A 57,671-nucleotide genomic window follows, 5' to 3' on the forward strand; every position below is an offset into this window, starting at 1 on the left:
CACGTAGATTTCATAGAGCTTTTCCTTACCGTTAACCAGCTGCTTATTGGTCACTAGGCCTCGCTTGATCTCGTTGTTTATGGTCTGGGCACTAACACCGATCAGATCGGCAATCTTACGACGAGAATACCCGTCGTGATTGAAGAGAACCTCAATGTTTCCCCGCTCTTTCAAAGTTAGGTGGTGACCCTTGGGACGATTCATGGTAAGCTGTTCTTGCATCAAGACGAAGACCTCTTTCATTGTTTGTGTAGGAACTCCAATGATACCTGAAATCTACGTCTTGGTGTATTTATTTTGGTCTAAATTCTAAGTGGCTAACTTGATTATAAAATTCGCCTCAAAAATATTTTTATTATTTCGATAAAAATTATACATTTCTTGATTTTGCTTACCAAATCCTAAATGGCCTGCAATAGAATTTTTTGAAACCATCATTGGACGAGACTTCAGCATACAGAAAGTATCAATCTGTTCTTCATCTAATCCTAGCCCATTCCCACGTGGTGTAACATAAAAACCATCCATATCCTCCCATAAACTGCGTTCAAAATAAATGATTCCTATACTAAATCTAATTGGACAAGAAACTTGATTAAACTCGTCCTGATTTAGCTCATCATCCATCTGATCAAGCCCTTTTATTTTCCATAAATACTTTGCCACTTCCGGATTACTTTCTACCTGAGTGTCGGACCCAGCACTGTATCTTATATCACCAAACCTGTGATTGTAATCCCTTATGCACCCGAAGCGCTTAAGTATTTCAACATATCCAAATCCATTGATGGGAATTAACGGTGCCATAAAACCTGGATTATATTCCAACGAAGACGAACAATACGCTAACTCCAAATTCTTAACAGTATGTTCGCTAATAAATATATCTTCATCTATTTTCAAAAAATACTTACCGGACGAAAAATAAGAGATTGCTGTATTCAGCGCTGCACAAACATTATTTCTTTTCAGAGAGATGTATGTCCAACCATTATTACGTGCAATTTCTAGTAATTGTTCTGAATATTTCCCAGACGAAACAATACAGACGTCGTAATCCTTTGGTAAAAAGCTACTGATTCTTCGGAAAACCTCTTCCCAAAGCTCTTCCTTATAACCCGCCAAAATAACTGCAACTTTATCCTTGCCATCAATATTTTCAGCCAAGTGAACAATAGCATGTTTATCTATATAATTACGATACTTCCACTTTTTATGTGCTCTGTAAATCCAGTCAATTTTTTTTAACATTCTTTTAATTTTCTTCATTGCTTTTCCTCAAATCTTTTTTGTACGTGTCCACGAATCATACTAAGTCCCAATCTATAAACTGGAGGTCTAAACAGAATCATTAAAATGCCATAAACTAGAACTCCCACACTAACCGATAGCAACAATGAAAAAATTCCCATTTTAAAATGATTAATTAACCAGCTAACAGGAATGTACATAATCAAACTAGATACCAAGTATGGCCAGCAACCACTAACCAATCTTAAAATATTCAGTTCGTCTCTTACACGAAATAATTGATAGGCCGTTACAGAAAATTCCGAAACTACGGTTGCAATCATTGCCCCCACTGTGCCAAAAGGATAAATTAAAATTATGTTCAGTAAAACATTTATAATTACCCCAATTGTTACAGACACCGTGTACTCCGGAACTCTCTTTGTTGGAAGTAAAAATTGTTGTCCAATTACTCCACTCCAAGCAATGAAAATTATAATAGGTGTCTCTAAAACCATTAAGCTTCCAACCTGATTAAATTCTTCTCCCATAAACCAAGGTGCAAATTTGTTTGCAATCGCAATAATCCCCACTGCCATTGGAAAGGCAAGCATACTGACAAATTCAAAACCAATTTCCGTATAATTATAAACCTTTTTGTATTCCTTTCTAGAAAATGCATTTGACACTCTAGGAAGTAACACTGGCCCTGTTGCTGTCACAATCGACAACGCCATTTTTATAAATTGATCTGCATATTGAAAGAATCCTGACGCTTGGACTGACACAATTTGTCCAAGCATAGTTCTATTTAAAATCCAATATACTTGAATTGCAATCTGCGGTATAAACAACTGTAACGCTGGCTTCAAATGACGTTTTAGTTTCAAATTATTCCATCCTGGCCATATAACATCATTTCTTAAATAAGGCCATAAAGTTAAGTTCCCCAAAAGTTGAATTAGTGCTAACAATAGTATATACAAACCAATATCAGATTCGTTCTTTACAAAAATAAAGACACACATAATACCAATTATTTTCACCATTGTATTTCTAGCTACAGTTCTCTTGAAATTTTCAATTCCCATGTAGAACCAAGAAATATCAACTCCTGCCGCAACTATTAAAAAAGATTGATAAAATAAGTATAGTCTGAACTTTCCGTAGAAACACAAGAAGCCAAAATATAATAGGTATGCTATGAAAACCGTCATCCCTTTTAACATTTCAATTTCCCAAAATTTCTTTGAACGCTCAACAATATCTGTTTGAACATACGCAATTTCTCGACTACCATACAATGTAATACCGATTGAACCAAGTAAAACAAAGTATTGTACTATTGAATTGGTAAAAGTATTAATCCCTACTCCTTCGGCACCAAGAACTCGTGAAACATATGGAACCGTAATTAGCGGTGCAATTAAAACCAAAATTTGATAACTCATATTATAAAGGAAATTTTTTACAACTCTCAATTCAAGCCATCCAATCTTAGTTTCAAACTATTCTCTCAAGATTCTTACCTACAAAATGGTAAGTAACATACTAAGAGTCAAACTCTTTTTTTACCGTCTGCAATGCAGCCATAATTGTTTGATCCATATTATAGTATCGGTACTGCCCTAATCGACCACCAAAAATAACATTTGGAGCTTTTCTGTTTGCCAATTTTACATATTCTCCATACAAATGCTTGTTTTTTTGATTGTTAACTGGATAATACGGCTCACTGCCTCGACTCCAATGCATTGGAAATTCATGTGTAATTACTGTCTTATTTTTATTCCCACTTCCAAACTCAAAGTGTTTATGCTCAATTACCCGCGTAAATGGCGTGTCCGAATCCGTGTAGTTTACAACGGCGTTCCCTTGATAATTGTTTACATTCAGAATTTCAGTTTCAAAACGAAGACTACGATATTCTAATTCACCCAATTGATAGTTAAAAAACTCATCAATCATACCAGTAAAAATAACTTTCGTATCATCTCGAAGATACTCCGATTTATTATCAAAGAAGTCAACACCTGTTCGCAAACTTATTAATTCGCTGTCTAAAAGCTTTTCTATAATTTGTGTATAGCCGCCAACCGGAATACCCTGATATGGATCACTAAAATAGTTGTTGTCGTAAGTGAATCTAACTGGTAACCGTCTTATAATGAATGCTGGAAGTTCAGTTGCCGGTCTTCCCCACTGCTTTTCAGTATATCCCTTAACTAATTTTTCGTAGACATCCGGGCCAACCAACGTAATTGCTTGCTGCTCCAAATTTTCCGGACTACCGGTAATTTCAACGGCTTTCTTTTGCGCTTCAATTTTACTTTTAGCTTCATCAGGTGTAACTGTCCCCCACAGCTTATTGAATGTATTCATATTGAACGGGAGGTTATAAATTTCTCCTTTATAATTTGCAATGGGACTATTAACATAATTATTAAACTCAGCAAATTTTTGTACATACTCCCATATTCCCCTCATCTTAGTATGAAAAATATGGGCACCATACATATGAACCTGAATACCCTCAACTTCTTTAGTATAGATATTTCCGCCTATATGGTCCCTTTTTTCAATCACTTCAACTTGATTGCCTCGCTTAGCAGCTTCATGTGCAAAAACAGCACCAAAAAGACCAGAACCAACAACTAAATATTTCATTTTAAAGTCCTCCAAAATCAAATTGTAGTCACCATCATCAAAATAATAACAAAGTAATATAACAATGTATCATTAACTAGACTAACCAAAATAAGCAGAAAAAACAGGATTGAAAAGTTCCTGTAATTTACACTTTTACGAGCAAAGTTAAAAAGTGGTATTACCAACCAAAACAGCGTATAAAATACTCCTCCCAAAGCCAAAATCTGGAAAAATCCGGAAGAGAAACCACTGTTTCCACCTGACAAGACTCGAGATGGATCCATGTAATTGCTTATTGCACCAATATTCTTTAACCCATTTCCAAAAATGGGATTGCTCTTCCAAGCACTAACCCCTGCAATTATATCATCAATTCTAGTATCAACAGATCCGGCCATATTTTGAACCTTTGATTGCACTACAACGAAGATAATCAACATAACAACCGGGAATAAAAAAAGCAACGCAAATCTACCAACTCCATTAACTCTTCTAGAAATCACTAGTAAAATCGCCAAAATCATAACAACCACACCCGTTGTAGATGTCGTTGATATAATTGTCACAGACAATAATATTGTCTGAATTCCCAGTATTTTCGCGTCTGGTTCAATAAAGAGATGAAAGAGTAAAGCAAGTGACAACACAAACGCAAACATTGGAGCTTCAACAAAGATTCCACAATTCCGCACAATGGTAAACCAGAGAAATTGAACAGATCCTTGCGGAATAAATTGAAGATTATAGTAACCTGAAACTTGATGAACTGGTCCCCAAAAAACTACTTTTGTCATATTTGGGCTAACATTCATTAATGACAAAATCCAAAAAAAGAGTGACATGACACTCAAAAAAAGAACAACTTTTTTATAAATCGTCAAAACATAAAAGCTTTTTTTTACTTTTTCATGATATAAAAAAGGAGAAATAAACAAAGGGAATAATAGTATTAAGGTAACATTATAAAGACCAATTCCCCCCTTAAGAAGATTCACCAAAAACAAAACACCGGTCAATCCTAGATACTTTAGAATAAATAGTAACAGTGGTTGAATCGAAATCTTCTTTTGCTTCATATCTAGCACGCTGATTACACTTAATCCAATTGAAAAAAGTAATACTGCTCCAACAATGAATTTAGCCACATTAGGACTAGTGTAGTCCTTATAGTAGACAGTATTCATAGACAAAATCAACGCAATAATAAGCGGATATGCCAAAAATCCTTCAGTCTTAATTTTTATCATAATATCCCCACAAACTACTCTTCTACCTGAAATATATCATCAATAACTTTCCCCAGGCTTCCCCCAAGCCTGAGCTTTTTGCCAAGTTCTTCAGAATTGAACTGCAAGACATTGTAGTCCTTAGTAGAAATTGAATCCAGCTTCACCTTTATTTCACCTATATTTTCAATAGAAAAGCCTATTTTTTCACGCTCAACGAATTCAGCTAGTGCAGAGTTCTTCCATACAATCACTGGCATGCCACTACACAGATAAAGCGACATCTTGTGTGGAGAATTATATCTAGTATATTCGCTTGAACGACTTACGTCAGCTCCATCCCAAACTAACCCGAATCCCTTCTGTTTACTTAAAACTCGAACTAAATTATCCGGCGATAATTGTCCTCTGTAATTAAATTTGAAGTTTTTCTTTTTTAAATTGATCCCATATACTTCAAAATTCTCACCAATACTTCGATCGTATATAAACTCGGATTTTCCCAAGTTCCCCGCAAAAAAAACGCGTTTATAAGAACCGCCTTTTTCCTCATTAACATAATTTTGTGGTACCACATAATCAAATACATTTAAGGAATACATATTAGCAATACATCCATGATCACTCAACCATTTTTTCATACTATCATTATGAATAATTAAAAATTTAAATTTATTAAACATCTTAATTTCATGACGAATATCATTTTCACTCAATCCATTTCTCAGACTGCGGATATCATGTATCATCAATATTGATTTCTCAAAAGATTCCGTTACTTGTCTAATAATCTCATGATCCGTGTATCTTCCCATATAAAAAGGATACTGGACCAAAATATTACTTCTAGGTTCGATAGAAGACAGTTTTTTTTTCAAGTTGCTACGAGAAAATAACCTTTTTTCCCATTTTGACTGCTCACCATCAAGAAAAACACTCTTCAACCCTTTTTGTTGCAGAATGCTACATACGTCATCCTGTGCCTTACTGCCAGCATGATTCGCAGCAGCATGAACTATAGTAAGATAATACCCCTCCATATATTTTTCACCTTTCCATTTGAACAATTACTCAATGAACTCTGTAATTGTCTCAATTGCATTATTTTTTTCATGGAACTTCACATTAATCTGTTTAACACCAATGATTGAAACATCCATTTTCTGATTTAGCATATCCACTAAGTCCTGTGAATGAAAAGCATATGGTATTCCAAGTTTTGTCGGAGCCAAATAAAATCCTCGATATTTTTTATATTTATCCCAATCATACAAATAAAGGAAAATAGGTTTCTCTAATAGTGAAAAATCAAAAAGGATACTAGAATAGTCCGTAATCAAAATATCTACGTTCAATAATAAATCATTCAAATCACTATAATCTGACACATCTATAACATCATTTGCAATATTAAGTTTTGAAAAATAATGTCCTCTAAACAAAACATTATATTTAACGGACAAACTACTTAACATGTCATTAGCTGAAAAACCTTTCCCTTCAAGATCATACTCTCTAAATGTTGGAGCGTACAGAATTGTTTGTTTGCTTTTATCTAAATCAAAATAAGTTTGAAATCCACTTTTTTTTCTTATTAATTCACTATTTATGAGCGGCTCATTTCGCGCTAAACCAACTTTTTTAATAGACTTACTTCTCGGAAAAATTTTTTTAAAAATTTCAAAATCATAACTACCACATGCAGTTAATAAATCAAACTCAACTTTCGAATACCAATTGGAAACTAAAAAAGGTAAGTTTCCTTCATCTGGTCCCAAATGTTTCAATGGCACACCATGCCAAGTGTTAATATAAACATGCTTACCTTTGTAAGGTACTAATCTCTCAATACTTGCATTGGAAACCCAAAACTTCGATCTAAAAAGTGCCTTATAATAAGACCAACTCCCCATTTTGACGGAGTACTCAGTTTTAAACTTGCTAGGATCATTAAAAACCCAAACCAACTTATAATCTTTAAAACGTTTATCATTTTTCAATGAATCATATATCTCTCTGGGACTATCACTAAATTGTCGACCAGAAAAACTGCAAAACAAAATCATTTTAGCGTCAGTTCGGGTTATAAAATCGGCGACTTTATATAGGACTAACATAAAAATCAAATAAGACTTCCCTAAAAAAAAACTGTTCTTTATAAGCTCTTTCACTACGCTTCTCCTATAACCTAACGCTTCAATCTTTTAAACAATTTATATGAAGCCCCATACGTACGTGCTCCAAATCCCAACGAAATCAGTCCAAACACATCTCTTGATGAGTTATGTGTATCAAATAACGATGACCAATAATCTCGAAATAACAAGGAACTTATCTCCGACACTTCATCTTTGAATTCTTTCCGTTTACCTGATGCTAAAATATTACCCAAAGTATTCATCAACGCGTAACGATAACGTCTATTCATTGGCGCTAGCAATTTCGGATACAGTTCTATAACATCATCATGCATTTTCTTTTCAGCATCTAAAAATTGAAATCTACTTTTATCAAAATTATTCTGAACAATAGAAGCTGAATTTCTATAATATACATACTTAATTTTTTCTCCAACAGCCGTACTACCCGCTGCAAGGATAATTTTGTATGTTGTAGCAGAATCCTCAAACTTTTTTCCAACCGGATATCGAATATGATCGAATAACTTCTTAGCATAAAGCCTCCCCCAAGGCGCTACTCCTAACTGATACGGAAGATCATTATTTCCCAGCTTAGAAAAATATTCTTCATCTGTTAAAACATACTCTTTGGGGTCCTTGATCTGCCTCACATTTGCCCCTCTTTGTATGCTCTCATGGGTACATGTTGCTAATTCTACATGAAACTTCTCTACAAGTTCTACCAGATACTCTATATAATCTGGTAAAATGACATCGTCACCATCTACAAATGTTAAATATTCACAACTTGCATTGGAAATCACATTATTGCGTGCAGCGGAAATCCCTTGATTTGACTGAGAAATTATTCTAATTCGTCGATCCCTTCGGGCATAGTCATTAAGAATGCTAACAGTATTGTCTGTTGAACCATCGTCAATAACCAATATTTCTAAATTCCGATAAGTTTGAAGTAACACTGAGTCCAAACAAGCCGATATATATTTTTCATTGTCATGCGTTGTAATCATAACGCTTACTTTCATAAACTTTAATCACCTATATTCCTTAATATACGATCTATCCTTGATATGTAAGCCTCGCTATAAAAAACATTCAGACTTCTCTTAACCTCATCAACATCAAAATAGGTAACCTTATCAATGAATAATTGCATTTTATTCGTCAGATCCGAAATACTACCTAATTTGTACAAATATCCATTCTTACCTTCCTTGACAATATCATCAGTTCCAGTCGGACAGTTAGAAGAAATTACTGGTACTCCTCGAGAAATTGATTCGCACAATGCCATCGGAAATCCTTCGTAATTCGAACATAGCACCAAACAATTTGCTCTCATTATCCGCCGCCAAGGCTCTTTCACCCAGCCTTGAAAAACAACATTATCTTGAATACCTAATTCGTTGCAAAGCTTTTTACACTTAAGTAATTCATTACCATTATCAACTGTAGTATCGCCATAAATTTCAAGTTTCCAATTTCCCTTCAAATTGGCACAGGCTAGAAAAATTTCTCTCAAGTTCTTTTGGCCTTGATACTGAACACGTGAAAGCATTACAAACTTCGTTATATTTCCGGACGGTACTTTAACAACTTCCACCTGTTTTTTCACTGGATTAAAAACCGTGAAGATTTTTCGAGGAGAAATACCGTGTGCCACCAATTGCTTCTTTATCCCAGAACTTATAGCAAAATAAAAATCAGATTTTGAAATTTCTTTTTTTTGGAAACTCGTCTCATTATTGATTGAAAAGTGAGGCCAAAAAATGAGTCTAACTTTCAATCTAAATAGCTTTTTTAGAGCCGAAAAAAAGCTCAATTGCTTGGTTCCAAGGATAAGAAGTACATCTGGATTTGATTTAATAAAAAACCTGTATAGGTTAAATATCTTCTTGATTTTAAGCTCTCCATTATTGAAGGACTTTCTTGATTCAGAAATTTGTACCTGATTTAACCATTCTCCGTTATTCTCAATATCATAAACAAACAATGAATATGTATTTGAAATATCATCATTTACTAAGTCTGTAACAACTCGTTCCGTACCACCCTTCCCAGAAAGGCCTGGCGTAACAATTAATATTTTCAAATTTCAATCACCTCTCCCAAAATGGTCCAAAAATCAGTGTCCACCATGCCGACGCTTTATTACGAAATTTATATTGTTTACTAAGAGTGTACGGTATAATGACGGATAAAATATCCACCCTCAATCCACTCATTTGTTCTTTATAGTTATTCCTTTGTTCACTCTTTTTTATTACATTGTAGAGATTATTTGCTGTAATAGCATAATGACTTTTCGCAGCGTTCTTCACAACATTATTCTCACCACGGACACTATTTCGAATGCGCTTAACAGTTCTATATTCATCACAATACTTTTGTACTTCACCATTTTTATTTCTTGTCAGAGAATCATTTCGTCTTATGTAATGATAAGACTTTGGTGACTTTATAAAAAAGCCTTGATTACAGAACACTGAATATTGGACAACAAACTCCAAATCCTCACTCAATACCGCATTCTCATCAAAACTAATATTATTTTCTCTTATAATTTCGAGCTTAAAAATCTTATTCCATAAGTAACCAGAGACTAAATTCAATCCTAAAACTTCACATAGCAGCTCATCATGTGAAAGATTCTGAATAGCACTTCCCCTAGCTACTACTTCTTGCTCTGAACTTGTAAAACTGGAAACTCCTATATCGGAGTTTCCAAGATTATTCATCAAATTTTCAAAATGATACTTTTCAATCCAATCATCACTGTCAATAAAGGTTACCCATGGCGTAGTAACATGTGCCAAGCCCATATTTCTTGCCGCAGAAGCTCCCTTCTTCTGAGAATAATTATTATATAAATGGAAGCGACTGTCTTTTTCGACCCATTTCTGACAAAGGGCATTACTACCATCAGTTGAACCATCATCAACAATAATTACCAAGAAATCCTTAAAAGTTTGCAAGCAAATAGATTTAAAGCATCTGTTCAATGTAGACACACTATTATGCACTGGAACAATTACTGTTAACGCGTTCATAAGTCACCTTTACCTATCTCATTCGAAATGAGTCTTTTCATCTTTACCAAACTTTCTTAACATAAAATGATAGGCTTTACTTCCAAGATGTTTCGGTCCTAACTGATTCCAAGGAACCTCTTCATACGAAATATTATTTTGATCAATCCAAACATCCAATAATAACTCGGCTAAATATCCAAAAACCCTTTTTTCTTGCACAGAGTAATTTGAAATATCAATTGTATTCTCTAAGGTTTGGAGCAATCCAAATAACCAGCCACAATAAGCATCAAACAGTTTTTTTCTCATAATAAACATATTAAACATATGTGCACTACGGCGTGACATAACTCGATCAAAACTTGAAAGATACGCAGGATTACGTTGCGCAATAATCTTTCTCAACTCAATCAATGGTAAGCTGTGGTGAGCATGTACATAGTGAGAATAGTTCGTTTCAATATAATAATGCCTTTTGTACGGTACTACAAGGCTTTTCTTTTGCAAAAGCCTATCAACTTCATCCATGCTGAGAACATTCTTTAACCCATTTTTCATATAACCATCAAAAAAGTATCTACGATAATGTACTAATCCGATTGCCTCTACTCCAGAAAGATTCTTCCATGCCCAATACATCGCAGTCAACTCATTGTAATTAGGATTCTTATTCGAAATATTGTCTCCAAAATCATCTCGCTGATACTCTATACTCGCTCTATAGTTTCTTACCGCTCCAACTAATACCGGTAAATAAAGCCCTTTATCCTCTGGCATTGCAAACTTTTTGTGAGTTGCTACCAATATTTTTGTTTTAACCACGAATACCCCGCTCTCTAAAAAAATTTCAACTGAAGCATTCTCAAACTAGTATTTACAATTACTGTTCAATACGTATAAACATTAATCCTACAATCCTATGTTCCAACGTAATCTTATAAGACAACTAAAGCGTGTCATCTATGGCACGCTTCTTTGGGTGAACTTAGTAAGCGCCCTTTCGACTAAAGATATTTATTAGATTCTTTATTATTATTTTAAAATCAAATGTTATACAAGCATTTTCAATATACTTCATTTCAATATTTGCTCGTTCAGGATAACCTATCATACTTCGGCCACTTGCTTGCCACAATCCCATCGCACCGGGTTTTACAGATAATAACTTTCTTGAGTCATATTCGACCAGTTCTGGCTCTACAACTGGTCGAGGCCCAACTAAACTCATGTCTCCTCTTAAAATGTTTATAAATTGAGGGATTTCATCAATCGATGTTTCACGCAATATTCTACCCATTTTAGTAATTCTAGGATCGTCTTGCGGCTCTAATTTAAAATTGTTTGCCACATACTTTTTATATAAATCTTCATTTTCTTTCAATTTTTTATCAGCATCTACTACCATCGATCTGAACTTATACATTTTAAACTTTCTACCATTCAAGCCCATTCTTACTTGTCCATAAAACATCGGCCCTTGATTACTTGCATCCAGAGAGTCAATAATCCACACCACAAGAAAAATGGGACTTAAAAAAATAAGAGCTAAAATGGACACCAAAATATCAAAGAATCTCTTAAAAAAGATATACGATTTCGAATAACTAGTTCCCGTCTGTATTTCAAAATCCATCTTTTTAGTTTCAATATCAGTTTTTGTATTCACTTCCATTAGAACAACTTAAACCCCCATTTCCTATGAACTGTAGAGATTTTCTGAATATGCGGAACCGCGATAGTTTCACCATTAATGATTGATTTTGCATTATCATTAAATAATTCTGCCTCCCGTAATCCCTCTTTTTTAATCAATTTTTGAAAAGCATCTGCCATCAAAAAACGTCTACCCTTAAAGTTATGTGCATCCGAAGAAAAAACAAATCCTAATCCTGATTTAATTATTTTTTCTGTTAGCTTTTCTACACTATCTCCAAAAACTCCAAGATAGCTACTACTAGTGAGCTGCGTCAAACACCCCATTTGTACAAAATCGTACAATCTATCCGGATCCTTTTGAAATCCATGGTTACGCTCTGGATGCGCCAACACTGGCGTAATACCTCGAGCCATCAACTCAAAAATCATGTCCTCAGTATATTCAGGAATGCCACTATGCGGAAATTCTAACAATAAGTATCGATTAGTTTCATCCATGAATAGAATATCATCATCATCTAATGCTTTTAACAAGTCACCAGTTAGATGTACTTCTTGCCCAGGAAAGACCGTCAAGGGAATCCCAGCGTCATTTAATTCATTTTGAAGCTCCCCGGTCTTTCTAATAACGTCAACCTTATGATTTGTGTATTCTCCATCCATATGATGTGGCGTTAATAAAATATGCGTAATACCTTGCTTCACAGCATCCTTGGACATCTCTAAAGACATATCCATGTTCTTAGAACCATCGTCAACACCTGGAAGTATATGACAATGAAGATCAATTAAATCCAAAATGTATCACCTACCTCGCACTTGCCACTAGTCTTTACTAGTCTTTTCAGCTCCATAATAGCCGCCACCGTAGTAACTGCCACCATAATAACCTTCTGACTTCTGTGCAGTAACTCGATTCATAACAGCGCCCAGAATATTAGCATGTACCGTTTCAAGCATTTTTTTTGCGCGACGAACCCCATTTTTATCTGCAATACCTTGAGGAACTACTAAAATTGTTCCATCAACTCTCGCTGCTAAAAGCTGTGAGTCTGTAACCGTATTTACCGGAGGAGCATCCAGAATTAATAAATCATATTTATCGGTAAGTTCCTTAATTAATGTGTTAATACGACTACTTCCCAATAATTCAGCTGGATTTGGAGGAACTGGACCACTCGTAATCACATATAAATTTTGCACCATAGTTGGTTGAATAATCTCATCCAGAGATGCATTACCAGACAAATAATTTGTGAGGCCCTTACGGTTACTAACGTCAAACGTTCTGTGAATAGTTGGACGGCGTAAATCCGAATCTACCAAAATTACGCGATTCCCCTGATCAGCCCAAGTTACCGCCATATTGTTACTAACAGTTGATTTCCCTTCAGATGGCTCTGATGACGTAAAAAGAATCGATTTCAAATCACTATCAACTGATGAGAATTGAATATTAGTTCGAATCGTCTTGAACTGTTCCGCAATCATACCTGAAGGATCTGTGTAAGTAACAAGTCCAACACCATATTTTAAACTTGTATCCTCTAATTTCTTCTTGCGATTAAATAACGACATTACCACTCACCTACACTCTCTTTCTACGACGTGGTTCTACATCACCGGCATCATCCGTCACTAATACATCACGTTTTTGATGACGACTAATTCTCTTTTTTACTTCTTTATCATCAATTTCTGATACAATTCCCAAACTTGTTAATTCTAAATCATCGGTCAAAAATGACTCATTTGTAACTGTACGATCTGTTATTTCACGTATTAGTGCTATCCCAACTCCGAGGATAATTCCGGCAATTAGTCCAACTAATAGATTGAGTTTTTTTCGCGGACTTACCGCTGAATAGTCCGGAGTGGCTTTAGAAACTATTGAAACATTATTAACACTCATCATTTTCACAACTTTTTTCTTAAATACTTCAGCAGTTTTATTGGCTATAACTGCAGCAGTTTTTGCATCCGCAGCTTTAACTGAAACAGAGAAGACCTGAGAATTCTGTTGATTACTGATTGAAATTGACTTCTTTAAAGAGTCCATTGAACCAGGGTACCCTGGGTAATCTCGGACTACTTTATTTACATCCTTCAGCACCGTTGGACTAGTAATTACATCCTTATATGTACTAATCATTTGAACATCTGCTTGAACTTGTTGATACTGAGCCCCTTGCATTTCAGCTGACAATTTTCGGTTAACCAAAATCTCTGTAGTTGCCTGATACTTCGGCGTCATCACAAAGAAAGTCACAAAAACTGACGCCAGAAATACTACCAACGTCGTAATCCAAATTGCTTTTATATGTTTGCGTAAAATACCAAAAATCTGCATTACGCTAATTGTCTGTTCTGAATCCATACTTTCCTCCAATGCGGTGTAAGGTAAAAAAATTTACCAACCTGTCTAATTAGCTATTCTAACCCCAAATACTAACTACAGTGCCACGTAAAAACGGCGCTAAATACGCCGTAAACATACAAAATGATAGCACCAATGGTAGTTAACCGCAAGAACAGATTTTACATTAACTTTAATCTTCTTTAGGCTTCCTACGACTTCTTAAACTTCCCTTCACCATTATACTATAGCTTGGGCCCTTTGATTAAGACAATCTCGTTACGGTTTTTATGATAGATTTAAGCTTTTAACTACTCTTGCGTTCGGATTTTTTCGCATATAAAAAAGTCTGCCCTACACTATTCGTGTGTCTGGCAGACCCCATTGTATTCTTCTTTTAACAACCACCGCATAAATCATTATTGGTACCGCTACCACTATTAACGGTGTTTGTCGCTTGATGCATTTATTGCTCTTCAGAAAGTTTCTTCAAACATAATTTGACTCGTTTCAGTCGTAGCTCGTAACCTCGTAGTTCGGGTTCTGAATTCATTTATGCATCATGTTGAGTCAAAAACGTACCACTAATCCTCACCAAACGCTGACGGCAACGCAATCTTCCCCGTCTCCTTATGTGGCAACGCCAATCCATCCCGCACAAAATCAGTGACCCGCTGCAATTCAGTCTTATTCATGACCTCCATGCTCTGACCACCAATCATCTTCCCCGTCCCCTGCAAGTGGGTTTGCTGGATGGCGCCCGTAGCCTTACGGTAATTCTTCACTAACGAGGTCAAATCGCTAAAGGTCAAGTCGGTCTGTACCTGACTCGACAGCGAACTAATGAAGCTTTGATTCAGCAAGGTCGAAATCGACCCGCTCTGCTTGACCAACGCCATCAAGACCTCCCGTTGCCGCGTTTGCCGGCCATAGTCACCCAGTGGGTCCTGATACCGCATCCTGGAGTAGGCCAAGGCTCTACTGCCGTTCATATGCAGCTTAACGCCCTTCTTGAACGTGTAGCCCTCATACGTGAAGCTCAGCGTTGGTGTCACGTTAACACCGCCAATCTTATTGATGACCTTTTCCATGCCGCCCATGTTGATCAGCGCATAGAAATCAATCGGCACATTTAACATATTCTGCACGGTCGTAATCGTCGTCGCGGCCTGGCCCCAATCATAAGCCGCATTGATTTTCGATGGCGCCACGTCCGTGAAGCCCGGAATGCTGACGGCCGTGTCCCGCGGAATACTGGTCATCGTCGTCTTATTCGTGCTTGGGTTAACGGTAATGATCATCATACTGTCCGTCCGGCCCTTATAGCTCCGGCCGAACTCACCCGTGTCCGTCCCCAGTAACAGGATGGAGATGGGCTTTTTGCCGTTTAATTGGCCGTTCACGTCACGTTCCTTCGTAATGCCGGCCGACTTAAAGGTCTTGGCTACCGAGCTCTTAATGCTCTGATACCGGACCATCCCGAAGGCCCCCGTGCCCACCAACAATAATAGAATCACGATTAGAATGGTGTTTCGCACCTTATGCTGCGTCTTTTTTCCATGTTGCATATTCCCGCTCCACCTTTCATACTCCCCACAGTATGGGCTTCTCTATTTGATCCTATTTGATCTGTTCTTGAAACTCATGCAGCGCATCCTGCCACGACATGAGTTGGAATCCAGTCGCCTCAGCCTTGTCCAGACTCATGACGGAATGCCGCGGCCGGTACGCTTTTTGTGGAAACTGGGTCGACTCGACCGCCTTAATTTTAACGTTCTGGTCCCTCAGAATCTCACACGCAAACTCGTACCAGGAACAGCTTCCTTCATTAGATAGCTGATACAAGCCATAAGCCACCTTCTCATTCACGCAGTACAGCATAAATTCTGCCAGGGTGCGGGTCCAAGTCGGCCGCCCCACCTGATCATTCACCACGTTCAGCTCGCGGTGGGTCTTCGCCAAATTCTGCATCGTGTAGACAAAGTTCTTGCCGTACTCACCAAACACCCAGGACGTTCTGACGATATAAGCCTTAGTCATCGTCGACTGGACCGCGCGTTCACCCGCTAGTTTGGCCCGACCGTACTCGTTTCTCGGATTGGGCGTATCGCCTTCTAGGTAGTCCGCCTGATTGGTGCCATCGAAGACATAATCCGTGCTGACATAGACCAGTGTGGCGCCAATCTTCTCGGCCGCAATCGCTAGATTTTGCGTCCCTTGCACGTTGACCGCCTGATTGATGGTCCGCCCCGGTTCTTCCTCCGCGGCGTCGACCACCGTGAAGGCCGCGCAATCGTACACGACTTCCGGTTGTTCGCGGGCGAAGAAGCTATCGATCTGCTTGCTATCGGTGATATCCAGTTGAGCGCTGCCAGTCGCCGTATAGGTGATTTTCTTTTCATCCAATAACCGGCAGAGTTCTGTCCCCAACTGACCATGGGCTCCCGTTACTAATATTTTCATTTAATTCCCCCATACCTTAGCACGTCTCTCGCACCAGGGCACGATTCGACGCGCAATTCTCATTCAAAAGTTTACTGACCATTCTTGGCGTATTTCGCCTCAACGGCGGCCTTCTCATCGCGCCACCAGTCCTCGTGGTCACGATACCAGTCGATGGTCTGCTGCAAGCCTATTTCAAAGTCGGTCACTTCGGGTTGCCAGCCCAGTTCCGTGCGGAGCTTCGTGGCGTCGATGGCATAGCGCAAGTCGTGTCCCGGGCGATCCTTCACCCGGTCATAGGCGTCCGCGGGTTGCCCCATCAGCCGCAGAATGGCCTCCAAGACCGTTTGATTGTCCCGTTCGCCATTGGCGCCAATCAAATAGGTTTCGCCAATCTTCCCCTGCGTTAGGATCGTCCAGACCGCCCGCGAATGGTCGCTGGTGTGAATCCAATCCCGGACATTCTTTCCCGTGCCGTACAGCTTGGGCCGAATGCCACTCAAGATATTGGTGATCTGTCGCGGAATGAATTTCTCAATGTGCTGGTACGGCCCATAGTTATTGGAACAATTGGAAATCGTCGCCTGCAGGCCAAAGGAACGCACCCACGCCCTGACCAGCAAGTCCGAGCTCGCCTTGGATGACGAGTACGGACTGCTGGGGCGATACGGACTGTCCGGCGTGAATTTCTCGCCAACGCCCTCACCATGCCCCGGCAAATCCGCGCGCAGCGGCAGGTCGCCATACACCTCATCGGTCGACACGTGATGGAAGCGCACGGCGTACTTGCGGCAGGCCTGAATCAGCGTGTACGTCCCGACGATATTCGTTTGGATAAACGGCGCCGGGTCAAGCAGCGAGTTGTCGTTATGGCTCTCGGCTGCGTAGTGGACAACGGCATCGGCCTGCTGAACTAGCTTTTCTACTAGCGGGGCATCACAAATGTCGCCGACGACTAGCTCCACGCGGTCCGTTGGCAGGTCGGCCAGATTGGCGCGGTTCCCGGCATAGGTCAATTTGTCCAGCACCGTAACGTGGACCTCCGGATGATTGGCGACCACGTAATGAACGAAGTTGGACCCGATGAAGCCGGCCCCGCCCGTCACAATTAGATTTTTCATGAGTATTCTCCCTTAGATTTCACCATAGACAAATGGATTAGTTTTTTCAAATTCCGTAAACGACGGTTGATTGGCGTCCTTGACCGACGTGATGGCCTGGTCAAAATCGATCGGCCACTGCAGCCCCAGCTCGGGTGTCTTGAAGGAAAACCCACCATCGGCCGCCGCATCGTAATAATTATCGCACTTGTAGAGAAAATTGACATTCGGCGTTAACGTCACAAAGCCGTGGGCAAACCCTTTTGGCACCAACAGCTGACGATGATTGCTGGCAGAAATAATGTAGCCTTCCCACTGCTTATAGGTTGGTGACCCCGCGCGGACATCGACGATTAAATCTAACACCGCCCCGGAAACAACGCGAATCAGCTTAGTCTGCGCCGCCTTCCCCCGCTGGAAGTGCAGGCCCCGCAAGACCCCCGCCTCGGCCGACAGTGATTGGTTATCCTGAATGAAGTCAATGTCGATGCCAGCCGCCTTGAAGTCACGGTCCGAATACGTCTCGGTAAAGAAGCCGCGGTGATCACCGAACACGGCTGGCTCGATGATTTTCACGTCCTGTAGCTTGGTCGTGGTTACTTTTAGTTTTCCCATAGGAATCCCCCCATATAGTAGGTTAGCGCGTGCGAATATGACTTGAGTTTCAACTCTAACTGAATCTGACACGTCCTTCAAAGTAGCTTAATACTTCGGATGAAACTGTCCAAATATTATCTGACGACCTCTCAGTTGACCTGAATTTCTCTGCCAGCTAGGAAGATGACTGTAAAACCTGTTGCCAGTTGGACCGCAAATGGCATGGTACGGCAGGGCTTCAACGACCGTCATGGCAGAACACAATCAGAGCCGGAGGAGGCCAGGGATGCAGCCAGCCGTGGTAATCCTGTTAGCTGGCCGCTGGCTAGCTAACAGGATGGGCGACTTTGGAGACTCGTGTTCTTCGAGGCTTCAAATCGAGTCGGAGGACCGCTTCTCAGTCCGGAGCGTCCCCACAGCAGGCGGAATCCCTGGCAGCCGGAGTGCGGCCAATTCAGCAGTCCCACGCAATTACGCCCCGCCATTCTGTAGAATAAACGCGGCCACCCGCAAGCCAATAATCTGATACCCCTCAACATTCGGGTGCAGGCCGCCATCCCAGGTCAACTGGTCAACGTTACCCGAATTGATGACCGAATCCGTTCGCCAATCCAGGACCGGCACGTTTGCTTTCTGATAGACGGTGTTGAGATTATCGCACAACTCGCTTTCCGTATAATTGGCCTTGTTTCTGGTCTGCATGGCAACCCCGGACGTATTTGCCGCGGGCACCGGCACGACGAAGGCACTCTGTGGCAGCATCCCCACGATCTTTATCTTGGGATAGCGCTTTTGAATGTATTGCACAGCGGCCGACAGTCTGGCCGTCACGTCATTTAACCCCACGTTACCGAGGTAGTCATTAATGCCATAGGCGATGACCACCGTCCGGGCGCCCTTTAAGCTGTGACTTTTCAGCACTGGCAATAAGTCCCTGTCCGAATCGCCGGTAATCTTACCGCCGTCCCGGCCATAGTTGCTGACCTTGACGTCTAAGCTCTTGCCGACCCACCACGGATAGCTCTTCTTGGCGTGCTGGCCGCCCTGCAAGAGCCCCGCCGTGATTGAATCCCCCAAGAACACGATCTGTCCCGGTGGCGTTGCGACCGACTGCGAGACCGGTTGCTTGCGGGTACATCCCGTTACGGATATCAAAACAACAACGGCCAGTAACAGCGACACGAGACTGTTTCTACGCTTTCGCATGGTTCTTCACACTCCTCTTTTTGAAAGGATAGCTTCTATTGAGAAACAGCGAGCGCAGACCCGGAATGTGCGGAATCAGCATCGCCGCCGTCAGTGGAATGATCATTCTGTACAGCACGACCAGCGTAATCTTCAAATAGTCATTGGTCGTAAACGTCGCGTGATAGAGATACCCACTAAAGATGAAGAAGAGCGGCATGTGGAAATTATAAATCAGATGGCCAAAGGTTGAATCCGTATATTGATATAAGGAGTGGCCGATAATGACACACAGCATCGCAATCGCCCGCGCAATATCGATCCACACTATTCTTTTCTTCACTATCTTCCCTCCTCGTATCCGGGCCTACCGCATGGCAAACACGCTAAAGTGCCGCACTAGGAAGTCGGCCTGCAGTGAGACCCGCTTAGAACTAGCCTGATCATCCTTGAGGACAACGGCTTGAACGCCATAAAACGTCTCGTGTTGGTCGTACAGATCAAAATACAATAGGTGCTGCTTGCCATGGTCCAATTCGGTCGGCCCCTCTGGCACCTCCCCCGACCGAATGGGCAAAGCCACCGGTTGGGTCCCCGTAAAGGTCATGCCATCGGCCGACACCGCGCGCACCAGTTGATGGCGCTGCTCATCCTTGGCCCACAGCTCATAGATTCCCTGGCGATAAACAATGTGCGGGTCAATCAGATTGGGAAAGTCACCAGCCACGTTGACCGGCTGCGGATCGGTTATCACCCCGGTCTGCGGACTAAACCCGTAGCTGTACAGCTGAAAGGTCATGCCGTCCGTTGAATTAGCGCTGACGACGTGGTAAGTCCCATCCGCCGCGCGATAGATTTCCGGTGCCCAGACCTTCTGGAACTGACCATTGGGATTGAGCCCCGCGTTGATGACCTGATGCCACTTTTGAAAGTCCGTGGTCCACATGAGGCCGGCCGTGTAAATGATCCACCAGCGGTCACCAATCTTGATGATGTTGGGGTCACGGACCGCAATATTCGGATAGTTGACCGCCAACCGATCCCAGTGGATACCATCGTTGGACAGCAACAGGCGCATGCGGTCCATCTCATTTGCCAGCCGGTTATAGTTCTGCTCATGACGACCCAAGCCCGTATTCAACACCTGAAACGACGCGCCAATGTAGCGATAGTTCTTTAGTTTGTGCTGTAATTGTTGACTGGTTAAGGTTGGCCGGTAGCGGACCACGATGGCTTGCGGTGCGGTCCTGAACTTGAGATTTGGCGCCGCAGTGAGCTGATACCCGGCTTCGGTAAGCTGTTGCCGCTCTAGCCGACTCCCAACTCGCCCCTCGACCGTCTTGACCGGCTGAATCTGGGTACCCAACTGATCCACCTGTGTTAGGCTAATGGTCGATTGCGGCCACAGTAGCCAAGTGCCCGCCCCCATCAGGATGAGCACGCCCACCACCAGCATCATTTTCCGCCGAAATTTCAAGTCGTCCTTCACCTACCCTTTTGGTAAGAAACGCAAACCGCTAAACGTGCCCCGCAAGACCGTGACGCTCCGCTGCAAACGGTGGTCTGGGGCGACCAGCAGGACCTTCAAGCTCACATAGAGATCCCGCACGAACGTCCGCACCAGCGTCAACCGACCCTTGTGTTTGCGGCAAATGTACATTTCGTTGCGGTACAGGTAGTAATAACGCGGGATGCGGTCCGCCGCATCGCGGTAGATCAAGGGCGCCTGGTTACTCCGCGACTCATGGATCACGATGGCCTGGGGCACGTAATACCCGTTGCCCGCCTCGGCCAAGCGCAACGTAAACTCCGTGTCGTCGTGCCAGATGTAAAAGTCCGCAAACGGCAGGCCCACCTCATTCACTCGCGACCGGCTGACAAATAGCGACACGAAGCTCGCCTCATGGACCTTGATGACGTCCTTGCGCGTTGCCTCTGCCCAGTCACCGGCGATCGGCGGCACGTTCATCGGCGAATCGTCCTTCCAGCGCACGTTGGCGGTGAGAAAGCCAAAGTTAGGGACCTGTTCCCGAGCCTTCAGTAACGCTGCCAGGGCCGTCTGCGTGGGCACCGTGTCATCATCCATTATCCAGAAAAAATGATCCGGCGTATCGCTGATGGCCGCCGCAATTCCTCGTTTGAACCCACCGGCGCCACCATAATTGGCGTCCAGCCGGCGATAGATAACGCGCTTATCCGTCATCTCGCTAATAACCCGGGGCGTCTCGTCCGTGCTGTGATTATCGACGACGAGGACGTGGGCCACCGCGACCGACTGCGTGAGGATGGCGTGCAAACATTTTTGGAGCAAAGCCACGCGGTTGTAGGTCACGACCACGGCACAGACTGAACCTTCCATGATGTTAGCCCCCATCCTCTTTTAGAATTCTCAGCAAATACTGCCCGTAGTCGTTCTTCTCAAAGCGATGAGCTAAAGCGGCTAATTGTTGGGCATCGATATAATGCATCCGGTAAGCCACCTCTTCGATTGCGGCAATGCGCAGATTCTGGCGGCACTGAATCGTCGAAATAAAGCTGGCCGCGGCCAACAGGGAATCGTGCGTCCCGGTGTCCAACCACGCGTAGCCCCGACCGAGCAGGGTAACGTCCAATTCATGGTGGTCCAGGTACCACTTGTTCACGTCAGTAATTTCAAGTTCACCCCGACTCGAGGGCTGCATGTTCGCCGCAATGTCGACGACGTTGTGGTCATAGAAGTACAGTCCGGTGATGGCGTAATTACTTTTGGGGTGCTTGGGTTTTTCTTCGATTGAAACCACCTCGTGCTGGTCATTGAAGCTCACGACGCCAAACCGCTCGGGGTCAGTGACCTGATAGCCCAAGACGGAAGCACCGTGGGTCAATTTGGCCGACTGCTGCAGGAGCGTGCTGAGGCCACTGCCATAGAAGATGTTGTCACCCAGCACCAGACAGACCGAGTCGTGACCGATAAAGTCCTTCCCAATGATAAAGGCCTCGGCCAAGCCGTTGGGTTTCTCCTGAGTAGCATACGTCAAGTGAATACCGAGCTGGCTGCCATCCCCCAATAAATTTTGAAACTGAACCTGATCCTGAGGCTTCGTGATGATCAAGATGTCACGAATTCCCGCCAACATCAGTACCGACAGCGGATAATAGATCATCGGCTTATCATATACTGGCACCAACTGCTTAGACACCCCCAACGTGACCGGATACAGCCGCGTGCCGGAGCCCCCCGCTAAGATAATTCCCTTCATGATATTTCTCCCCCTAGACGATTCGTTTCAAACTTGAATAGTTCAGCGTCAGCTTTAAGAAGAAGGACGCCGTGGTCAAGAACGACTGCTTATGAATGTGCTGCCGGTGAAGCCGCCATAACGCTTTTAGCAGTGACACCTTCCCCAACTGTGCCAAGGTCGTCACGGTCTGTCTCTCGGCTGAACTAAAGTGATTGCCATAGACCTTCAAAAGTCCTCTGGCGGTCAAAACCGTCGTGACCAAACGCTCCTTTTCTGCCGCGGAATTGAAGGCCTTGACCTTAGCCACTTTGCTGGTGGTCGACCCCACGACGTTGCCGCCATGCTGCCGGTACCAAATCGTCGGTTCCTTGATGTAGGCGACATTGCCAAATTTGGCAGCGACTAACCCCAACCACATGTCATGCATGCAGGGAATAGCTGCTTGCTGCCTCACTAGGTCTCGCAACTGACGATTGATCATAACGGTACACCCGGTAACGTCATTCGCCAGTAGGAGCGACTGCACGTCGTCATAGGCCACCTCGTTGAAGCTTGGGACCAGCACGTTCAGGTCCTGGTCCGTTAAAGCTAAATTGGTATGCACTAAATTCGGGTCGTGTTGGTTCAGTCGCTGCATCACTGATAGCGTCTTTTCAATCTTATCTGGCAACCAAAAGTCGTCCTGATCCGCAAATAAATAATAATCCGCCTCAACTTTCGCCAGCAGGCTCATAAACGACCGTGCTGGCCCCAGGTTGACCGGATTCGGTTCCGCACACAGCACTAGCCGCCGGTCGACCGCCATGAGTTTTTGAATGATGCTGACCGTGGCATCGGTCGACCCGTCATCGCGGATATACAGGGTCCAGTCCCCATAACTCTGGGCGCGAATCGAGGCAATTTGCTGGCTAATATAGGCCGCGCCATTAAAAGTCGACATTAAGATAGCAACATCTTTTTCATTTTTCAACCCATCCAACTCCATCTACTGTTGATTGTAAATATCTTCGAATGCCCGGATAAACTGCTGCGGTGAATAACACCGGACGGCGCGGGCACGTGAGGCGAGACCCATCTTGGAACGCAGGCCGGCGTTGGCGACTAGCTCCTGAATGCAGCGCGTGAGGTCATCCCCATCAACGGGCGTGGCAAGAAAGCCATTCAGGCCGTCCTGCACCATTTCAATCACCCCGCCATGGCGAAAGCCGACGACTGGCTTGCCCGATGCCATCGCCTCCAAGACGACCGTTGGCAACGAATCTGGGTTCGTGCTGGGTAAGACAAAGACATCGAATAACTGATATACACTGGGCAGGTCGTTTCTGAAATCCTTTAGCCGAATCTGACCGGCCACCCGACTGTGAGCAATGGCCGTCTTCAAGTCCTGCCTGCGCTGTTCTTCACCGGCAAAGACGCCGCCGATGAAAATGAGCTTGAGCCGCGGATCTTCCTTTAGCAACGGGACCATCGCCCGCAGTAAGGTGGTTTGCCCCTTCCAAGCATTGATGCGGCCGACCATACCGATCACGATGTCGTCGTTAGTCACTTGGAACTCTGCTTGTAAGTTTGCCGAAGCCGGCATTGGCTTGAACTTTTCAGTGTCGACGCCGTTATAAACGACCCGAATTTTCCGTGGACTGACGAGCTTAGAGCTCACCAGGTGGTCGCTGACTTCCTTTGAGACCGCCACGATTTGATCAGCGAACCGGCCGACCATTAGCGAAGTCGCGAGAAATACCATCCGCGGGCTCGTAATGATCTCGTGGACGTGCCAGACTAGCTTGGCATGCAGTAATCGTTTGAGATAGATGCCCTCCCAAACCGCCAGCGTGTTGGCATGGATGATCTGCACGTCCCGATGCTTCAACAACGCAACAATCTGACGACAGCTGTGCCGATACTGCTGTGTATACCGTAACATCCCCCGCGGATTGAAATACTTCCGCCGCAGGATCGGGTAGTCGATGACGTGCACCTCAATGTGGTGTTGCCGCAATTCGTCGACCAATGGCCCCTGCATGGGCAAGACCACGATTGGATGAAATTTTTCTGGATTCAACTGGGTGACCAAATTCAAGAGGATGCGGTCGGCCCCATAGAGTTCCGCGCCGGCGTGGAGAAATAGGATTGTCTTCATGCGTTCTCCCCCAGAAAAATCGCTTCGTACTCGCTGACGATGTCGTCCCAGTTGTAGGCTTGCGTAATCCTAGCTTTGGCGCGGACGCCGTACTCCTGACGCTGGTTGTCATCCCACGTATCGACCTCATCGATCAGCTGCGACAGGGAACCGGCTTCCTTAGTCCAATACTTGGCGGCTTCCTTGCCGACCTCGTGGTTAAAGCCCACGTTTAACAGCAGATTTAACGGCGTCGAGGCCAAGGCCTCCAGTAGTGATGGATTCGTGCCACCCACCTCGTGCCCATGGAGATAGGCGAACGCGTTCTCGCGAATGACCTTTAGTAGCTTTTGATCATAGACCGTGCCGACAAATTGAATGCGGCGATCCTGACTAAAGTGCGTTTCTGCTTCCAGGTCCTCGTAAAATTTATTGTGCTCGACGTTGGTCACGATGACCAGTTGTCGCTGAGTCTGACTCTGCATGAACTCTTTGATCATCGTTTCGTAGTTGTTCTCCGGGACAAAGCGCCCCACAATCAGGTAATACTCGTTCAGCGCGACCCGCCGATTGTCAAACCACGTTTGTTGGTCCGCCGAGATGGGCCCTGGTTCACGCGCCACGGTCGCCCCGTACGGCACGAAGCAGGTCTGGAGGCGGTTGCTCTCATAGTTCTGGTGAATGTATTTTTCAATATTGACGCTGTCACAGATGACCAGGTCGACCTGGCGCACCATCATTTTCTCGGACAACTTCCAGTAATGGCGCACGGGCTTACTCCATTTCGCCCGCAACCACTCGTGGCCGTCCGGGTTGAGGTAGCACGCGACCCCCAACTGATGGAGCTTTCTTAAATACGGTGCCAGAAACGGTCCGATGCGGCAAGCCAAGATATAGACCACCGCCGACTGCACGTGGTTTTCCTTAACGTGGGCGATTACCCATTTCAAGGCCTTCAGGTCATAGACAATGGCCTTTCCCGGGCCGACATTGGGCACGGGCACATTGAAACAGGTGGCGCCATTGTACGAAAACGTACTGTTCTCATCGCTTAGGCACGCCACGTAGTACTGCAATGCCGGCGACTTTTTCTGCCCCGTCAAATTCTCAACAAACGTTTCAAACCCACCATAATTAGCGGGAATCCCTTTTGAACCAATGATATATACGTTCTTCACTTCCAACGCCCCCCACAGCATTATTAGCTAGGACACAGATGACAAACGGATTGTAGGCAATGTCCAACAGATGATGATCGATGATACTTGAGATACAGATAATGACTAAGACCAGTGGCAATAAATACGCCTGATGGTCCACACTGATGCGGATGGCGCGACTCAGGCCAAATAAGTAAAGCCCCAGAGAAATGAGGCCAAAACTCAGCAATACCTTGACGTACGAAGAATCGATGAAGAAGTACGATAAGTTGGCTCCCTTGGTCGTTAGTCCCGTTGGAAAGGTCAGCCCCCCACTTCCCTGTTGAAAAACGTACTGGCCAAACCACCGTATGGGATATTCATACAGGGCCAGATGCCCCATTGCCAAACGGTGGGTAAAGAAATCGTCGACTTTGACAAAAACGTCGTTCGTTGGTGTAAATAGCCACGACCCGCCGATGGACAGCGTCGCCATCAGTACCGGAAACAGGTAGAGCCACCGGTCGAACTTTTTCATCTGCGAGGCCGACAGTCGCCGGTAGTCCATCGCAGCTAATATGATCAGAATCAGTAGCACCGTGTCTAGCTTGGCTTTCGTCAGCACGTACACGAGCACCGCCAATATCACTGGAATGATGAACTCCAGCTTCCTCAGGCGTCGGCCGCGAATATACACGTACGCCAGACACAGATAGAAAATATGCGCCGCAAAGTCGGTGCTGTACAGGAAACCGAAGGCGTAACGCACGCTACCGTTGACCTGGTACTGATAGTTATCCAGCACCCCCACTAGAGCGCTCCCAATCGTGACGGCCATCAATGCCAAGGCAGTCCAGAAGTAGAGTTTGACCACTCCACCAGACCGACAGTTCAGGCTACTCAGCAAAAATAGCATTAGGACCACGATCGACGTGTCCCCCGAGTTTTGATAGATCAACACCGCCAGCAACAAGCCCCCAAAGACAATCATCAACTGGCGGTCATCGTATTTATTTGTCAAAATGCGAGCGACGAATATCGCCAAACAGAGGTACTTCGCCAGACTGAAGGCGGCGTTAGGGATCAGCGCAGAGAAGAGCGTGGTTTGCAGGAAGGTGTACGCCATGTACAGCAGGGTTCCCAGGTAGTAGATGCCCAGCGACCACCGAAGCATGCGCTGTGGATGTTTCAAATGACTAGACATCCAACTCCCCCTTTCCCCGCCGCCTGATCAGTAGCCGTAACCCTTGGCCAATCTCCAATCCCACTAGAAGCGAGATCACCAGTGCAAACCCGGGATCGACCCCCTGCTGCTTGAAACTGGTGTGCGGATCAATCCGTACGTTTTTAGCCGGTAAGTACGACGTCAACGTGTAATACATGCTTGCGGTGACCTGTTTGCCGATGGCCATCGCCAGCTGCGGATCACGTGAGGTCGCCGTGATGGCCAGCGCGTTACCGTGGACGACGGGCTTGGTCTCAATGCTACTGACCAGTTGTGCCTGACTGACCTCAACGTTGTAGTCGCGCTTCAAGGCGGTCTGTGCCGAGCGAATCACCGTTGGATTCTTGAGCATCGTTTGATATACCGGGATCGATAACGTGTCCCACTGCCGGTTGCCCCGGTTCTGAACAATAATGCGACTCACGACCACTGACTGCTCGGTCCCAATGAAGATGCTGGCAAACGCAAAGCACACGATGATGGGAAACAGAAAGAGCGGCCAGTCCTTACGAATACTTTTAAAAAAAGTGACTAAAGTTTCCAACCGTCTGCCTCCTAATCCGCACCAAGTTTGATGACGCCAAATTTTTGAAACGCAAAATTACCAGTTAATGGAACCGGCGTCGCTGCCGTCAAGATCGTCGACTGCATAAACGCGCCATTGTAGGCCAGGTCACTCGATTCATCGTAGTAGTAGGAACTGTAGACGATGCCCTTAACCTTACCGGCCTCGTTTAGCGCAAAGGTCGGCGCGTAGTAGCAGCTGCCCTTGGGCGGAACGATCTTGCGGACCAACTGATATTTGCCGGTAATCGTCTTTGACTTCTTGATGTAAACGATGCCCGACGCTTGCCCACCATAGGTCAGGTAGTAATCATTTTGCCCCTTATACAAGCACGCAGAGGTACTTGCCCCGTCAACGCCGCGAATCCGTTGGGCCTTAGCTAAGTTCGGCTGACCGGTCGTATCGTTAAATGGGGCCACGAAGCTTTCTAGTACGTGTCCCTTGGGCGCCGGTGCCGTGAACACCATGCGGGTCTTCGTATCCACGTGCACTAAGGACGGCGCGATGATGTCTTGAAACCTTGGCGACGTATTCGTCTTGATCAGGTCCCAGTTGCTTAGATCCGTCGACCGCAAGACGCCACCGGTATACGTAATGAACCAGAACTCCCCCAGCTTAAATAACGTGGGATCTTGAATGTCAACGTCGGGATAGTTGGTACTAAAGGTGTGCCAGTCATTTAGCTTGTCAGCGTATAAGACCCGCAAGCGATTGTCACTCTGGTCGTAAGGGATCGACTGAACGCCATTGAAGGTGTTCGTCGTCACGTCTTGAGCAGAGACCCCAATGTATTGGGCCTTCAATAATTTATCCAATGACGCCACCACCTCAGGATGGTAGACCACCTGCTGCTGCGAGGTCCCGTACGCATACCGAAACCGATAGTGGGTGCGGGTGAGCGTGTACCCCGGGATGTGCGCAGCCTTTAATTTGTACACCGAATTCGGCCGGCCAATCGTTTTCAACGGGGCCGTCACCGGTGTCCCGTTCTCATCCACAAAATTAACCACCATGGTACTGCTCGACTTAAAGTAACCTATCAGACCGATAACCAGCAGGAGAACGGTCATGATCAGGCCGTTACGCACAACGCTTCGTCGTTTAAAACTCATCCAGCTGACCCCCACTTCTCAATGACGCCATCAATCCATCACTTCTGCCGACTCTTCAAATAGTAAAGACCTTCCCGCAGAATATCTGGCTTCAATATCGACAAAATGCCAAAGTAGATTCCGATTCCTAATGTGACTTGCAACGCCAAGCTGATTGCCGATACACTCATGGTGCTGTTCAACCAGAAGACCGGAATGAACATCGCCACGGCGGCCAGTAGGAACTTCCACCCATCCGCAAATAGATTGCGGTAGCTAACCATATCCCGAATCACAAACAGCTGATAGGCCGTCACAACCACTTCCGAGACGACGGTCGCAATCGTTGCTCCACTCACCCCCAAGGTCAGGATCAGTGGCACGTTAATGACGATGTTGGCCAACGCACCGTACGTCACGGAGGCGGTGTAGTCTTTGACCCGCTTCAACGGCATCAGGTACTGCAAGCCGATGACGTTGCTCCACCCAATTAGGAGGGCGACCGGCGCTTCGATCATGATCAGCTGACTGACAATGCTGAATTTGGGGCCGTAGTACAGGGGAACCAGCGAGTTGGCGGTCGCCGCTAAACCAAACATCAGGGGTAACGCCAACAGGCTGGAAAAACTAAACGACTTATATAACAGCCGATTCAGTCGCCGAAGACTTCCCTGCGCCGCCAAATGCGACATGTGCGGCAACATCACCGTCCCAGTAGCGGTAATCACCGCCAGGACCATCTTGACCAATTTATCCGCAAAGTCGTAATACCCCGCCGACGTCACAGAATCGAACTGGCCCAGCATGGTTCGATTTAGCTGCAAGTAGACCTGCGTCGCAATCTGCGGAATAAACAACACGATGGTCGGCTTGAGATGACTGAGAATACCGGAAAAATCAATCCGCGGCTTCCCCACAACGGTGTGCAGATACGGCCAGAGCGTGAGGTTCCCTAAGACCTGAGCCAGTCCCAAGATCATAATGTAAGTTCCGACGTCCGCTTGACTCTTAACCAGCGTAAATATCGCGACCAACGAGGCAATCTTGACCAGCGAATTTCGGAGCACCGTCTTCTTGAAATCCTCCATCCCCATGAATAACCAAGAGATATCGAAGACACCCGCAACGATCCACAACGACTGCAATAGAAAGTATCCCCGATAGGTGGTCTGAAATAAGACGAAGACCAAGAATAGTCCGTACGCGACGACCACCGTCATTACCTGGAGCAACTCGATCTCCCAGAACGTCTTGGTGCGTTGTTCGAAATTATCGCGATGATACGCAATCTCGCGGTTACCATAAACCGTGATTCCTAACGTTCCCAGTAGCAAAAAATACGTGATGATGGAATTGGTATACGAATTGATGCCGACACCCTCGGGCCCGAGCACCCTAGCAATGTAGGGAACCGTGATAAAGGGCACTATCAGGGTCAACAATTGATATCCCGCGTTATACAGATAATTACGAACCACATTCATACCATCAAACTCCCATCGACCCCATATCCAGCTGCCAGGAAGGTGAAGAAAGCATTGAGATGCCTACTCCTAAACCTCAATAGGCATCATTTGGACTAATAATGATCCGGAATGTCTTGAGCAAAATCACAAAGTCGACCCAGATATTGGCCTCCCGAATGTACTTCAGATCCAAGGCAACCATTGTGTCGAAGCTCACGTTGTTGCGTCCGCTAATCTGCCATAATCCGGTACAACCCGGCACGACCGCCAAGCGCTGCACGTCAGTCAAACCGTACTCCTTAACCTCCCTAGGCAGTGGTGGTCGTGGACCGACCAGTGACATGTCACCCAAGAGGACGTTCACCAACTGCGGGAGCTCGTCCAGACTGTGTTTACGAATAAACTTTCCCACCCGCGTGATGCGTGGGTCCTCCTTCATCTTGAACATGGGGCCGTCGATTTCGTTGTACTTTAACAGCGTCTTTAATTTTTTATCCGCGTCAGTGACCATCGAACGGAATTTAAACATCTTAAATTGGCGTCCATCCTTACCAATTCTGGTCTGAGAATAGAACACACCCCCATGCGGGTCATCGACCTTGATGGCAATGGCAATGACTAAGAAGACTGGCCACAGGACAACTAAGGCGATCACACTCATGATCAAATCAAATACACGCTTGCAGATGTGATAGACTCGCTTTTTCTGGACACCATCTGTATCAGCTATCACTTTGGAGATCCCCCTTCCCCAAGCTTTCATCAATCTAATTCCCTTCTGGCGACGACCAATGCCGCGTGAATGACCTGGTGCATATCAAAATATCGATATTGACCCAGCCGGCCACCAAAAATGACGTTCTGCTCATGCTTAGCTAACGCCGCGTATGCCTTGTAAAGCGCGTTATTTTCGACATTATTAACGGGATAGTAGGGCTCATCCCCACGCTGCCAGGCCTGAGGATACTCACGGGTAATAATGGTCCTATCCGCGGCGCCCTTTCCAAATTCAAAATGCTTATGCTCAATAATTCTGGTAAACGGCGTCGCAGCGTCCGTGTAATTGACCACGGCGTTGCCCTGATAGTTAGCGACAGGCAACTCTTCCGTTTCAAATCGCAGCGAACGATAGGCCAACTCACCTAGCTGGTAGTCAAAGTATTGGTCGATCATCCCACTGAAGATCACCTTGGGATACTCGCGCAAATACTCAGTCTTATGGTCAAAAAAATCCACGCCAGTTTCGACATCGATCAAGTCGTTTGCCAGCATCTTTTCCACAATCTGGGTGTACCCCCCGATTGGAATGCCTTGATAGGTGTCATTGAAATAATTGTTATCAAACGTATAGCGAACGGGGAGTCGGCGAATGATGAACGCCGGCAGGTCCTTTGCTCGCTGCCCCCACTGCTTTTCCGTGTACCCCTTGATCAATTTTTCATAAATATCCGTTCCCACCAGCGAAATGGCTTGTTCTTCCAGGTTTCTTGGCGTACCCACTAGGTTTAGACTGGCCCGCTGACTTTCAATTTTCCGCTGCGCCTCGGCTGGCGTCCGTACACCCCACAGCTCACTAAAGGTATTCATATTGAAGGGCAAGTTGTACATTTTCCCTTGGTAATTCGCCATTGGACTATTCGTGTAACGGTTAAACGTCGCAAATTGCTGCACATAATCCCAAATCTGTTTGTCAGAGGTATGAAAGATATGTGCGCCGTACTGGTGGACCTGAATCCCGGCGATTTCCTTGGTGTAGATGTTCCCAGCGACGTGGTCTCTTTTTTCGATTACTTTGACCCGCTTCTGATGTAACGCGGCCTCGTGAGCGAAGACTGCCCCGAAAAGCCCGGCCCCCACAACCAGATAATCATACTTACTCAACGTCACTTAATCCCCCTAACTACAATGTCAGTCGTGCCCAACGCCATCACGGCGGCACACGAAAACTGGCATTCTTTTTACTCCCCCATTTGCCCAAATTACGATTGAGCAAACTGTAGCCTATGACCGAGTATAAATTGGTCCCCGCAAAAGTAAATCATGGGTACCCTATAAATGGTGTATACGTTAGTTAACCGTCGTAACATATTCTATATTGCTGATAGTTAATCACGCGATTATGCGAACTCTTCAAAATTTTCTTCATCATTATACTATGGATAGACTTCTCCAATTAAAACGTTTGCGTTACACTTTTGCTTATATGTGCATATGATTAATCGCTGTTACCATTATCTTTTAAGGGGCACAAAAAGTCTGCCCCAACACCGTTCTTGGTGTGAGACAGACTTATTTAGCCCTTATTCTAAAAGCCGTTATGTTGGCTATCATTGTTGTTACTAGTCGAACTTGACTCCCGACTACTCGTGCTGCTATTGCTATCCGTGTCCATCTGGGCAATCTTTCCGGTCGTCGCCTGACTCAGCCCTAACGCCTTACGGATATAATTGGTCACCCGCTGGAGCTCGGACTTCGAGGCCACTTCCATGCTCTGACCGTTGATGGTCGCGCTACTCCCCTGGATATGGGTCGTACTGATGTTTTTGGCCTGCGTGGCCTTGCGGTAGTTTGTCGCCAGCGCCGTTAAGTCGTCAAACGTCAGGTCCGTTTGCGTCTGCTTGGTCAATGAGTTGACGAAATCCTCATTTAGCAGCGAGGAGACCGACCCCGACTTGTTCAACAGGGCCATAATGACCTTCCGTTGCCGCGTTTGTCGACCGTAATCACCCTTTGGATCGTCATCACGCATCCGGGAGTAAGCCAAGGCCTTCTTGCCGTTCATGTGGGTCTTCACGCCTTTCTTGAACGTGTACCCTCCATAACGAAAGCTCAGCGTTGGTTTCACCGTCACCCCACCGACCTCATCGATAATCTTTTCCATGCCACCCATGTTGATGATGGCGTAGAAATCAATCGGGATGTTCAGCATCTTCTGCACGGTGGTGATCGCCGTCTTCGACTGACCCCAGGCGTAGGCCGCGTTGATCTTTGCCACACCGTAGTCCGCAAAGCCCGGCACGTTGACCGCCGTATCGCGGGGAATGCTGGTGATCGTGGTCTTATTGGTCTTCGGGTTGATGGTCACGACCATCATGCTGTCCGTTCGACCCTTAAAATTACGCCCCAAGGCCCCGGTGTCCGTCCCTAACAGGAGGATAGAGACTGGCTTCTTGGCCTGTAAAACCGCACTGGCATTGCGTAGTTTGGTCGCCCCTGAGGCCTTATACGTCGTCTTCACGGTGCTCTTAATACTCTGGTATTTATTCATCCCGTAGGCCGTGCCCCCCGCAATTAAGGCGAGAAGTAAAACAATGATGATGTTACGAATGGGATGACGCTTTTTTTGCGGCCGTTGCCGCCGTTCCATATCCATGGTTAGTAACCACCCTTTCAGTCCGTCCGCAAGACTACCGGGCGGTTGATACTTTTAATTATTTTGGTCATGATTGACTTGACCATTATAGGAGTTGAGCCTTAACACTTTCTAATCCCCCGTGAAGCTTAAGGAAAATATAGAACTATTGGTGGCAAACGTGCCGGAAGATGGCCGCGTTACTGCCGAACCCCGTCCGGTCTCACGTTACCCGATTCAACGCCAGCAATCGCTTTACCCATTTTGCAGTCAACCCCCAACACTATTGATTCAAAATGACGGGTCTGAGACAAAAGTCCCAGACCCGCTTTGCGCTCCGAACACATATGGTCGAAACGGGCGACAAAAGGCGGTCAACGCCGTTAATACGCACTGACTAACCGCCTTCCGACTCACTCTTTTCGAGTGTCAGGTCTTATTTTGTTTGCGGTTGACGGGTCAACAGGTCAACCAGGTCCTGAGCCGGAATCTTGCCAAAGTAGCTCGGCACATCCAACTCGTCAAATACCGCTTGAACGGCCGCGGACGTGTAGGTGACGCCGGTCAATTTGGCCGTGACGTCCGTAATCGGGCGTTGGCCGAAGAAGTCGCCGTGAATCTGAATGGCTTTAATTTTCCCCTGATCCACGTTCAAGTCGAACTCGACCGTGCCCGCTGTGAAATGTTGTCGACGCTTCAAGCTGTAGGCCGGGTCGTTGCCGTAGATCCAGTCCCAATTCTTAAAGTATTTGGCACTGAGATCCGCCACGCCCTGCTGGTCGGCCACCGTCAGCTGGTACTGATGAGCGTCCTGCAGATCCGTCACGTTCAAGATTTCCTTGGCTAACGTGTCGCGGAACTCCTCGATCGTCAGGTGTTGGTAAGCCGCTTCGAAGTACGGCCGCAGATTGGTCACGCGGCTCCGCACCGACTTGACCCCTTTGGACGCGAGCTTGTCGGCTGGCACCTGCAGGGACTTGGCAATCTGCGTCTGGTCGACGTCGTACATCAGCGTGCCATGGGAGAACATTCGGCCATTCTCCACGTGCATGGCGTTACCGGAGAACTTCTTGCCGTCGATGGTCAGGTCATTGCGCCCGGTCATCGCCGCCCCACTCGCGCCCATCTTATGTAACGCGGTGATCACGGGATCGGTGAACCGTTTGAAATTACCCACGGCATCGCCATCGTCCTTAGTGATAAAGCTAAAGATGACGTTGCCGAGGTCGTCATACACGGCCCCGCCGCCGGACGTCCGCCGCGTTAAAATGATGTGATTGTCATCGACGTACTGTTGATTGATCTCCGCCAACACGTTTTGGTAGCGGCCAACAATGATACAGGGTGAATTGATGTAGAAATACAAAATCGGTTCCGTGAGATCGGCGTGCTCCATCAGATAGGTCTCCAGCGCCAGGTTCTCCCGAATGTCTAAACTCTTACTTGCTAGGTAACGCAACTTGGGTCATCCCTCTTGGTTTCATTTATTTTTAACGGTGTTTGCGGCCAAACAAGCTAGTGGTTGACCGCAAACATTGAAAGCGCTAAAACTATTCTACCACGAATGTAAGCGCTACACATTAGCTGGATTACCTTCTGTGAGTGACTGTCCCTCATGGCTGATGAAAATAAATCATCATCGCAGCCCACTAAAGTTTAGTCCGCAAGTTCGCGCACCCGGCTGTGACGGTAACCGTAGGCGGCGTAGACGATGAGGCCCAGGACGACCCACACACCGAACGCTTCCCACGTAAATGGCTGCAGCTGCGTCATCAAGTACAGGCAAGCTAAGAACGACGCAATCGGCAAGAACGGATACCACGGCACCTTGAACGAGGTATCTAATTTTTTAAACCGTTCGTCGTGTCGTAGGAAGACGATGCCGAGTGAGACCATAGCAAACGCCGACAGCGTGCCAATGTTGACCAATTCCGCAATCTTATCGATGGGAATCACGGCCGCAAAAATGCTGGCGATGACGCCGAAGATCCAGGTATTGGCGACTGGCACGTGCGTTTTGGGATTCAATTTCATCAGTGGCTTGGGCAACAGGCCGTCACGACTGATGGCAAATAGTAGGCGTGTGCCCCCGTAGGACATGACGATGAGCACGGTGGTCATCCCCACGATGGCCCCCAGTGAGATCACGCCGGACGCCCAGTTCTGGTGGATCAGCGTCAACGCTAAGGCGACCGGGTCGGCCACGTTTAATTTCGTATAGTGGACCACACCGACCAACACCGCCGACAGGCTAATGTAGAGCACGGCGGCGACTAACAGGGAGCTGATGATTCCGATAGGCATGTTGCGCTTGGGATTCTTGACCTCCTCACTGGCAGTGGACACGGCGTCGAAGCCGATGTAGGCGTAAAAGGCGACCGCGGCCCCCTTGAAGATACCTTGCGTCCCAAACGGTAGGAATGGATTGTAGTTGGCGGGCTTCACGTAAAACACGGCAATGCCGATGAACAGTAGGATAACTAAGATCTTAACGATGACCATGATGTTGTTGATGCGCGCGGACTCGCGAATCCCCTTGGACAGGAGCCAGGCAACGATCATGGTGATGGCGAGGGCCACGATATCGATGCCGCCCCCTTTGACACCCGCGGTTCCCGCCGCAGCTTGAAGGAACGGTGGCAGCTTTAGTCCAAACCCGTTTAACAGGTTCTGGAAGTACGACGACCAACTGACGGCCACCGACGACACGGCGAAGAGGTACTCGGAAATGAGCGCCCAGCCGAGAATCCAAGCGGCGAACTCACCGAAGACGGCGTAGACATAGGTATAGGCACTCCCGGCTAGCGGAATCGTCGAGGAAAATTCGGAATAACACAGCGCGGCCATGGCACAGACGACCACGGCAATCAGGTAAGAGAGCATGACGCTGGGACCGGTATAGTTTGCGGCAATCAGACCGGGCGTGATGAAGATCCCGGAACCGACGATGGCGCCAATTCCCATGGTGATCAGGCTGAACGCCGTTAAGGTCTTCTCCAACCCCGTTTTCTTATACAAGTCCGTTTGTACTTGCTTTTTAATGAATAGTTGATGTGGTCGTCCCAAGCCAATTCCTCCTTTTTTGAATGATAATTAGAATTCGATTAGACTAATTATCATAGTTTAATTATTTTTAGGTGAATTGTCAAGGGTAAAGTGGCTTGAAAACGCATACTGCTGGGATTGTTGGGTTCCAAAAACTAACATAGCATAACCTGTACACCGACTTTAATCAGTTGCGACCTGTTTTAAGGTATCACGACCAGTTAGGGTCGACTTACCCTTGGACAGCAAAAGGTACCTGACCGTTCATATCAACGGTCAAGTACCTCCTCTTATTTTTGTCATGATTACAGTGATTCTGCTAATCCACTCAAGTATCGGCACGTCCCTCCTCAATATCAAGGTACGTAGAATCCCACATCACAACGAACGCCATTTGTGCCCACTGACCAAGCCATTCAGGGACTTAACCAAAATCATTTCAGTGTCCCCACCCGAGCAGATATGATACGATTGGTGAAAAGCCGAAAGAAGATGAGACCGATGAAGTTAGGCGTTATTTTGGAAAGCAAGGATCCGGAAACGGTATGGAACGCGCTGCGCTTTGGTGTTGCCGGATTAGAAGCTGGTCACGCTGTCCACTTATTTCTGATGGGCGGTGGCGTCGAGCTGGCCACCGCGGGGAATGCTCGTTACGATGTGACTGGCGAATTGACTCGTTTCGAAACCGCTGGCGGCACCGTTCTCGCCTGTGGCACCTGTCTCAAGAACCGCCATCTGCCAAGTTCTCCGGACTGCCCCGCTGGCACCATGACCGACTGTGTTGATTTAGTCGTCTGGGCGGACAAGACCGTCACGTTTTAAAAAAAATTCAAAATCCCGCTACGCCTAATTCTGGCCTGGATTCTGGCGGTCATTTTCAGTGAGAATTCTTGCTGATTTTTAATTTTGTTATTTACATCTGGTCAAAACGTGCTAGGATTAATCCCATAAGATAAAAAACGGAGGAAAGAGGAGTACGTTAAGTCGACCTGTCAGTGAGTTGGGAGTTAGTGCAAACCCAATCAGTGTTCGTCTTAGCCGAAAAACACTTTCTTAGTTGCTACCTGAAATGACATTGTCAGAGTAGGCGTGGCCGTTAACCGGTACGTTACCATCGGTGGAGTATGTTAGTACTCTATTTTTAAGCTGGTCTATACTGCAGATAGACAACTTGGGTGGTACCGCGAGAGTTTCTCGTCCCTTGATTTTCGGGATGAGAGACTCTTTTTATTTTATCCAAACACAACCCAAAGGAGATTATGACCATGCATTTAATTATTCCAAAGGACTACGATCCAAAATTATCCGTTAAAGAAACGCAAGCCGCTATTCGCTACATTCGAGAGACCTTCCAAGAAGAATTCGGGAAGCAACTGAACCTCTCCCGACTGTCCGCACCGATGTTTGTCGCAAAATCGACCGGGCTCAACGACAACTTGAACGGTGTGGAAAAACCCGTTTCATTTACCATGGCCGACATGGGCGACGAAACGATTGAAATCGTCCACTCCCTGGCAAAATGGAAGCGCGTGGCGTTGAAGCGTTACGGGTTCGACATGCACGAAGGCCTCTACACCAACATGAACGCCATTCGAAAGGACGAAGACCTCGACAACTACCACTCCGCCTACGTCGACCAATGGGACTGGGAAAAAATCATCGGTAAGGACGAACGGACCATCGACACATTGAAGGCCACCGTTCGGACCATCTTCAAGGTCATTAAGCACATGGAACACGAAGTTTGGTACAAGTTCCCCCAAGCGGTTCACCATTTACCAGACGAAATCCACTTTGTCACCACGCAAGAACTCGAAGATATGTACCCAACGATGACGCCGAAGGAACGGGAAAACGCCATTACTAAGAAACTCGGCTGTGTCTTCCTGATGAAGATCGGTGGCGCACTGAAGAGTGGTAAGCGTCACGATGGCCGAGCCCCTGACTATGACGACTGGGAAATGAACGGGGACATCTTGTTCTGGTACGAACCATTGAACCAGTCGATGGAAATCTCCAGCATGGGAATCCGGGTCGATGCCGATTCCATGTTAAAGCAACTGAAGATTGCCCACGCCGAAGACCGGCTGAGCTTGCCCTACCACAAGATGATCATGAACGAAGACTTACCGTTCACGATTGGTGGCGGGATTGGTCAATCTCGGCTCTGCATGTTGTTATTAGGCAAGGCGCACGTCGGCGAAGTCCAAGCCGCCCTATGGCCCCAAGAAATGATCGACAAGTGTGAGGCGGGGAACATTCACTTGCTGTAAGCTACGGTGTGTTCCTTAACTGACTAGTTATATAGAAGAAAGTGCTACTCACTAAACCGAATTTTGTCGGTTGGGTGGGTAGCACTTTTTGTTAGTTATTTAGAAAATAGGTGATGATGACTGGGACAATGATACCGATAATGGTGATTTCTAGCCCGACTAGCCATTGGAAATTCTTAATTAACCTGGTACTGATTCTGTTTTCAACCCAATTCTGCGTTGGAAGTCGATCAACGTGAGCAGTTAGGTGGTCCACAGACTTGGTTAGATGATCGATATTACTTTCCATCTTTCCCTAATTTACGTCATTCATCACTGTTGCCTTCCTACTTTTTGAAGATACTCGACTCTGGCGTACGATTTTTAACCTGTCTGCTAAATCTTCAAATTTGACTCAAATAACTCAGAATCAGCGGAATCACCACACCTAATACCGCCGCAATTTCTGCCAGTCGTTCGACGTCAATTGAAGACGCCTTGTGTGTGTCTTGATGCATATGACTCACCTCACTTACGATTACCTATATTTAAGACCGAGGGCACTCCTGCCGACGACCGCATAAAGGTTGCTGCAACGTCGCGTGCCATTGATTCGTCTCTTAGTCGATCCGTTCTTACCTTTAGGATAACGCAGAGTGGCACCGACTGGGTGACTAAGGACTTGGCTATCAACCACGTGATAATAAAATCTCTAGCTTTTTCTAGCCCCCGGGCCTCCCAGCCAATTTCAATTCACCACATTCTCGCGAAAATACGTGGTAATCATATCTAAATCTAAGGCCTCCCCGCGGGGGGTCTGTTGCCACGGATCATCTCGCCGTACCCGCCACATCAGCTGCATGGCCGACAAGTCCCCTAGGTTCTGCCAAACACCTTCCAAAACGGACGTGAACGGCTCACAGGTCGCCAACGCATCATAGTCGGTCAATGTCCGTTCAGTTAGATAGCCGACGATGCCACGAACCCCCGGATACTGGGCGGTCAACCGCCCGAGTTCCACGCCCCGTTTGCCGGCAATCAACTTGTCTGTGAAGGCGCTCACCCCATAAACGGCCAAACAGGTGCCCTGAATATAGTAGAGTAGCTGGGCAGCCCGCGCACGATTCAGTTCATCGGCCTCCTGGGTGACCATTTGCTGGTGACTTTTGACGCGTAACCAATTGGTGATTTTGAACAGATCGTCATTCATTGATTGTCCCCCATTCGGTAGCTATTTAATCCAACTATACCTACTCGACCAGCCAGAGGCAATGGCAACCGTATGGACCCCATTAGTCGTCAAACGACTGTACAAGAAAAGGGACCACGGAATGTATTGTGTCCCTACGCTTACCTACAAATCTATGCCGCTAAAATGTACACCCAACCTTGTCCTTTTAGTTGAATCGTGTTAACTTTGAAAGCCATCTAGTCTATCCTGAACATTTAACCATTCTTTGAATATCTTCATCATATCTTGTTTGTGTGAAAAAAGACGCTGCAGGCTTACAACCCTTTCACTACTATTGACGGTATAGAAAATAACATTTCGTGGCAAGATTAGCCGATAATATATCAGCATTAAGGACGTCAATTCCTGAATCACTAAACCCTGATTAGGAAACTCAGCTAGTAGTTGATAAGCATCAACAATTACCTGAAGACTCTTCTTCGCAACTTCAGCTGAGAAATACTGCGTTAAATAGTCATTTAAGTTCTCCAAGTCTCGAACTATATCCATTGAAATTTGCAGATTGTATTTCATTTAAGTCCAAATTTCTTTTTGACATCTTCGTTGGAGATATACCCACTCTCAGTCGCATGAACCATATCTCGTTTGATGTCCTCTAATATTTCTTTCTTTTTAAGTTCAATATAGTCATTATATTCTGCCAGTCCAATAACCGCATACTTGTTTTGCTCGCTATCAGTGAGAATTATGGGGTTCCGTGGTCTAACCTCTTTTAACAGGCTGTCCAGATCCTGTGCGCTATTTGTTTCTGCATTCATCATAAACTCTCACCAGCTTCTTATTTGGGAATGGACCAACTATAACAGTCTCAGAGGTCACATACAACCACAACCGCACCGACCCCCTCACTCATCAAACGACTGGACAACAAAGGGCGCTCACCCCTCAGCAAGCGCCCCTATTTCTAATTCAATTACTTCTTCAAAGACTCATCTAAAGCTTCAACGCTCTTAATCGGCCCAACCACCGTCAACACATCATGAAGCTGGACGATAGCGGATGGTTGTGGCGAAATGTTGATCTTGCCATCATGCTGAATGGCAATGACGGTCAGGTCGAAACGTTGCCGTAGGTTCAGGGCAATCAGGTCCTGGTTCACGAAGTTCGGGTCAGTAATAACCACCTCGGCAAGCGTGTACTCGTCACTAAGGTCGATGAAGTTCAGAATGTGATTGGACAACAATTTGCGCACGATGCCGTGCCCCATATCACGCTCGGGGAAGGTCACTTGATCGGCCCCGACCCGTTTAAGCACCCGCCCGTGGTCACTAGTTTCGGCCTTGGCAATCACCTTTTTGGCACCGAGCTCCTTGGCGAGCATGGTGGTCAAGATACTCGCCTCCATGTTGTTACCAATACCGACGATGACGTAATCAAAGGTATCAATGTTCAACCCGCGCAAGACATCTTCATCACGGGTATCCGCAATCAGCGTCTGCGTCGCAATATCCATCATCGCGTTGACCGGTTCCTCTTTGACGTCGACCGCCAGAACATCCTGATGTGCAGACGCCAACGTTTGGACCACGCTCTGGCCGAAACGACCGAGGCCGAGGACCGCAAAACTCTTCTTCATTTTCACATACTCCTTAACCGATTAAGATATTTTCTTCAGGGTACCGAATCTGGTTGACCTTGGTCTGGCGCTTCGACAACGAGTACAGCGACGTGAAGATGCCGACCCGACCGATAAACATCAACAACATAATGACAATCTTGCCAATGACCGTTAAATGTGGTGTCAGGCCCAGGCTCAGCCCAACTGTCCCAAACGCCGATAATACTTCAAACACGATGTATTCGAGACCAAAACCCTTAGGAATCCGTTCCGTTTGGGTCAGAATCAGCGTGGCTAAAACGATGACGATGCTGGCCAGAAAAACCAAAAGTAGCGCGCGGCTGATGTTCGACTGACTGAATCGCCGGCGACTGAACTCCACGTCTTTTTTACCGCGGAGCTGTGCGATACTTTGGAGCATCAACACACCAAACGTCGTGGTCTTGATCCCACCGGCGGTCGACCCGGGCGTCCCCCCGACAAACATCAGAATCATCAGTAAGAAGACACTCCCGGACTGAAGGTCACTGGTCGGCAACGTAATCAGTCCCGCCGTCCGTGGTGTCACACTGAGAAATAGCGTGTTGACGGTCCGGTTGATCCATGACGTTCCCTTGGGCAGCAACGACAGATCCTTTTCCGTAATCAACAATAGCACGAACCCCACCACGAACAGCGTCCCCGTCGTCACCAACGTCAGCTTCGAGTTCAGACTCAACCGGTGGCGTTCGTGGAACAGCAACAGGTCCCGCCAAACTAGAAAGCCCAGGCCCCCACCAATGATCAAAATAATCGTGACAATTAGCAGGTAGCTGTCGTCGCGAAAGCCCATCAAACTATCGCCGAAGACATCGAACCCGGCGTTACAAAATGACATGACAGAATGGTAGACGGACACGTACAGCCCCCGCTTCCACCCATAACGGTCGACAAAATCGAAGGCCAGCAAGATGGCACCGCCAATTTGAAAGAGCGCAGAGAGGCCAAAAACGTACTTTAAAACGCTCTTAGTGTCGCTTAAATTTTCCAGATTCAACGATTCCTTGACCATCAACTGTGTCGACAGACCAATATTACGCCGGATGATGTTGAACAGTAAAACGGCAAACGTCATGTAACCCAGCGCACCGATCTCCGATAAGATCAAAATGACGACTTGACCAAAAAAAGACCAGTGCTGCGCGGTGTTGACCACCGTGAGGCCGGTAATACAAGTTGCGGACGCCGCGGTAAACACGGTGTCGATAAATCGGGTTCCCTGCGCCCCCTGTGTGGCTGCGGGCAAGCTCAGAAAAACCGTTCCCAGCGTGATCAGGAAGATAAACCCCCAAACCATCTTTTTGGATAATGTATCAAATAACTTAGATTGTTTAATTTTTTCCATGATTTTCCTATCCTGTCAAAGACTTCCCATTCAGCTTAAGACAAAGCGGCAGGAAAAACAATCCCCATTTTGCACAAAGGATAGTGTGGTGAGAGGTGGATGAGAAATTGATGCGACCGGTACTTGGCCTTTAAAACGAATCTGATCACGTCCATCTTCACATTTTGCCCCAAACAAAAAATCCCCACCAATAACTTGGTGAGGATTTCCAAATCGAAAATATCGAAATATTAACGCTTTGAGAATTGTGAAGCTTTACGGGCCTTCTTGAGACCTGGCTTCTTACGTTCCTTCATCCGAGCGTCACGGGTCAAAAGACCTGCACGCTTAAGCGGACCACGGAAGTCTGGGTCTACTTCGAGCAATGCCCGAGCAATCCCATGACGAGTTGCGCCGGCTTGGCCGGAGAAACCGCCACCATGGACAGTAACTAATGCATCGTAGTTACCGAGAGTTTCCGTAACGTTGAATGGTTGTAAGACGACTTCACGAATACTTGCAAATGGAATGTAGTCTTCGATTGCCTTCTTGTTCATAACAATTTTACCTGAGCCGGGTACTAAACGTACACGAGCAGAAGAGTTTTTACGACGGCCAGTGCCGCGATATTGAACTTGTGCCAATTTGGTTTCCTCCTTAGATTAGGTTAGTAATGTCTAATACTTCTGGCTTTTGTGCTTCGTGCTTGTGGTCTGCACCAGCGTACACGTGAAGCTTCAATGCCATTTGGTGACCTAAGGAGTTCTTAGGGAGCATACCTTGTACAGAAGTTTCGATCAACTTTTCTGGGTTTTGATCCCGGAAGTTACCAGCAGTCCGTGACTTCAAGCCACCGGCGAAACCGGTATGGTGGTAATAAATCTTGTCGGTTGCCTTACGGCCGGTTAAACCAACCTTAGCAGCGTTGATGACGATTACGTTGTCACCAGTGTCCACGTTAGGCGTGAACGTTGGCTTGTTCTTACCGCGTAATACGGAAGCAACGACTGAAGCAAGACGACCTAAGCTAACATCAGTTGCGTCCACGATGTACCATTTGCGGTCAACATCGTTTGGTTTTGCAATATAAGTTGTACGCACGTTAAATTCCTCCATAAATCTGTGTTTGTCTGACACCAAGTAAACTTTCCGGGGCTTATCGTGGGGCAAACAATACCAACAACCATAATACAAAGTTTTTCCCATAAAGTCAATGATTGTTTGTCCCCCTAACGAAATTTACCGCTGATGTTGGGGTAATTTCGTCGGGTGTTCGGGGTCCTCCCCCTGATAATAGACGTGTTTGAGATATAAGCCCGCCGCCGCGACCGTTCTTCTGGCCTGCCGCCGATCCTTAACCTCGTACAGTCGTAAAATATCATGAACTGGTCGGGTGCCAGCCCCGATTTCAACCAGCACACCAACCATGATACGGACCTGGTTGTACATGAAACCGTTACCGTAAAATTCAAAGACCAACTCGTGGTTTGCTTCATCAATATGGCAGGTGGCTTCGTAGATGGTCCGCACGAACGTCCGCGTCTGCGCGCCGGATGCTACAAAACTCGTGTAATCGTGTTCCCCCACTAAGTCTTGTAGAGCCACGTTGATTTTTTTCAGGTCGACTGGAAATTTCCAATGCCCCGTATAGTTGCGCTTGAACGGATTGCGGAATTCGCCCATATCCATCCGGTACAGGTAGCGCTTGCCGGACACGTCATACCGTGCATGAAAGTCGGCAGCGACCTCCTCGACCTTCAAGACCTCCATATCCATCGGTAACATGCTGTTTAAGCCCTTGCGCATGTTCTCCGCGGGAATCAGGAAGGGAAAGTCGAAGTGGGCCACCTGCGCTAAGGCATGGACCCCTGCGTCGGTCCGCCCCGAGCCGTAGATGACGATGGCGGGCGTCGGGTTCTTCGCCATTTTATTGACGACTTTGGTCAAGACGCTCTCCACCGTCCGCTTGTTGGGTTGGCGCTGGAAGCCGGCAAAGTCGGTTCCATCATACATAAAAGTTACCTTGTAACGTTGCATCTGCATCTCTCTCCTACCAGTGGCGACAAGCAAGTATCGCCGCAAATCCAATTAAAAATATTAACCAAGTGATCGTATCCCGTTTTTGCCAAGTTAAAATGCGGTACTGGCTGCGGTGCTCACTATCTTGATACCCCCGCGCCTCCATGGCTGTTGACAAGTCTTCGGCCCGGTTAAAGGCACTCATAAACAGCGGCACCATTAGTGGAATCAACGACTTGGCCTGTTTAAACAAGCCACCCTCGCCAAAATCCACACCTCGAGCGCGCTGCGCATTCATGATCTTCGTGGCTTCATCCATCAACGTCGGCACGAACCGTAACGCGATCGATAGCATCATGGCCAACGTATCCACCGGCACGTGCACCCACCGTAACGGCTTCATCAGTGACGCCAAACCGGTCGCGATGTCCAGTGGCTGTGTCGATAGTGTCAGCAACGTCGAGAACATAATGATCAGCAAGAAGCGGATGAAAATGAACCCGGCGTTGACCAGTCCGAACTGAGTAATATTGATAAATGCCCAGTGAAAGTACGTCTGTCCGCCGACCGGGCTAAACAGCAGCTGTAAGATCACCGTAAAGACGATCAACCACAGTAACGGCCGAATACCTTTGAGGAAAAAGCCGAGACTGATTTTCGACGCGAGAATGGCGCCAATCGTAAAGGCAATCAGAATGGCATAACTCACTAAATTATTCGCTAAAAAGACCAGAATGATATAACAGAAGCTCAGCATGAGCTTGGCCCGTGGATCCAGTCGGTGGACTACCGAGTTCAACGGCAAGTACCGGCCAAAAATAAAACTAGACATCGGCGGACCCCCTCTGTGGCCAGCGTGCGGCCAATTGGTCGGCCAGCTGCTCAGCAGTCAATGGCAATTGGTCCCACGCCACCCCTTTGGCCGCAAGTGCTTGGGCGAACCGCGCCGCCCGTGGCACATCCAGTTGATTGGCGCGTAACCAGTCGGGGTCTTGGAAGACCTCCTGGGGTGTACCAAATTTGACGAGCCGTCCCTGCCGCATGACGGCGACCTGTTCGGCATACTCGGCCACGTCCTCCATCTGATGGGTGACCAACACGATGGTCAGTCCCTGCTCCCGATGCAACTGGTCAAAAAGCGTCATCATTTCCTCGCGACCACGCGGATCAAGTCCGGCGGTCGGTTCATCGAGGACGAGTACCTGGGGCCGCATCGCCAGTACACCGGCAATAGCGACCCGCCGCATTTGTCCGCCGGAAAGTTCAAACGGCGACCGATCGGCGAAACTGCTGCCGAGACCCACCGTCGTCAACATTTCATCGGCTAATTGATTGGCGTCGGTCTCATTCATGCCAAAGTTCTGCGGTCCAAACGCAATATCCTTGCGAATGGTCTCCTCAAATAGCTGGCTCTCTGGAAACTGGAAGACCATGCCGACGTGTTGCCGTAATGGCTTGAGGTCAGCGTTAGTTGTCTTCGGGGTGATCGTAAAATCATCGACGTGAACGGTCCCGGAAGTTGGTTTCAACAGTGCGTTCAACTCCTGAATCAGCGTCGATTTGCCGCTCCCGGTATGGCCGATAATGGCCAGGTAGCCGTGATCTGGCACGTCAAAGGAAACGTCGGTCAACGCGGTATTGGCCATGGGCGTCCCCGCCTGATACGTATAGGTTACGTGTTCGAAAGAGATTGCCACAACCATGCCTCCATTTCCGCCGTGGTCAGATAGCCGTCCGGTGGTGTGATGCCCCGTTGTCGAAGGGCGGCCTGTAATTTCGATGTAAAAGGTAAGTCCAGTCCCAGTTGAACCAGGCGATCCCCCTGCGCAAAAATGGTGGCAGGGTCGGCCTCTTCAACTAATTGGCCATCGTCGATCGCCAGTACGCGGTCGGCATTGGCAGCCTCGTCGATGTCGTGAGTGATGGAGATGACGGTCAAGTGCTGGTTGGTGCGTAACCGCCGGACTAGTTCGAGCATGTCGCGCCGCCCCTGGGGATCCAGCATGCTGGTGGCTTCATCTAAAATTAAAATGTCCGGCGCAATCGTCACGATGCCGGCCAAGGCCACCCGCTGCTTTTGCCCACCAGAAAGGGAACTGGGCTCACGATGGGCGAACTCGGTCATGCCGACTTCTTCAATGGCCGCTTGGACCCGTGGTACCATATCGGCACGGGCAATCTGCCGGTTCTCCAAACCAAAGGCGACGTCATCTTCAACGGTGGCGCCGACAAACTGGTTGTCAGGATTCTGGAAAATCATGCCAATCTTTTCACGGACCTGCCAAACGGTCTCAGGCGTCAATTTAATCCCACCAACCGTGATGGTCCCTTCGGTGAATGGCAAGAGGCCGTCTAGCGACTTCGCTAACGTCGACTTGCCACTACCGTTATGACCGACGATGGCCAGCCACTCACCGGCCTGAACGGTGAAACTAACGTCGTTTAACGCGGGGCGCTGGTCGACGTCCTGCTCACCGTTCCGGTAGCGATACGATAGATGTGCGACTTCAATGATGTTTGCCATCATCCGTCATCTCCTTACGCAAAATGTCACCGGTAATTATACCAAATATTCAGGCAAACCCGAAGTGTTCAGCAACAAATATATTCGCCTGCGACTGTCAGACGCCACACTGTGAGGACCGGTCGCAGCCTGTGAAGCGGCCTGCGACACAGTGGACAGTAACTTACAGAGAAATACAAATTTTCAATAGTCGTTGCAGTAGACCAAAATCCGAATCAAAGCAGCCCTAGTATCTGCAATGCGTCCAGCCGGATCCAATCTGTTTTCTATGGACACCACGATCACACGATACCTCACAGCGTGAACCAAAAAAAGAGTACAAAAAAATCACTAACAAACCAGCGGCGCTGAGGCGTTAGCCCCCATTCAAGCTAGACTCGGAAATTCCCCATCATCATAGCGCTCTATACCACATGGTTCTAGTGATTAATTTAATGCTTATTTGTATCCCGTTTAAGGACGTGATTACTCCCGAAAACTGTTAACCAAAGATTAGTCAACGAATTCCAAGATGGCCATAGCGGCACCATCACCGCGACGAGGCATCGTCTTTAAGATACGCGTGTAACCACCGTTACGGTCTGCGTACTTAGGTGCTAATTCACTGAATACCTTTTGCAATGCGCTGGTAACAACGACATCGTCGCCATCTTCCTTAACATCTGCAACAACGTTACGGATGAAAGCAGCAGCTTGCCGACGAGCATGTAAGTCGCCTTGCTTGCCCAAGGTAATCATTTGGTCAGCCGTCTTACGAACTTCCTTAGCGCGTGCTTCAGTCGTTTCGATGCGGCCGTTCAAAATTAAACTGGTAGTCAAATCGCGTAACAATGCACGACGTTGAGAACTAGTCCGTTGTAATTTACGGTAACTCATAACCAGAAACCCTCCTTTGAGTGTCTAAAATTAGTCTTCCTTCCGAAGTGATAACCCTAAGTCGCTTAACTTAGCCTTAACTTCTTCAAGGGACTTGCGACCCAAGTTACGAACCTTCATCATGTCTGCTTCGGTCTTATTAGTCAATTCCTGAACCGTGTTGATACCAGCACGCTTCAAACAGTTGTAAGAACGGACGGACAAGTCGAGCTCTTCGATGGTCATCTCAAGCATCTTTTCCTTGTGAGTCTCTTCCTTTTCAACCATGATTTCCGCATTCTTAGCTTCGTCGGTCAAGTCGACAAACATAGCCAGATGTTCGGTCAAGATCTTAGCAGCCAGAGCAATGGCTTCGCTTGGATTAATTGAACCGTTTGTCCAAACATCCAGGGTCAATTTATCGTAGTCAGCCCGTTGGCCAACCCGTGCATTCTCTACTTGGTAGTTAACCCGTTCGATTGGGGTGTAAATAGAATCTACGGCTAAGACACCAATTGGCATATCTGTGTTGCGAGTCTTATTCTCGTCAGCAGAAACATAACCACGGCCCTTATCCGCCGTCATCCGCATATGGAACGTTGCCCCATCCGCAACTGTAGCAATGTACAGATCTGGGTTCAACACATCGACGTCAGCGCCTGCGACAATGTCACCAGCGGTAACTTGAGCAGGACCCTTAACGTTGATCTCCATGGTTTCTTCTTGATCGTCAGAACCGTTAAGCTTCAACGCAATCTTCTTAACATTTAAGATGATTTGCGTGACATCTTCAACGACACCTTCGATAGTAGAAAATTCATGCAGAACCCCGTCGATTTGAATGCTGGTAACAGCTGCACCAGGTAATGAAGAAAGCAAGATCCGCCGTAAGGAATTCCCTAGCGTTGTCCCGTAGCCACGTTCCAACGGTTCGACAATAAACTTACCGTAGTTGCTGCTTTCGTCAATTTTATGAATGTTAGGCTTTTCAAATTCAATCATTCTTATCGTTTACCCCTTTCAAACCGCGTTGAGCTCCTATAAGTCAATCCCATCATGAAGGTTGCCCTCATTAATGAAACGCTCACGTTAAACCCGACGGCGCTTTGGAGGACGAGTCCCATTATGAGGAACTGGGGTGACATCGCGAATAGCAGTAACTTCTACCCCAGTAGCTTGGATAGCACGGATAGCAGCTTCACGTCCTGAACCAGGACCCTTAACAGCAACTTCAACGGCTTTGATACCATGTTCCATTGAAGCTTTAGCAGCGGCTTCAGCGGCCATTTGAGCAGCAAATGGCGTTGACTTCCGACTACCCTTGAATCCTAAGGCACCAGCAGATGACCAAGCAATAGCGTTCCCTTGAACGTCAGTGATCATAACTAATGTGTTGTTAAACGTAGCATGAATGTGTGCAACGCCGGCCTCAATATTCTTTTTTACCCGACGCTTGCGACTAGTTTTTCTAGTAGCCATAAAGTTTTAACCCTCCTTTACTTCTTTCTACCGGCAACGGAAACGGCTTTACCCTTCCGAGTGCGGGCATTGTTTTTGGTATGTTGACCGCGAACAGGTAAACCCCGACGGTGACGCATCCCACGGTATGAACCGATTTCTTGCAAGTTCTTGATGTTCAGGCTAACTTCACGACGTAAGTCACCTTCAACCTTGTACTTGTCAACTTCGGCACGAATCTTGTCTTCTTGATCAGGTGTCATATCGCGAACCCGAACATCTTCTGCGACTCCAGCATCCGCAACAATCTTATGTGCGGTGTTGATACCAATACCAAAAATGTAAGTCAAACCGTAAGCGATTTTCTTATCACGTGGTAAATCCACTCCAGCAATACGTGGCATTTAATTGCACCTCCTATAAATTGAATTACTTACCCTGGCGTTGTTTATGCTTAGGGTTAGCTGAGCAAATAACCATTACTCGGCCCTTACGCTTGATAACCTTGCAGTGTTCGCACATTGGCTTAACTGATGGTCTTACTTTCATGAATATCCCTCCTACATCTGTCTAGCCGTTACTTAAAGCGATAAGTAATCCGGCCTTTAGACAAGTCATACGGTGACATTTCAACAGTTACTCGATCACCAGGCAGAATCCGGATGTAATGCATCCGAATCTTACCGGAGACGTGAGCGAGAATCTCATGACCGTTTTCTAATTCGACCCGAAACATCGCGTTGGGTAATGTTTCGGTAACTTTACCTTCGACTTCGATGACATCGCTTTTCGCCACGAAAGTACCTCCCTTTTTCTTGCGTGTAAACTACACGTAAAAGCAGTAGGAACAAGAACTTTGCTCCCACCTAGCACCTGTGAATCGCGACAGCGCGCCATTTACAGGCTAAACCTGAATAAGTCTACCATATTTCTCGATAGTAAGCAAGAACTTAGCGCAGACTACAAGCTCTTAAGGATCTTTTCGATGTCGACGTACACGTCATCGATGTCACGGTCACCATCAACAGTGAACAACAAGTCCTTCTTGGTGTAGTAATCAACCAGCGGTGTATTCATTTTCAGATTAACCGCCAAACGATTCTTCACCGTTTCAGGCTTGTCGTCCTCACGTTGATAGAAGTCATGACTACCACAGACATCACACGTACCTTCAACTTTAGGCTGCTTGTACAGCTTATGGTAAGTTGCACCACAGTTGCGGCAAATGTAACGACCAGAAAGGCGTTCTACCAAGACGTCTGGTTCAACGTGAATATTGATCACGGCGTTGATGGTCCGATCCAGTTCTGGGCCAAAAGCGTCTAACGCTTCGGCTTGAACAATGGAGCGGGGAAATCCATCTAACATGAACCCATCTTTGGTGTCAGCTTGGGCTAACCGGTCGCGAACAATTCCGTTCGTAACTTCGTCCGGTACCAATTCACCTTTGTCGATAAATTTCTTCGCAGCCAATCCCATTTCAGTTTCGTTCTTCATCGCTTCACGGAAGATGTCTCCCGTAGAAATATGCGGTAAATGGAACTCCTTGATAATCTTTTCGGCTTGAGTCCCTTTACCGGCACCCGGTAGACCCATGAGAATTAAATTCATAGCTGTCATGTTCGTTCTCCTTATTCGAAAATTTACCCGAAAAACACAAGCAGGTGTGCTAAAAGATCAACACACCCGCTGGAAACTCATTAAGCTGGTTCTGGATCTTGGATAAAGCCAACGTATTCGCGCTTCATCATCAATCCGTCAACTTGCCGCATGGTTTCGATAGCCACACCAACGACGATTAAGAGGCTGGTACCACCTAAACCAATTGACTCATCTAAGTCCCAAAGGTTTTGGGCTAATAACGGAATCAAGGAAATGAATCCAAGGAAGAGCGCACCCACAGTGCTGAGGCGCATCAACAAGCTGGAAACATATGATTGTGTTTCGTGACCAGGCCAAACACCAGGAATGTAGCTCCCCTGCTTTTGCAGGTTCTCAGCTAACTTTTCTGGGTTAACTTGCACGAACGCATAGAAGAACGTGAACACAACGATCAGAACGGTGTACAAAATGGCGCCATCGACCGTTTGCATGTTAAAGACGTCCGTCAGTGTTTGATACCAGGCATCTTGAGAGTGGGTGTTTTGGAACGCCATCAGAATAGTCTGTGGCGTCGCAATAAACGAACTCGCGAAGATAACTGGGATAACACCGGCAACGTTGACCTTTAATGGAAGGTAGCTACTATCTGGTGAACCAGATACTCGCCGGGTGTATTGAATTGGGACCCGCCGTTCCGCTTGTTGAACCCACGTAGTGAAGGTCACAATAATCAGAACTAACACGATCAAACCAAGAATAAACAGTACACTCTTCCATAAAGTCCCTTTATCAGCGTCGATAAAGTAAGTTTGGTAAAGTTGGTAAACAGATTTTGGTGTCCGAGCAATGATACCCGCGAAGATAATCATTGAAATCCCGTTACCAAGACCCCGGTCGGTAATCATATCACCCATCCAAGTGGTTAACATCGTCCCACCAGTCAGGATTAACCCGATTGACAGGTAAGTGGTAACACTTGGGTTTTGGACCAATTTTAGTGAACTTAAAGCACTAAAACCAGCCGTGATCCCGATGGACTGAACGAAGGCTAATGCAATCGCTAAGTACCGCGTTGCCTGGTTCAACTTCCGCCGACCAACGTCCCCTTGCTTGCTCCATTCAACGAAGCGCGGAACGATGTCCATTTGCAGCAATTGAATAACGATTTGTGCAGTGATGTAAGGTGAAACCCCCATCGCGAAGATGGAATAGTTGGTTAACCCACCACCACTGAAGGTATCTAAAATACTAACCAATCCAGAAGACGCAACGCTTTGAAGTGCCTTTGCGTTAATGCCGGGGACGGTAATATAAGTACCCAACCGAAAGACAATCAAAACCAATAGAGTAAAGAGAATCTTTTTACGAATGTCTTTAATCTTAAAGGCGTTTTTCAAGCTTGATAGCATTAAATCACCTCAGTCTTACCACCAGCAGCTACGATGGCTTCAGCAGCTGACTTGGAGAATTTAGCGGCCTTAACCGTCAACTTCTTCGTTAACTCACCGTTACCTAAGATCTTAATACCGGCCTTTTCGTTCTTGACGATGCCAGCTTCGATTAAGGCAGCTGGTGTAACTTCAGCACCATCATCAAAGACGTTCAAAGCAGCCAAGTTTACGACAGCAAATTCCTTACGGTTAATGTTGGTAAACCCACGCTTTGGAATACGACGGTACAGTGGCATTTGGCCACCTTCAAAACCCAAACGAGTCTTGCTACGAGCCTTTTGACCTTTTTGGCCACGACCAGCAGTCTTACCGTTACCAGATGAATCGCCACGGCCAACTCGGTTACGAACCTTCCGTGAGCCTTCAGCAGGTTTTAGTTCATTCAACTTCATGCTATTGCGCACCTCCTTATTTAATGATATGTGTATTACTTAACTTCTTCAACCTTAATCAAGTGTGCGATTTGGAAAAGCGCACCGCGGGTAGCTTCGTTATCCGGTTGCATAACCGTGCTGTTAACACGATGTAAACCTAAAGCTTCCACAATCTTCCGCTGTTTAGGGAGGCGGTGAGCAGCACTATGGATTAAAGTAACTTTTAATTGAGCCATTTTAAAACCCCTCCTTATTCAGCTAAGTGTTGAAGAGAGACACCACGGAGAGCGGCAACTTCTTCAGCACGCTTCAACTGAGCCAAGCCAGCAAAAGTGGCCCGAACAGCGTTGACCGGCGTGTTAGAACCTAAACGCTTGGAAGTAACGTCAGCAACCCCAGCTAATTCCATGACGGAACGAACTGAACCACCAGCGGTAACCCCAGAACCTTCAGCAGCGGGCTTGAGTAAGATCTTACCCCCACCGTATGAACCGAGGACTTCGTGAGGAATAGTCGTTCCCACGATAGGAACTTCGATCAGGTTCTTACGAGCAGCTTCAACGGCCTTACGAATAGCTTCTGGGACTTCTTGTGCTTTACCAGTACCAAAGCCAACGTGACCGTTCTTGTCGCCGACAATTACAAGCGCAGCGAACCGCAGACGACGGCCACCTTTTACAACCTTGGTAATCCGGTTGATAGCAACAACGTTGTCTTCGAGTTCTAACTTGTCGGGATCAATAAATTTTGCCATGTGTGGTTATTCCTCCTTACTCTTAAAATTTAAGCCCGTTTTCGCGAGCAGCTTCTGCCAATGCTTGAACACGGCCATGGTACAAATACCCGCCACGATCGAACACAACATCGCTAACATTTTTTTCGACAGCACGCTTTGCAACTAACTCACCAACGCCTTTAGCTTGGTCAGTCTTGTTGTCGCCACTTACTTCGCTATCTAACGTCGAGGCACTAACAAGTGTAACACCCGCTACGTCATCAATAATTTGAGCGTAGATGTTTTTGTTAGAGCGGAATACGTTTAAGCGTGGGCGTTCAGCAGTTCCAGAAATTTTGTTCCGGACACGCATATGACGCTTTTGACGTGTCTTGTTCTTATCTGGTTTCGTAATCAAAATAGTCACCTCTTTGTAAAATTATCAGCACTAAGCTGCGATACTACTTACCGGTCTTACCTTCACGAATACGAACGAATTCGTTTTCGTAACGGATACCCTTACCTTTGTAAGGTTCTGGTGAACGAACGGCACGAACTTCAGCAGCGAAGTCACCGACTTCTTGCTTGCTGATACCGGAAATATTGATAGTGGTGTTATCTGGAACCTTAACTTCCAAGGTTTCAGGAACAGCCATTTCAACAGGGTTGGAGTAACCAACGCTCAATACCAGGGTCTTACCCTTAGCTTGAACACGGTAACCAACACCGACCAGCTTCAAGGTCTTAGCAAAGCCATTGACAACACCTTCAACCATGTTGTTCAAGTTAGCCCGTTGCGTACCATGCATGGCACGTGTCTTGTTGTTGTTATCTGGACGATCGAAGTCAACAGCACCATCACTAATTTTCATAGAAATGATATCGGAGAACGTCCGGGTTAAAGAACCCTTAGGACCCTTGACCGTTACTTGATTGCCATCGCGTTTAACTTCAACGCCGGCTGGGACGTTGACAGTTTTATAACCAATACGACTCACTGAAAGGCACCTCCTATCTTCTTAAAAGTTTTACCAAACGTAGGCGAGAACTTCGCCACCGATTTTCTTGGCCCGCGCTTCTTTATCAGTAATTACACCTTCAGAGGTGGAGATAATGGCGATACCTAAACCGTTCAATACCTTTGGTACAGCGTCGGCTTTAACGTATGAACGCAAGCCGGGCTTAGAAATACGCTTCAAACCACTGATAACACGTTGGTTGTCTTTGCCGTACTTGAGGAATACGCGGATGATGCCTTGCTTGTCATCATCGATGTATTCAACGTTACGGATGAAACCTTCGCGCTTCAGGATTTCAGCGATGTCACGTTTAATTGTTGATGCAGGAACTTCGAGTGATTCGTGACGAACCATGTTGGCGTTACGAATCCGCGTCAAGAAGTCTGCAATAGGATCAGTCATGGACATTAACGATTTCCCTCCCTTTGTTTAAAATTCAGTCTACCAACTTGCCTTCTTCATGCCAGGAATTTGACCCTTGTGGGCTAATTCGCGCATGCAGATACGGCAAAGATGGAACTTTTGATAAACAGAGTGTGGACGTCCACAACGTTCGCAACGAGTATAATTCTGAGTAGAGAACTTCGCAGGACGCTTGTTCTTAGCAATTTGAGATTTCTTAGCCAATTTGTGTGAACCTCCTTAAATTAGTGTGCAAACGGCATACCGAATTGAGTCAGCAATTCGCGTGACTCTTCATCAGTATTAGCCGTGGTAACGATAACGATGTCCAAACCACGAACACGGTTAACGTTGTCAAAGTTGATTTCTGGGAAAATTAATTGTTCCTTAACACCCAAAGTGTAGTTCCCACGACCATCAAAGGCACGAGAGCTAACACCACGGAAGTCACGAACACGTGGCAATGACACGTTGATTAACTTGTCCAGGAATTCGTACATACGGTCACCGCGGAGGGTAACCTTAGCACCGATTGACATACCTTCACGAAGACGGAAGGTTGCGATTGATTTCTTGGCCTTAGTAACCAATGGCTTTTGACCAGAAATCAAACCAAGTTCTTCAACGGCTTCGTCGAGGTTCTTAGCGTTGGAGACAGCGTCACCAACACCCATGTTCAAAACGATCTTTTCGATCTTCGGTGTTTGCATAATAGAACTGTAGCTAAATTTTTCCACCAATGATGGGGTAATTTCATTAACGTACTTTTCTTTTAAACGAGTTGACATGAAATTATGTTCCTCCTTTCAGTGATTATTTGTCGATGGTTTCGCCGGACTTTTTAGCGAACCGGACTTTGTGACCATCTTCAACTCGAACGCCAAGCCGGGTGGGTTCGTTGTTCGAAGGATCGATGAGCATTACGTTGGATGCGTGAATTGGTGCTTCAATATCAATAATTCCGCCTTGGGGATTAGATTGAGAAGCTTTTTGGTGCTTCTTAATCATATTGACGCCTTTAACGATCACGCGGTTCTTGGCATTCAGGACTTTGGAAACAGTTCCTTCTTTACCTTTATCCTTGCCAGCAATCACGCGGACCTTGTCACCAGTTTTAATAAGCATTCCTGTGGGCACCTCCTTGTTTAACACGTTTCTTAATTACAGTACTTCGGGTGCTAATGAGATAATCTTCATGAAGTCGTTGTCACGTAATTCACGTGCAACTGGTCCGAAGATCCGAGTCCCTTGTGGGCTCTTGTCGTCTTTAATCAGCACTGCGGCATTTTCATCAAAACTGATGTATGAACCATCGTTACGGCGTACACGAGACTTCGTACGAACGACAACGGCCTTAACAACATCACCCTTTTTGACAACGCCACCTGGTGTTGCTTGTTTGATAGTAGCGACAATTACATCACCAATTCCGGCGTAGCGACGCTTGGAGCCACCCAGAACCTTAATGGTCAGAATTTCCCGGGCGCCGGAGTTGTCGGCAACCTTTAAACGGCTTTCTTGTTGGATCACAGCTAGTGTCCTCCCTTCAGTTCTAGTTCAGAATACGATAAAAACGACACCTAAATGATTACTGCTTTTTCAACAATGTCGACTAAGCGGAACCGCTTGGTAGCAGACAGAGGACGAGTTTCCATGATTTCAACAATGTCGCCAGTGTGGGCTTCGTTGTTTTCGTCATGTGCCTTGTACTTCTTGGAGTACTTGACACGCTTGCCATATCGTGCATCAGTCTTCGTCGTTTCTACAACGACAGTGATCGTCTTTTCCATTTTGTCGGAAACGACACGACCACGGTAAACCTTGCGGTTATTACGTGCATCACTCATGTATTAGTGACCTCCTTCTTATCGTATTCTACTTGTTCAGTTCTTGTTGGCGAAGAGCGGTTTTGATCCGCGCAATGTTCTTACGAACCTGCTTCAACCGTGCGGTGTTTTCCAATTGACCAGTAGCTAATTGGAAACGCAAGTTG

69 protein-coding genes and 1 other annotated feature (1 of these 70 only partly in view) are annotated in these 57,671 nt (G+C 46.4%); of the genes, 2 read left to right on the plus strand and 67 right to left on the minus strand.

Features of this window, described 5'->3' with window-relative positions; all coding sequences use genetic code 11:
- The 36 genes from FC99_RS14255 to FC99_RS11265 all read right to left on the minus strand — a co-directional run.
- Positions 1 to 243, minus strand: a 243-nt coding sequence (locus FC99_RS14255) for a helix-turn-helix domain-containing protein (protein ID WP_420843329.1), incomplete at its 3' end; no start/stop codon positions are given.
- Between the two features lie 66 nt (positions 244 to 309).
- Complete coding sequence (locus FC99_RS11095; protein WP_048735641.1) at positions 310 to 1,269, minus strand: glycosyltransferase; 960 nt, start codon at positions 1,267 to 1,269, stop codon at positions 310 to 312.
- The gene (locus FC99_RS11100) at positions 1,266 to 2,711 is read right to left on the minus strand and encodes an oligosaccharide flippase family protein (RefSeq protein ID WP_048735640.1); all 1,446 of its coding nucleotides are present in this window, start codon (positions 2,709 to 2,711) and stop codon (positions 1,266 to 1,268) included. The genes FC99_RS11095 and FC99_RS11100 overlap by 4 nt, the downstream gene beginning before the upstream one ends.
- Before the next feature lie 70 nt (positions 2,712 to 2,781).
- Positions 2,782 to 3,897, minus strand: coding sequence for a UDP-galactopyranose mutase (gene glf / locus FC99_RS11105; RefSeq protein ID WP_048735639.1), 1,116 nt, complete (start codon positions 3,895 to 3,897; stop codon positions 2,782 to 2,784).
- 17 nt (positions 3,898 to 3,914) lie between these two features.
- Positions 3,915 to 5,126, minus strand: a complete 1,212-nt coding sequence (locus FC99_RS11110; RefSeq protein WP_048735638.1) for an O-antigen ligase family protein — start codon at positions 5,124 to 5,126, stop codon at positions 3,915 to 3,917.
- Positions 5,127 to 5,140: 14 nt separating this feature from the next.
- Positions 5,141 to 6,145 carry a glycosyltransferase gene (locus FC99_RS11115; RefSeq protein ID WP_048735637.1) on the minus strand — a complete coding sequence of 335 codons (1,005 nt, stop codon included), beginning with the start codon at positions 6,143 to 6,145 and terminating at the stop codon, positions 5,141 to 5,143.
- A 27-nt stretch (positions 6,146 to 6,172) separates the two neighbouring features.
- Entirely contained in the window at positions 6,173 to 7,276 is a 1,104-nt protein-coding gene (locus FC99_RS11120; RefSeq protein ID WP_048735636.1) for a CDP-glycerol glycerophosphotransferase family protein, read from the minus strand.
- A gap of 17 nt (positions 7,277 to 7,293) precedes the next feature.
- Positions 7,294 to 8,271 (minus strand): glycosyltransferase family 2 protein, encoded by a 978-nt coding sequence (locus FC99_RS11125; protein ID WP_048735635.1) that lies wholly within the window; start codon positions 8,269 to 8,271, stop codon positions 7,294 to 7,296.
- Between the two features lie 5 nt (positions 8,272 to 8,276).
- Positions 8,277 to 9,338, minus strand: a complete 1,062-nt coding sequence (locus FC99_RS11130; protein ID WP_048735634.1) for a glycosyltransferase — start codon at positions 9,336 to 9,338, stop codon at positions 8,277 to 8,279.
- Between the two features lie 7 nt (positions 9,339 to 9,345).
- Entirely contained in the window at positions 9,346 to 10,296 is a 951-nt protein-coding gene (locus FC99_RS11135; protein ID WP_048735632.1) for a glycosyltransferase family 2 protein, read from the minus strand.
- Between the two features lie 18 nt (positions 10,297 to 10,314).
- On the minus strand, positions 10,315 to 11,100 hold the full coding sequence (locus FC99_RS11140; protein ID WP_268872119.1) for a DUF4422 domain-containing protein: 786 nt from the start codon (positions 11,098 to 11,100) through the stop codon (positions 10,315 to 10,317).
- A gap of 163 nt (positions 11,101 to 11,263) precedes the next feature.
- Positions 11,264 to 11,911, minus strand: coding sequence for a sugar transferase (locus tag FC99_RS11145; RefSeq protein WP_048736391.1), 648 nt, complete (start codon positions 11,909 to 11,911; stop codon positions 11,264 to 11,266).
- A 38-nt stretch (positions 11,912 to 11,949) separates the two neighbouring features.
- A complete protein-coding gene (locus FC99_RS11150; RefSeq protein WP_048735630.1) occupies positions 11,950 to 12,732 on the minus strand; it encodes a tyrosine-protein phosphatase in 783 nt (260 codons plus the stop codon).
- Positions 12,733 to 12,759: 27 nt separating this feature from the next.
- Entirely contained in the window at positions 12,760 to 13,512 is a 753-nt protein-coding gene (locus FC99_RS11155) for a CpsD/CapB family tyrosine-protein kinase (RefSeq protein WP_048735628.1), read from the minus strand.
- Between the two features lie 10 nt (positions 13,513 to 13,522).
- Complete coding sequence (locus FC99_RS11160; protein ID WP_048735625.1) at positions 13,523 to 14,311, minus strand: YveK family protein; 789 nt, start codon at positions 14,309 to 14,311, stop codon at positions 13,523 to 13,525.
- Between the two features lie 563 nt (positions 14,312 to 14,874).
- The gene (locus FC99_RS11165) at positions 14,875 to 15,858 is read right to left on the minus strand and encodes an LCP family protein (RefSeq protein WP_048735623.1); all 984 of its coding nucleotides are present in this window, start codon (positions 15,856 to 15,858) and stop codon (positions 14,875 to 14,877) included.
- Positions 15,859 to 15,910: 52 nt separating this feature from the next.
- On the minus strand, positions 15,911 to 16,753 hold the full coding sequence (rfbD, locus tag FC99_RS11170) for a dTDP-4-dehydrorhamnose reductase (protein ID WP_048735620.1): 843 nt from the start codon (positions 16,751 to 16,753) through the stop codon (positions 15,911 to 15,913).
- A 71-nt stretch (positions 16,754 to 16,824) separates the two neighbouring features.
- Positions 16,825 to 17,853 carry a dTDP-glucose 4,6-dehydratase gene (gene rfbB / locus FC99_RS11175; protein ID WP_048735618.1) on the minus strand — a complete coding sequence of 343 codons (1,029 nt, stop codon included), beginning with the start codon at positions 17,851 to 17,853 and terminating at the stop codon, positions 16,825 to 16,827.
- A gap of 12 nt (positions 17,854 to 17,865) precedes the next feature.
- Positions 17,866 to 18,447, minus strand: coding sequence for a dTDP-4-dehydrorhamnose 3,5-epimerase (gene rfbC / locus FC99_RS11180; RefSeq protein ID WP_048735615.1), 582 nt, complete (start codon positions 18,445 to 18,447; stop codon positions 17,866 to 17,868).
- A gap of 453 nt (positions 18,448 to 18,900) precedes the next feature.
- Entirely contained in the window at positions 18,901 to 19,635 is a 735-nt protein-coding gene (locus FC99_RS11185) for an SGNH/GDSL hydrolase family protein (protein ID WP_048735612.1), read from the minus strand.
- Positions 19,622 to 19,957: an acyltransferase family protein gene (locus FC99_RS11190; protein ID WP_048735610.1), complete on the minus strand. Its 336-nt coding sequence runs from the start codon at positions 19,955 to 19,957 to the stop codon at positions 19,622 to 19,624. Before FC99_RS11190 ends, FC99_RS11185 begins: the two co-directional genes overlap by 14 nt.
- A gap of 24 nt (positions 19,958 to 19,981) precedes the next feature.
- Positions 19,982 to 21,091, minus strand: coding sequence for a glycoside hydrolase family protein (locus FC99_RS11195; protein ID WP_156166940.1), 1,110 nt, complete (start codon positions 21,089 to 21,091; stop codon positions 19,982 to 19,984).
- A gap of 12 nt (positions 21,092 to 21,103) precedes the next feature.
- The gene (locus FC99_RS11200; RefSeq protein ID WP_162258587.1) at positions 21,104 to 21,973 is read right to left on the minus strand and encodes a glycosyltransferase family 2 protein; all 870 of its coding nucleotides are present in this window, start codon (positions 21,971 to 21,973) and stop codon (positions 21,104 to 21,106) included.
- 4 nt (positions 21,974 to 21,977) lie between these two features.
- Positions 21,978 to 22,853 (minus strand): glucose-1-phosphate thymidylyltransferase RfbA, encoded by an 876-nt coding sequence (rfbA, locus tag FC99_RS11205; protein WP_048735605.1) that lies wholly within the window; start codon positions 22,851 to 22,853, stop codon positions 21,978 to 21,980.
- Between the two features lie 13 nt (positions 22,854 to 22,866).
- Complete coding sequence (locus FC99_RS11210; RefSeq protein ID WP_048735602.1) at positions 22,867 to 23,805, minus strand: glycosyltransferase family 2 protein; 939 nt, start codon at positions 23,803 to 23,805, stop codon at positions 22,867 to 22,869.
- A gap of 15 nt (positions 23,806 to 23,820) precedes the next feature.
- Positions 23,821 to 24,972, minus strand: coding sequence for a glycosyltransferase family 4 protein (locus FC99_RS11215; protein ID WP_048735600.1), 1,152 nt, complete (start codon positions 24,970 to 24,972; stop codon positions 23,821 to 23,823).
- Positions 24,969 to 26,135 (minus strand): beta 1-4 rhamnosyltransferase Cps2T, encoded by a 1,167-nt coding sequence (gene cps2T, locus FC99_RS11220; protein WP_235805916.1) that lies wholly within the window; start codon positions 26,133 to 26,135, stop codon positions 24,969 to 24,971. Before cps2T ends, FC99_RS11215 begins: the two co-directional genes overlap by 4 nt.
- Positions 26,086 to 27,294, minus strand: a complete 1,209-nt coding sequence (locus FC99_RS11225) for a hypothetical protein (RefSeq protein ID WP_048735594.1) — start codon at positions 27,292 to 27,294, stop codon at positions 26,086 to 26,088. The genes cps2T and FC99_RS11225 overlap by 50 nt, the downstream gene beginning before the upstream one ends.
- A complete protein-coding gene (locus FC99_RS11230) occupies positions 27,287 to 27,859 on the minus strand; it encodes a YveK family protein (protein WP_048735592.1) in 573 nt (190 codons plus the stop codon). The genes FC99_RS11225 and FC99_RS11230 overlap by 8 nt, the downstream gene beginning before the upstream one ends.
- Before the next feature lie 11 nt (positions 27,860 to 27,870).
- A complete protein-coding gene (locus FC99_RS11235) occupies positions 27,871 to 28,992 on the minus strand; it encodes a MucBP domain-containing protein (RefSeq protein WP_048735589.1) in 1,122 nt (373 codons plus the stop codon).
- Positions 28,993 to 29,030: 38 nt separating this feature from the next.
- Positions 29,031 to 30,455, minus strand: a complete 1,425-nt coding sequence (locus tag FC99_RS11240) for a flippase (protein WP_048735586.1) — start codon at positions 30,453 to 30,455, stop codon at positions 29,031 to 29,033.
- Between the two features lie 76 nt (positions 30,456 to 30,531).
- Entirely contained in the window at positions 30,532 to 31,200 is a 669-nt protein-coding gene (locus tag FC99_RS11245) for a sugar transferase (protein ID WP_048735585.1), read from the minus strand.
- Entirely contained in the window at positions 31,200 to 32,318 is a 1,119-nt protein-coding gene (gene glf, locus FC99_RS11250) for a UDP-galactopyranose mutase (RefSeq protein WP_048736388.1), read from the minus strand. Before glf (FC99_RS11250) ends, FC99_RS11245 begins: the two co-directional genes overlap by 1 nt.
- 424 nt (positions 32,319 to 32,742) lie before the next feature.
- Positions 32,743 to 33,810 (minus strand): LCP family protein, encoded by a 1,068-nt coding sequence (locus FC99_RS11255; protein ID WP_156166939.1) that lies wholly within the window; start codon positions 33,808 to 33,810, stop codon positions 32,743 to 32,745.
- Between the two features lie 415 nt (positions 33,811 to 34,225).
- On the minus strand, positions 34,226 to 35,248 hold the full coding sequence (locus tag FC99_RS11260; protein ID WP_048735582.1) for a lipoate--protein ligase: 1,023 nt from the start codon (positions 35,246 to 35,248) through the stop codon (positions 34,226 to 34,228).
- A 197-nt stretch (positions 35,249 to 35,445) separates the two neighbouring features.
- Positions 35,446 to 36,855 (minus strand): APC family permease, encoded by a 1,410-nt coding sequence (locus FC99_RS11265; protein ID WP_048735579.1) that lies wholly within the window; start codon positions 36,853 to 36,855, stop codon positions 35,446 to 35,448.
- A 480-nt stretch (positions 36,856 to 37,335) separates the two neighbouring features.
- On the opposite strand from FC99_RS11265, the gene FC99_RS11270 reads away from it, so the two are divergent.
- Both FC99_RS11270 and asnA read left to right on the plus strand, forming a co-directional pair.
- Positions 37,336 to 37,656, plus strand: coding sequence for a DsrE family protein (locus tag FC99_RS11270; protein ID WP_048735578.1), 321 nt, complete (start codon positions 37,336 to 37,338; stop codon positions 37,654 to 37,656).
- Positions 37,657 to 37,787: 131 nt separating this feature from the next.
- Positions 37,788 to 38,039, plus strand: a binding site (T-box leader).
- A gap of 60 nt (positions 38,040 to 38,099) precedes the next feature.
- Positions 38,100 to 39,107, plus strand: a complete 1,008-nt coding sequence (asnA, locus tag FC99_RS11275; RefSeq protein ID WP_048735576.1) for an aspartate--ammonia ligase — start codon at positions 38,100 to 38,102, stop codon at positions 39,105 to 39,107.
- A gap of 727 nt (positions 39,108 to 39,834) precedes the next feature.
- Here asnA and FC99_RS11285 read toward each other — a convergent pair.
- The 31 genes from FC99_RS11285 to rpmC all read right to left on the minus strand — a co-directional run.
- A complete protein-coding gene (locus FC99_RS11285) occupies positions 39,835 to 40,296 on the minus strand; it encodes a Panacea domain-containing protein (RefSeq protein ID WP_048735571.1) in 462 nt (153 codons plus the stop codon).
- A gap of 201 nt (positions 40,297 to 40,497) precedes the next feature.
- On the minus strand, positions 40,498 to 40,851 hold the full coding sequence (locus FC99_RS14445; protein WP_048735569.1) for a type II toxin-antitoxin system RelE/ParE family toxin: 354 nt from the start codon (positions 40,849 to 40,851) through the stop codon (positions 40,498 to 40,500).
- Entirely contained in the window at positions 40,848 to 41,099 is a 252-nt protein-coding gene (locus tag FC99_RS11295; protein ID WP_048735568.1) for a hypothetical protein, read from the minus strand. The genes FC99_RS14445 and FC99_RS11295 overlap by 4 nt, the downstream gene beginning before the upstream one ends.
- 152 nt (positions 41,100 to 41,251) lie before the next feature.
- On the minus strand, positions 41,252 to 41,914 hold the full coding sequence (locus FC99_RS11300; protein WP_048735565.1) for a potassium channel family protein: 663 nt from the start codon (positions 41,912 to 41,914) through the stop codon (positions 41,252 to 41,254).
- Positions 41,915 to 41,927: 13 nt separating this feature from the next.
- Complete coding sequence (locus FC99_RS11305) at positions 41,928 to 43,280, minus strand: TrkH family potassium uptake protein (RefSeq protein ID WP_048735564.1); 1,353 nt, start codon at positions 43,278 to 43,280, stop codon at positions 41,928 to 41,930.
- Positions 43,281 to 43,510: 230 nt separating this feature from the next.
- On the minus strand, positions 43,511 to 43,903 hold the full coding sequence (rpsI, locus tag FC99_RS11310) for a 30S ribosomal protein S9 (protein ID WP_048735562.1): 393 nt from the start codon (positions 43,901 to 43,903) through the stop codon (positions 43,511 to 43,513).
- Positions 43,904 to 43,916: 13 nt separating this feature from the next.
- Positions 43,917 to 44,360, minus strand: a complete 444-nt coding sequence (rplM, locus tag FC99_RS11315; protein WP_048735560.1) for a 50S ribosomal protein L13 — start codon at positions 44,358 to 44,360, stop codon at positions 43,917 to 43,919.
- 138 nt (positions 44,361 to 44,498) lie between these two features.
- A complete protein-coding gene (gene truA, locus FC99_RS11320; RefSeq protein WP_048735557.1) occupies positions 44,499 to 45,296 on the minus strand; it encodes a tRNA pseudouridine(38-40) synthase TruA in 798 nt (265 codons plus the stop codon).
- Positions 45,297 to 45,309: 13 nt separating this feature from the next.
- Positions 45,310 to 46,110, minus strand: coding sequence for an energy-coupling factor transporter transmembrane component T family protein (locus FC99_RS11325; protein WP_048735555.1), 801 nt, complete (start codon positions 46,108 to 46,110; stop codon positions 45,310 to 45,312).
- Positions 46,103 to 46,975 carry an energy-coupling factor ABC transporter ATP-binding protein gene (locus FC99_RS11330; RefSeq protein WP_048735553.1) on the minus strand — a complete coding sequence of 291 codons (873 nt, stop codon included), beginning with the start codon at positions 46,973 to 46,975 and terminating at the stop codon, positions 46,103 to 46,105. The genes FC99_RS11325 and FC99_RS11330 overlap by 8 nt, the downstream gene beginning before the upstream one ends.
- Entirely contained in the window at positions 46,951 to 47,805 is an 855-nt protein-coding gene (locus tag FC99_RS11335) for an energy-coupling factor ABC transporter ATP-binding protein (RefSeq protein WP_082153263.1), read from the minus strand. The genes FC99_RS11330 and FC99_RS11335 overlap by 25 nt, the downstream gene beginning before the upstream one ends.
- 489 nt (positions 47,806 to 48,294) lie before the next feature.
- The gene (gene rplQ / locus FC99_RS11340; protein WP_020090123.1) at positions 48,295 to 48,678 is read right to left on the minus strand and encodes a 50S ribosomal protein L17; all 384 of its coding nucleotides are present in this window, start codon (positions 48,676 to 48,678) and stop codon (positions 48,295 to 48,297) included.
- 30 nt (positions 48,679 to 48,708) lie between these two features.
- On the minus strand, positions 48,709 to 49,659 hold the full coding sequence (locus FC99_RS11345) for a DNA-directed RNA polymerase subunit alpha (protein ID WP_048735550.1): 951 nt from the start codon (positions 49,657 to 49,659) through the stop codon (positions 48,709 to 48,711).
- Positions 49,660 to 49,746: 87 nt separating this feature from the next.
- Positions 49,747 to 50,136, minus strand: a complete 390-nt coding sequence (gene rpsK / locus FC99_RS11350) for a 30S ribosomal protein S11 (RefSeq protein WP_048735547.1) — start codon at positions 50,134 to 50,136, stop codon at positions 49,747 to 49,749.
- Positions 50,137 to 50,153: 17 nt separating this feature from the next.
- Positions 50,154 to 50,519, minus strand: coding sequence for a 30S ribosomal protein S13 (gene rpsM / locus FC99_RS11355; RefSeq protein WP_048735545.1), 366 nt, complete (start codon positions 50,517 to 50,519; stop codon positions 50,154 to 50,156).
- A gap of 25 nt (positions 50,520 to 50,544) precedes the next feature.
- Positions 50,545 to 50,664 (minus strand): 50S ribosomal protein L36, encoded by a 120-nt coding sequence (gene rpmJ / locus FC99_RS11360; RefSeq protein ID WP_011668476.1) that lies wholly within the window; start codon positions 50,662 to 50,664, stop codon positions 50,545 to 50,547.
- 28 nt (positions 50,665 to 50,692) lie between these two features.
- A complete protein-coding gene (gene infA / locus FC99_RS11365; protein WP_011668477.1) occupies positions 50,693 to 50,911 on the minus strand; it encodes a translation initiation factor IF-1 in 219 nt (72 codons plus the stop codon).
- Positions 50,912 to 51,075: 164 nt separating this feature from the next.
- Complete coding sequence (locus tag FC99_RS11370) at positions 51,076 to 51,726, minus strand: adenylate kinase (protein ID WP_337588900.1); 651 nt, start codon at positions 51,724 to 51,726, stop codon at positions 51,076 to 51,078.
- 89 nt (positions 51,727 to 51,815) lie between these two features.
- Positions 51,816 to 53,126: a preprotein translocase subunit SecY gene (secY, locus tag FC99_RS11375; RefSeq protein ID WP_048735536.1), complete on the minus strand. Its 1,311-nt coding sequence runs from the start codon at positions 53,124 to 53,126 to the stop codon at positions 51,816 to 51,818.
- Entirely contained in the window at positions 53,126 to 53,560 is a 435-nt protein-coding gene (gene rplO, locus FC99_RS11380) for a 50S ribosomal protein L15 (RefSeq protein ID WP_048735535.1), read from the minus strand. The genes secY and rplO overlap by 1 nt, the downstream gene beginning before the upstream one ends.
- A gap of 35 nt (positions 53,561 to 53,595) precedes the next feature.
- Positions 53,596 to 53,778 carry a 50S ribosomal protein L30 gene (gene rpmD, locus FC99_RS11385; RefSeq protein WP_048735532.1) on the minus strand — a complete coding sequence of 61 codons (183 nt, stop codon included), beginning with the start codon at positions 53,776 to 53,778 and terminating at the stop codon, positions 53,596 to 53,598.
- Positions 53,779 to 53,792: 14 nt separating this feature from the next.
- A complete protein-coding gene (gene rpsE, locus FC99_RS11390) occupies positions 53,793 to 54,296 on the minus strand; it encodes a 30S ribosomal protein S5 (protein WP_048735529.1) in 504 nt (167 codons plus the stop codon).
- 22 nt (positions 54,297 to 54,318) lie between these two features.
- On the minus strand, positions 54,319 to 54,684 hold the full coding sequence (gene rplR, locus FC99_RS11395) for a 50S ribosomal protein L18 (RefSeq protein ID WP_048735526.1): 366 nt from the start codon (positions 54,682 to 54,684) through the stop codon (positions 54,319 to 54,321).
- 34 nt (positions 54,685 to 54,718) lie between these two features.
- Positions 54,719 to 55,255 carry a 50S ribosomal protein L6 gene (gene rplF, locus FC99_RS11400; protein ID WP_048735523.1) on the minus strand — a complete coding sequence of 179 codons (537 nt, stop codon included), beginning with the start codon at positions 55,253 to 55,255 and terminating at the stop codon, positions 54,719 to 54,721.
- 30 nt (positions 55,256 to 55,285) lie between these two features.
- Complete coding sequence (gene rpsH, locus FC99_RS11405; protein WP_048735521.1) at positions 55,286 to 55,684, minus strand: 30S ribosomal protein S8; 399 nt, start codon at positions 55,682 to 55,684, stop codon at positions 55,286 to 55,288.
- Positions 55,685 to 55,717: 33 nt separating this feature from the next.
- Positions 55,718 to 55,903: a type Z 30S ribosomal protein S14 gene (locus FC99_RS13665; protein WP_082153261.1), complete on the minus strand. Its 186-nt coding sequence runs from the start codon at positions 55,901 to 55,903 to the stop codon at positions 55,718 to 55,720.
- 20 nt (positions 55,904 to 55,923) lie between these two features.
- Positions 55,924 to 56,466, minus strand: a complete 543-nt coding sequence (rplE, locus tag FC99_RS11410; RefSeq protein WP_048735518.1) for a 50S ribosomal protein L5 — start codon at positions 56,464 to 56,466, stop codon at positions 55,924 to 55,926.
- A gap of 25 nt (positions 56,467 to 56,491) precedes the next feature.
- Entirely contained in the window at positions 56,492 to 56,803 is a 312-nt protein-coding gene (rplX, locus tag FC99_RS11415) for a 50S ribosomal protein L24 (protein WP_048735515.1), read from the minus strand.
- Positions 56,804 to 56,839: 36 nt separating this feature from the next.
- Complete coding sequence (gene rplN / locus FC99_RS11420; RefSeq protein ID WP_048735513.1) at positions 56,840 to 57,208, minus strand: 50S ribosomal protein L14; 369 nt, start codon at positions 57,206 to 57,208, stop codon at positions 56,840 to 56,842.
- Between the two features lie 50 nt (positions 57,209 to 57,258).
- The gene (rpsQ, locus tag FC99_RS11425) at positions 57,259 to 57,525 is read right to left on the minus strand and encodes a 30S ribosomal protein S17 (protein ID WP_048735510.1); all 267 of its coding nucleotides are present in this window, start codon (positions 57,523 to 57,525) and stop codon (positions 57,259 to 57,261) included.
- 28 nt (positions 57,526 to 57,553) lie between these two features.
- Positions 57,554 to 57,671, minus strand: the 3' portion of a protein-coding gene (gene rpmC / locus FC99_RS11430; RefSeq protein WP_020090139.1) for a 50S ribosomal protein L29. The gene runs 77 nt beyond the window's last position; 118 of the gene's 195 nt are visible here — the last part of the coding sequence; its start codon lies off the right edge, out of view; it ends in the stop codon at positions 57,554 to 57,556.

The sequence above is a fragment of the Levilactobacillus koreensis JCM 16448 genome (assembly GCF_001435525.1).
GTDB lineage: Bacteria > Bacillota > Bacilli > Lactobacillales > Lactobacillaceae > Levilactobacillus > Levilactobacillus koreensis.

What these genes read in the sequence shown, in the direction of transcription:
- glf (WP_048735639.1), bottom strand. Translation starts at nt 3,897, where the DNA reads ATGAAATATTTAGTTGTTGGTTCTGGTCTTTTTGGTGCTGTTTTTGCA.
- FC99_RS11155 (WP_048735628.1), bottom strand. Translation starts at nt 13,512, where the DNA reads ATGTCGTTATTTAATCGCAAGAAGAAATTAGAGGATACAAGTTTAAAA.
- rpsE (WP_048735529.1), bottom strand. Translation starts at nt 54,296, where the DNA reads ATGGCAAAATTTATTGATCCCGACAAGTTAGAACTCGAAGACAACGTT.
- FC99_RS11160 (WP_048735625.1), bottom strand. Translation starts at nt 14,311, where the DNA reads ATGGATTCAGAACAGACAATTAGCGTAATGCAGATTTTTGGTATTTTA.
- FC99_RS11200 (WP_162258587.1), bottom strand. Translation starts at nt 21,973, where the DNA reads ATGGAAGGTTCAGTCTGTGCCGTGGTCGTGACCTACAACCGCGTGGCT.
- FC99_RS11110 (WP_048735638.1), bottom strand. Translation starts at nt 5,126, where the DNA reads ATGATAAAAATTAAGACTGAAGGATTTTTGGCATATCCGCTTATTATT.
- FC99_RS11115 (WP_048735637.1), bottom strand. Translation starts at nt 6,145, where the DNA reads ATGGAGGGGTATTATCTTACTATAGTTCATGCTGCTGCGAATCATGCT.
- truA (WP_048735557.1), bottom strand. Translation starts at nt 45,296, where the DNA reads ATGCAACGTTACAAGGTAACTTTTATGTATGATGGAACCGACTTTGCC.
- rfbA (WP_048735605.1), bottom strand. Translation starts at nt 22,853, where the DNA reads ATGAAGGGAATTATCTTAGCGGGGGGCTCCGGCACGCGGCTGTATCCG.
- rfbB (WP_048735618.1), bottom strand. Translation starts at nt 17,853, where the DNA reads ATGAAAAATCTAATTGTGACGGGCGGGGCCGGCTTCATCGGGTCCAAC.
- rpsK (WP_048735547.1), bottom strand. Translation starts at nt 50,136, where the DNA reads ATGGCTACTAGAAAAACTAGTCGCAAGCGTCGGGTAAAAAAGAATATT.
- rpsM (WP_048735545.1), bottom strand. Translation starts at nt 50,519, where the DNA reads ATGCCACGTATTGCTGGAGTGGATTTACCACGTGATAAGAAAATCGCT.
- FC99_RS11145 (WP_048736391.1), bottom strand. Translation starts at nt 11,911, where the DNA reads ATGGATTTTGAAATACAGACGGGAACTAGTTATTCGAAATCGTATATC.
- FC99_RS11295 (WP_048735568.1), bottom strand. Translation starts at nt 41,099, where the DNA reads ATGATGAATGCAGAAACAAATAGCGCACAGGATCTGGACAGCCTGTTA.
- rplO (WP_048735535.1), bottom strand. Translation starts at nt 53,560, where the DNA reads ATGAAGTTGAATGAACTAAAACCTGCTGAAGGCTCACGGAAGGTTCGT.
- FC99_RS11325 (WP_048735555.1), bottom strand. Translation starts at nt 46,110, where the DNA reads ATGTCTAGTTTTATTTTTGGCCGGTACTTGCCGTTGAACTCGGTAGTC.
- FC99_RS11270 (WP_048735578.1), top strand. Translation starts at nt 37,336, where the DNA reads ATGAAGTTAGGCGTTATTTTGGAAAGCAAGGATCCGGAAACGGTATGG.
- FC99_RS11335 (WP_082153263.1), bottom strand. Translation starts at nt 47,805, where the DNA reads ATGATGGCAAACATCATTGAAGTCGCACATCTATCGTATCGCTACCGG.
- rpmJ (WP_011668476.1), bottom strand. Translation starts at nt 50,664, where the DNA reads ATGAAAGTAAGACCATCAGTTAAGCCAATGTGCGAACACTGCAAGGTT.
- rplQ (WP_020090123.1), bottom strand. Translation starts at nt 48,678, where the DNA reads ATGAGTTACCGTAAATTACAACGGACTAGTTCTCAACGTCGTGCATTG.
- FC99_RS11125 (WP_048735635.1), bottom strand. Translation starts at nt 8,271, where the DNA reads ATGAAAGTAAGCGTTATGATTACAACGCATGACAATGAAAAATATATA.
- secY (WP_048735536.1), bottom strand. Translation starts at nt 53,126, where the DNA reads ATGCTATCAAGCTTGAAAAACGCCTTTAAGATTAAAGACATTCGTAAA.
- rplE (WP_048735518.1), bottom strand. Translation starts at nt 56,466, where the DNA reads ATGTCAACTCGTTTAAAAGAAAAGTACGTTAATGAAATTACCCCATCA.
- FC99_RS11345 (WP_048735550.1), bottom strand. Translation starts at nt 49,659, where the DNA reads ATGATTGAATTTGAAAAGCCTAACATTCATAAAATTGACGAAAGCAGC.
- FC99_RS11300 (WP_048735565.1), bottom strand. Translation starts at nt 41,914, where the DNA reads ATGAAGAAGAGTTTTGCGGTCCTCGGCCTCGGTCGTTTCGGCCAGAGC.
- FC99_RS11370 (WP_337588900.1), bottom strand. Translation starts at nt 51,726, where the DNA reads ATGAATTTAATTCTCATGGGTCTACCGGGTGCCGGTAAAGGGACTCAA.
- rpmD (WP_048735532.1), bottom strand. Translation starts at nt 53,778, where the DNA reads ATGGCTCAATTAAAAGTTACTTTAATCCATAGTGCTGCTCACCGCCTC.
- FC99_RS11185 (WP_048735612.1), bottom strand. Translation starts at nt 19,635, where the DNA reads ATGCGAAAGCGTAGAAACAGTCTCGTGTCGCTGTTACTGGCCGTTGTT.
- FC99_RS11165 (WP_048735623.1), bottom strand. Translation starts at nt 15,858, where the DNA reads ATGCAACATGGAAAAAAGACGCAGCATAAGGTGCGAAACACCATTCTA.
- rfbD (WP_048735620.1), bottom strand. Translation starts at nt 16,753, where the DNA reads ATGAAAATATTAGTAACGGGAGCCCATGGTCAGTTGGGGACAGAACTC.
- FC99_RS14445 (WP_048735569.1), bottom strand. Translation starts at nt 40,851, where the DNA reads ATGAAATACAATCTGCAAATTTCAATGGATATAGTTCGAGACTTGGAG.
- rpsH (WP_048735521.1), bottom strand. Translation starts at nt 55,684, where the DNA reads ATGTCCATGACTGATCCTATTGCAGACTTCTTGACGCGGATTCGTAAC.
- FC99_RS11285 (WP_048735571.1), bottom strand. Translation starts at nt 40,296, where the DNA reads ATGAATGACGATCTGTTCAAAATCACCAATTGGTTACGCGTCAAAAGT.
- FC99_RS11305 (WP_048735564.1), bottom strand. Translation starts at nt 43,280, where the DNA reads ATGGAAAAAATTAAACAATCTAAGTTATTTGATACATTATCCAAAAAG.
- FC99_RS11095 (WP_048735641.1), bottom strand. Translation starts at nt 1,269, where the DNA reads ATGAAGAAAATTAAAAGAATGTTAAAAAAAATTGACTGGATTTACAGA.
- FC99_RS11225 (WP_048735594.1), bottom strand. Translation starts at nt 27,294, where the DNA reads ATGTCTAGTCATTTGAAACATCCACAGCGCATGCTTCGGTGGTCGCTG.
- FC99_RS11135 (WP_048735632.1), bottom strand. Translation starts at nt 10,296, where the DNA reads ATGAACGCGTTAACAGTAATTGTTCCAGTGCATAATAGTGTGTCTACA.
- rplX (WP_048735515.1), bottom strand. Translation starts at nt 56,803, where the DNA reads ATGCTTATTAAAACTGGTGACAAGGTCCGCGTGATTGCTGGCAAGGAT.
- asnA (WP_048735576.1), top strand. Translation starts at nt 38,100, where the DNA reads ATGCATTTAATTATTCCAAAGGACTACGATCCAAAATTATCCGTTAAA.
- FC99_RS11245 (WP_048735585.1), bottom strand. Translation starts at nt 31,200, where the DNA reads ATGAAAGCTTGGGGAAGGGGGATCTCCAAAGTGATAGCTGATACAGAT.
- rpsQ (WP_048735510.1), bottom strand. Translation starts at nt 57,525, where the DNA reads ATGAGTGATGCACGTAATAACCGCAAGGTTTACCGTGGTCGTGTCGTT.
- FC99_RS11255 (WP_156166939.1), bottom strand. Translation starts at nt 33,810, where the DNA reads ATGGATATGGAACGGCGGCAACGGCCGCAAAAAAAGCGTCATCCCATT.
- FC99_RS11235 (WP_048735589.1), bottom strand. Translation starts at nt 28,992, where the DNA reads ATGAGTTTTAAACGACGAAGCGTTGTGCGTAACGGCCTGATCATGACC.
- FC99_RS11215 (WP_048735600.1), bottom strand. Translation starts at nt 24,972, where the DNA reads ATGAAGACAATCCTATTTCTCCACGCCGGCGCGGAACTCTATGGGGCC.
- rfbC (WP_048735615.1), bottom strand. Translation starts at nt 18,447, where the DNA reads ATGGGAAAACTAAAAGTAACCACGACCAAGCTACAGGACGTGAAAATC.
- FC99_RS11240 (WP_048735586.1), bottom strand. Translation starts at nt 30,455, where the DNA reads ATGAATGTGGTTCGTAATTATCTGTATAACGCGGGATATCAATTGTTG.